The following is a 56,627-nucleotide window of genomic DNA, read 5'->3' as shown; positions in this document are numbered from 1 at the left end:
GCGAACTCCAGCAATTGTGCCGCCGCCGCGCCATAGGCCGGACCGTTGGTGTTGCCGCGCGACAGCACGAAGATGTGTCCATGCGAGTTGAGCGCGACGCCCGAACACTCGCCGAAATAGGTGTCTTTAGGCAAATGAACGGGATTGGCAATCGAATCGTAAGCAATCGCGGGTGCGGCTTCGGTGTCCGCGAAGGCGGAGGGTAAAGCGAGACCGGCAGCGGTGCCGGCGATCAGGTTCAGGAACGTGCGGCGACTGATTGCGCGATGTTCCGCGCTGCCGCAGCAGGGGCACAACGACCCATACTGTTGGTTCATTTTTTGTCTCCTGTCGACCCGAGTTGGCTTGAGCGCTGACTCCGGTTCCATGCGTCACGACCACGACATGCAGAAGCAATCCTAGTTCACAAAGCGCTTAATAGCTAAGTTGTCTTTGCATCCGTCGAAGTGGTTTGACCTCGCTGAAGCGAAACCGCCCGCGCGGCGACGGAGTCGTGCCTTACGCCGCTACCTGCCGCGCGTCCTTGTTCTGCGCAACGATCAACGCCAGCGAGGAAGCCAGAATCGCTTTGGCGAGTTTGTCTTCGTCGACCGCACGCGCCAGCGTGACCGCGCCGACAATCGTTGCGACGATACCGAGCGCCATGCTCTCGCTGGATCCCGCCAGCGTTTTGGCGATCTGCGACGTCAACGAGTGGACGTACTGTGTCAAACGGTCCCTCACTTCCGGACTCGCATGCCGTGCTTCGCCGGCCAGCGAGCACAACGCGCAACCGTTGCCGGGATCCTTGACGTGCCGATCGCTGAGAAACAATTCCGCCATGGCTTGCAAGGGCTCTTTCGCCTTGGCTCCGCCTTTAGCCGACGCCGTGTTGAGCGCCGCGATGCGCTGCCGGCTCTGAGCGACCGCGTATTCGAGCGCCTCGACGATCAACGCGTCGCGGGAAGAAAAATGGCCGTAGAACGCGCCGTGCGTGAGCCCGGCGCGCCGCATGCAATCCGCCACGCCGAGCGCGCCGATCCCTTCTTCACGAATTTGCCGCGATGCTGTTTCCAGCACACGCTGCCGGCTTTCCGCCTTCTGTGCCTGCGAGTAACCCATTTCGTTCACCGCCTCTTGACAATCAGCATGATGAGCATAATACTGAAAATGTGCATGACGATCAACATGCAGAATGGTCGAGTGAGACATCGTCGGGATGTCTGTTTTTACGTGGCGGCGTTCGGCCGCTTAACCGTTTTCAGGTGTTGTGCGGCGGTGGCATTGGCCGAGCCGCCGGCGCCATGAAGGAGAAAGAGGATGCGTTTCACGGGAAAGACAGCGTTAATCACGGGTGGCAATAGCGGCATTGGCTTCGTCACGGCCAAGCTGATGATTGCGGAAGGCGCACGTGTGGTCATCACGGGTCGCGATCGCGCGAAGCTGGACCGGGCGGTCGCCGAGCTAGGCGAAAACGCAGTGGGCGTGCCGGCCAATCTCGACGACGAAGCAGCCATCGGCACGCTATTCGAACGGATCGGCAGCGCGTTCGGCTCGCTCGACATCGTCTTCGCGAACGCCGGCATTTCGGGGCCGACGCCGCTCGGTGGCACCTCGGCCGCCGCATTCGAGGCGATTCTTCGCACCAACCTGACTGCGGTCTTTCTGACGGTGCAGGCCGCGCTGCCGCTGATGAGCGCCGGTGGCGCGATCGTATTGAACGGCTCGGTGATGCGCGAACTCGGCTCGCCGGGTTCGGCGGCGTATTCCGCGACCAAGGCGGGCATTACCGGCATGGCGAGAGTGTTCGCGACCGAACTGGTGCAACGCGGCATTCGCGTGAACACCGTGATTCCGGGCGGCACGCGCACGCCGATCTGGACGCGCGGCGCGCGCGAGGGCGCGACGCTCGACGGTACCGAAGAAGCGCTCGCACCGCGCATTCCGTTTGGCCGCCTGGCCACGCCGGAAGAAGTCGCGGCGGCGGTGCTGTTCCTCTCGTCGAACGACGCGTCGGGAATGACGGGCGCGGAGATCGTCGTGGATGGCGGCACGACCGGCGCACCGTGGGGCTCGGCGCTGTTCCGCCAGGGGTGACGCGCTCAGGCGGTCCCGTCGTCCCACGCTAACGGCTTCACTTCACGACGCAGCTCTTCGAACAGCCAGTCGCGGAACACCTTGACCGTGGCGGTCCGGCTTTTCTCCGGCGTCGTGACGAAGTGAAAGAACAAGCCCGTCGCGACCTCGGGGCCGAACGGAATCATCAGGCGTTCGTTGCGTACGTCCGGCGCGGCGAGCACGCGCCGGCCCAATACGACGCCCGTGCCTTCGACCGCAGCCTGCAGCGCGTGATCCGCGTGATTGAAAAACAGGCCACGGGTGGCGTCGCCTTTCAGACCCGCCCGCTTGAACCATGCCGACCAGCCGGTGGCGGCCGGGTCGACCATGCGCAGCGATTCGTCGTGAATCAGGGGGACGTGCGCGAGATCGGCGGGGGTGAGGGGCTTGCCGTCCGCGTTACGCAACGCCGGGCTGCACATCGGCGCGACGGATTCCTCGATCAGGCGTTCGACATGCAAGCCCGCGGTGTCGATGCGGCCGAAGCGGATCGCCACGTCCACGCCTTCCTTGACGAAATCGCACAGCGCCAGCGAAGCCGATACGCGCGTCTTGATGCCGGGATGCAATTCGGTAAAAGCCGACAGACGCGGCACGAGCCATTTGGTCGTGAAGGCCGGCCCCGCCGTAATGACTAAACGCTGGGATTCCTGGCTCGTGTCGACCCAGGTCATGGCACGCGTCAGATGCGTGAAGCCCAGCGTGACCTCCTGAAAACAGCGCTTGCCGTGTTCGGTCAGTTCGATCGTGCGATTCGAGCGGCAAAACAGCTCGACGCCGAGGTACTCCTCGATGGTGCGGATCTGATGGCTGATCGCCGCGGGCGTGACGCACAGTTCTTCCGCGGCGTTCTTGAAGCTCATATGACGTGCGGCGGCTTCGAAAGCCCGCAATGCATTCAACGGCGGCAAGCGATATTTCATCGAATTCGGACGGTAGCCAAAGTAGAGCGCGAACAGCGATTATTCACCGGTTTGTCCGCATGACAAAGTGAAAAGCCTTCCGGGTGCGGCGCGGTCATGTCGGCCCCCCGACGCAAACAAAACTAATCCGAGGTTGCGAAATGCTCGCTTTTCGCTTTGACCGGCCGATGTCACAGTGCTGAGGTTCGGTGCCATCACGGCGCCGTCTTCGATAGAGCGCTCTCATCATGTTCGGTTTCGCCTTCTTTATTGCCCTGTACCTGGTCGGCAACGACCTGTCGACGCGTTTCGCGCTGCCGGTTCCCGGGCCGATCATCGGGCTCGGCCTGGTGTTCGCGTTGCTGGTCGCGCGCGGCAAGGTGGATGCTCCGCTCAAAGGTCCAGCCGAAACGTTACTGCGTTACCTCGCGTTGATGCTGGTGCCGACCTGCGTCGGCGTGGTCGAACTGATTCAGGGTGTGCCGTTCGGCATTCCTGGCCTTGTAGGCGTGCTGGTGCTCGCGCTGGTGGCAGGTAGTCTCGCCACGGCCTGGATTGCCCACGCGCTGCTGGGCCAGCGGGTGGGCGTCGACACCGATCCGCTTGTGTCTTCCATTCCACAACGCTAAGGCCTGGCCATGACGACTGCCACGATTTCGCTGGGGCTTATCGCGCTCACCCTTGCCGCCTATTCGGCCGGCAACTGGCTGTATCTGCGTTCGGGGAACCTGCCCATACTGCAACCCGTGCTGATCGCCACCAGTGTACTGGTGGCCGCGCTGCTGGGCACCGGACTGCCGTATGACCGGTATTTCGACGCCACCGCGCCGTTGCACGACCTGCTCGGGCCAGCCGTGGTCGCGCTGGCCGTGCCGCTTTACGAGAACGTCCACAAGGCGCGAGCGGTGCTGTGGCGCATTGCGCTCGCGACCTTGCTCGGCGGCGCGGCCGTCACGGGCAGTGCGTTGCTGCTGGGGCGTGGCTTCGGGTTGAGTCCGTTGATGGAGCGCGCCCTCAGCACCAAATCGCTGACGACGCCGATTGCTTTGTCGGTGGCGAGCAAGATCGGCGGGTCCGTGCCGTTGACGATTCTCGGTGTATTCGTCACGGGGCTGGTTGGTGTGACGTTGACGCCGTTGCTGCTCGAGACGCTTCGTATCGACAATCCGGCGGTAAAGGGTTTCACGCTCGGGTTGACGTCACACACCTTCGGCATCACGCGGGCGCTCGAGTTCGGCTCGGAAGCCGTGGCCTTCGCCACGCTCGGCATGGCGCTGATGGGCTGCACGTCGGCGGTGCTGGTGCCGGTGATTTTCCGGTTGCTGTGAGCGGATCGGGACAGCGGCGCGTGGGCGACGCACCGCGTCCGTCTTCGTCTTCGTTCAATAAGTCCCGCGCACCAGATGACTCGGCGTCCCAGCGACAAAGTTCTCGATGTTGTCCATCAACTGATCCGCCAGGCCCTGCTGCGCCTCATCCGAAGCCCACGCCACATGCGGCGTCAAAATCACATTCGGCCGGCCGGCGACGCGCAGCAGCGGGTTGTCGTCGGCCGGTGGCTCGCCCGCCGTCACATCGAAACCCGCGCCGCTAATCAGCCCTTCGTCGAGCGCCTGCACCAGCGCGTGTTCATCGACCAGTCCGCCGCGCGCCGTGTTGATTAGCAGCGGCCGCCGCTGCATGGCACGAAACTCGGGCATGGCCAGCATGTTGCGCGTGTGCGGCGTGAGCGGACTGTGTACGGTGACGATGTCGCTGGTCGCCAACACTTCGTCCCAGGGCGTGTACAACGGGCCGAGCCCTTCGCGGCCTTTGTGCGCGGCGAACATCGGCTGCATGCCGAAGGCTTTGCCGATTTCCGCGACGCGCTGCCCCAATACCCCTTCGCCGATGATGCCGAGCCGGGCGCCGGCCAGATCGTGAATCGGGTGCGTGAAGAAACAGAATTGCCCGGACTTCTGCCACTCGCCGGCGAGTACGTCCTCGCGATAGGCGATCAGATTGCGCCGCAGCGCGAGGATTAACGCGAAGGTGTGCTCGGGCACCGTGTTGATCGCATAGCCGCGAATATTGCTGACCGCGATGCCGAGGCGTTCGCATGCCGCTTTATCGACGCAATCCGTGCCGGTCGCGGCAACCGCGACGAGCTTTAAATCCGGCAACTGCGCGAGCAGGTTTTCGGTGAGCGCGACCTTGTTGGTAATCGCAATCGAGGCTCCCGCCAAACGTTTAAGGACCTGATCCGGCGTGGTGCGATCGTGCTCGATGAGTTGATGATCGAAGCGCGGCTCGCGCAACACGATTTGCGGCGCCAACGTCGCGCGGTCGAGAAAAACGATCTTATGCATGGTCATGTCCCCGATGATTTAGAGGTGCCGCTTCGCTTCAGCGACGATATATTCCGCGGTGATGCCGAAGTGTTCATACAGCGTTTCCGCCGACGCCGACGCACCGAATCCCGTCATCCCGACGAAGCCACCCCGCTCGCCGAGATAGCGATCCCAGCCGAAACGCAACGCCGCTTCGACGCCCACGCGTACCGTGCCCGCGCCGAGCACCGCCGCACGGTAGGCGTCATCCTGTTCGTCGAAGATCTCCCAGCAGGGCATGGACACCACCGCCGTCGCAATGCCTTCGTCCTGCAAACGACGTCGTGCCTGCAACGCCAGCGCCACTTCGGAACCCGTGGCGAGCAGGGTGACGGCGCGCGGTGCGCCGTCCGCTTCGGCGAGTACGTAAGCGCCGCGTCTCGACAACGACTCGGCGCTATGTTCGCGGCGCACCAACGGTAACGCCTGGCGCGCGAACACCAGCGTGCTCGGACCATGGCGGTGTTCTAGCGCGAGCGCCCAGCATTCGGCGGCTTCCACGGCGTCGGCGGGGCGGAGCACGCGCATGTTCGGCATCGCGCGCAGCGACGCAAGGATTTCGACGGGCTGATGCGTCGGCCCGTTTTTGCCGACGCCGATCGAGTCGTGGCTGAACACGAAATGCACCGGCAACGCCATTAAGGCGGCCATCCGCATGGCGGGCCGTTGATAGTCGGAGAACGCCAGATAGGTGACGCTGGTGGCGATCACGCCGCCATGCGCGGCCATGCCGTTGGCCATCGCGCCCATCAGATGTTCGCGCACGCCGCAGTGAACGTAAGCGCCGCTGCGGTCCGCGGCGGTGAAGGCGTGCAACTGGCGCTTGTGGCCGGTGGGCGCTTCGAGATCGGCACAGCCGACCATGCGCTCCGGCAGCAATGGCGCGAGCAGGTCGCTGATTTCACCCGACACGGCGATGCCGGGCTGGGCTTCGTTGCACTCGACAGCGCGCTTGCGATAGTCGTCGAGCACGTCGCGCCAGCCTTGCGGCAGATGGCCGGACTGCACCCGCTTGAACTCGGCGCGCTGCGCCTCCGGCAACGCGGCGACACGCGCCTGCCATGCGCGATGTTGCGCGTCGCTGCGTTGCCCAGCGGCGCGCCACGAGTTCAGGACCTCGGTGGGCACCTCGAACGGCGCATGCGGCCAGCCGAGCTGTTCGCGCGCCGCGTCGGCGTCGGCCTGGAACAGCTTGCCGCTGTGCCCGCCGCGCTGCCCTTGCAAGCGCGCAATGCCGCGGCCGATCACGGTCTTGCACGCGATCATCGAAGGTCGCGGGTCCGCACGCGCGATCGTCAATGCCGCCGATACCGCTTCCAGATCGTGCCCGTCCACTTCGATCACCTGCCAGCCGCCGACCCGAAAGCGCGCGCAGACGTCTTCGCTGATCGACAGCGCGGTGCTGCCGTCGTCGGTGATCTGGTTGTCGTCCCAGCAGAGAATCAGTTTGCCTAGTTGCAGATGCCCGGCCAGTGAAATCATTTCCTGGCCGATGCCTTCCTGCAAACAGCCGTCGCCGACCAATGCGTACGTGTAGTGATCGACCAGATCGCGGCCGAATTTCGCCGCGAGATACGCTTCGGCGATCGCCATGCCGAACGCGTTGGCGATACCCTGGCCGAGCGGGCCGGTGGTGGCTTCGATGCCGTGCGCCGGTTCGTATTCGGGGTGACCCGCGCAATGCGAGCCGAGTTCGCGGAACGACTGAAGCTGCGCGAGGCTAATCGCGCTGTAGCCGGTCAGGTAGAGCAGTGCGTAAAGCAGCAGCGAGCCATGTCCGTTCGACAGCACGAAGCGGTCGCGATCGGGCCACGTGGGATCGTCGGGATTGAACTTGAGGTGCCGGGTGAATAGCGCGGTGGCGATTTCCGCCATGCCGAGCGGCACGCCTTGATGGCCTTCGCCGGCGCGCAGGATCGCGTCGATGGAGAGGAAGCGGATCGCGTCGGCGAGCGGCAGCGTAAGGGCTTGCGGTTGCGCGTTCGTTTGCGCGAGCGTCGACGCGGCTTGCGTCGGCGCGCCCGAATGCGCAAGGGAAGCGGGCGAAGCGTTGAACACAGCGGGCTGGGCTTCGGTGGTGGACATGGCAACAGGCTCCTCTACGCCAGCCCGCCAGGCGGGCGGCGGCAATCGGATAGATTGGAACGAACGGAATGATTCGGCGGCGAAGCGGGTAGAGCGGCAGAAACGGGAGCAACGTAAAGAACGGGCGGAGCAAGCCTGCGCGAGGTCGCGTTGCGTCGTGCTCAGGGCAACGTAACGCAACCTCGCGTGTCAGCGGTTCAATGCAGGAACCCGATCGAGATCCACGGTACCGCGGCCACCACGATCAACCCGACCATCAACGCGGCGATATAGCCCAGAATCGGCTTCATGCCTTCGTCCGGGTGAATACGGCTCACGGCACATGCGGAGTAATAGCCCACGCCGAACGGCGGCGCGAACAGGCCCACGCCCATCGACAGGATCACGACCATGGCGTAATGCACGTCGTGAATGTGCATGGCGCGCGCGATCGGGAACATCAGCGGACCGAACAGCACGATGGCCGGAATTCCTTCGAGCACGCTGCCGAGAATCACGAACACGCAGATCGACGCCGCCATGAACATCGCCGCGCCCCCGGGCAACGCGCCCAGCGTTTGCGCGAGCTGGCCCGAGAAGCCGGACTGGGTCAGCGCCCACGCCATCGCGGTGGCCGCGCCGATGATCAGCAGGATCGCGCCGGACAGCGACGCGGTATCGATCAGCATCGGCTTGAGCCGTCTCCATTCAAAGCGGCGATAGATCAGCAGGCCCGCCAGCACCGCATACGCAATGCCGATGGTGGACACTTCGGTCGCCGTCGCGATGCCTTCGACAACGGCCGCGCGAATCACGAACGGCAACGCCAGCGCCGGGAATGCGATCACGAGCTTGCGCAGAATCTCGCCGCGCGTCGCGCGCTTCACGCCGGACATATCCTCGCGCCGGTAGCGCCATTGCACGACGAGGCACAACGTGAACGCCAGCACGATGCCAGGCAGCATGCCGCCCGTGAACAGCGCCGAGATCGACACGCCGGTCACCGAACCGAGCGTGATGAGAACGAGGCTCGGCGGAATCGTTTCAGTTTGCGCGCCGGTCGCGGCGAGCAGCGCGACCAGATCGCCGGGTTTCGCACCGCGCGCTTTCATCTCCGGAAACAGCACGGGCGCGACGGCGGCCATGTCGGCGGCTTTCGAACCCGAGATACCGGACACCAGATACATCGCGCCGACCAGCACATACGACAAACCGCCGCGCACATGGCCGAGCAGGCTCGCGAGAAACGCGATCATCGCGGCGGCCATGCCGGTCATCTCGATCAACTGGCCGAGAAACACGAACAGCGGCACGGACAGCAGAATCAGATGCGACATCCCTTCGTCCATCCGGCCGACCACCACCGGCATCGGCGTGTTGGTGGTGAGCGCGAGGTAGCCGAAGGTGGCGAGCCCGAACGAGAATGCAATCGGCACGCCGCTCAATACGCCGAGCGCAACGAGCCCGACGAAAAAGATCAGCAGGTTGAGATTGCCGAGATCGCGCAACATCGGCCCGAGCAGAACGAAGACGCCGACCAGCGCGCCGACGGTGGCCAGCGCGGCCAGAATCAGCCGCCAGTTGCCCATGCGCGCGAGCCGTACCACGGCGACCAGCAGCATCAGCGCCGAGCCGATCGGCAAAGCGGCCGCGCGCCACGAATTCGACAGTTCGAGCGCGGGCGTGGTGATAAACGACTCGTCCTGCGCGAAGCTGATCGCGGGGCCGACCACCATCGCCAGAAACGCGATCGGCGCGGCGATCGCCACCACGTCGAGAAACGCCCGCACGCCCGGCGACGCCATGCCAACCAGCGCCGTCATCCGCATATGCTCGCCGCGCCGCAACGCGATCACGGCGCCGAGCATGGCGAGCCACAGGAACAGCATCGACGCGAGTTCGTCGGACCAGACGAGCGGCGCATGCAGCACGTAGCGGCTCGTCACGCCGGCCAGCAGCACGCCGATTTCCGCCAGCACCAGCAATGCGGCGGGAATTTCCACCAGATGCCCGAGCGCGGAATCGAGCGCGCAGGCGAAGCGGTGCTGCGCGTCGTGCGAATAGAAGATCGTGGTCATCGCATTACCCCAGTTTTCCGACGGACTTCTCCAGCAGACCCCAGGCTTCGTCGCCGTATTTGCCCTTCCAGTCGCGGTAGAAGCTCGTCTTGGCCAGCGCGGCGCGGAACGCTTCACGATCCACGTCGACGAAGGTAATGCCCTTCGACTTCAGATCGTCGCGCAGCGAGTTGCTGAGCTTCGCGATATCCGCGCGTTGCAGCATCGCGGCCTTCTCGAACTCGCGCGTGACGATCGCGCGAATGTCGGCCGGCAGACGTTCCCACGCGGCGCGGTTGCCGAGAATCCAGTAACCGTCCCACACGTGCGACGTCAGGCTGATGTACTTCTGCACTTCGTACAGCTTGGCGGTGGCGATGATGGGCAGCGGATTCTCCTGACCTTCCACCACGCCCGTTTGCAGCGCCGAATACAGTTCGTTGAAGTTGATCGGCGCCGGTCCCGCGTCGAGCGCCTTGAACAGCGAGGTCAGCATCGGCGCCTGCGGCACGCGAATCTTGAAGCCCTTCAGATCGGCGGGCGCGCGCAATGCACGCGTGGACGAACTGATCTGCCGGAAGCCGTTGTCCCACACTTTGCTGACCGACACGATGCCGGACTTGGTGATTTGCGCGCGAATGTAATTGCCGAGGTCGCCGTCCATTGCTTTCCAGACCGCGTCGTAATCCTTGAACGCGAAACCGGTATTGACGATGCCGGCGGCCGGCGTGAGCGTCGCCAGAATCGACGAAGCCTGGTTGAAGAATTCCACGCCGCCGTTGCGCACCTGCGAGAGCAGGTCGGTGTCTGAGCCTAGCTGATTCTGCGGAAACAGCTTGATGTCGAGACGGCCGTTGGTCGCGTCGCGAATGTGGTTGATCGCTTCCTGCGCGCGGATGTTGACCGGATGCGTCGGGTCCTGGCCGGTCGCGAGTTTGTACGAGAACTCGGGCGCGGCGAGCGCGCGGCGCGACACGCTCCATAACGGCGCGGCGGCGGTCAAGGTCGCGCCGGCCTTCAGAAAGGTGCGGCGACTGATGCCCTGGGGGGCGTTCGAACGGGTAGTCATGGTGTCTTCCTCCAATTCCGGATCGCGCGTCGTTATGTTTTTTGCCTTCAAGGCGCGGTGGCTGCACGTATGGCTCGCCGCGCCTGTCCCGTCTACCGCCTGTGAGTCATGAACAGGTCATGACTCAATCGTCCATCAACCGTGAATCAGCCGTGAATCAGCATGCCGCCGTTCACGTCGATCACGGCGCCCGTGATATACGACGACAGCGGCGACGCGAGAAACAGGAACGCGCCGGCCACGTCGTCGGGCACACCGAGGCGATCCAGAGGAATCCCGGCGAGAATCTCGCCGCGTTTGTCGTCGCTGATCTTGCCGGCGTTGATGTCGGTCTGAATCAGGCCCGGCGTCACGCAGTTCACCCGAATACCGTCAATGCCGAGTTCCCGCGCCATCGCCTTGGCGAGACCGAGCACGCCCGCCTTCGCCGCCGAATAGTGCGGGCCGCCGAGAATGCCGCCGCCGCGCTGCGCCGACACCGACGACATGCAGCCAATCGAGCCGCTCTTCTGTTTCTTCATTTGCGGCACGACCGCTTGCGACAGATACAGCACGCCGCGCAGATTGACGTCGAGAATCCGATCCCAGCCCGCCGCGTCGATATCGAGCAGTTTGGCGGCCTGGGTAATGCCGGCGTTGTTGATCAGCACGTCGATTGCGCCGAAGTCGGCGACTGTGCGTTCGACGGCGGCCTGACACGCGCCGCGATCGGTGACGTCGCACGCATAGCCGCGATGTGCGCTGCCGATCGATGCGGCGGCTTCCACGGCGGCGTTTTCGTCGAGATCGAAAATCGCGACGCGCGCGCCGTGCGCGGCGAACATGCGGGCGGTCGCCATGCCGATACCGCGCGGCGACGCTCCACCGGAAATAACGGCGACTTTGCCGTCGAGAAGACGTGACTCGGACATGATGCGGATCTCCTGAATGGAATGCTTATGGATTGCTACGTTGCTGGCTATTGGTGACTACGCGGTGACTACGCTTGCCGGTCGTCAAACCGGTTCAGCGCAGCCAGTCTTTGATCGTGTCGCACATAGCCGCCGTGGAAATACCGTAACGGTCGTGCAACGTGGGCAGCGCGCCCGCATCGAGAAACGCGTCGGGCAGGCCGATCTGGCGGAACGGCGGGGTGACGCCGTTGGTCAGCAGCACATTGGCCACCGCTTCGCCGAGCCCGCCGATCACCGTATGGTTCTCCGCGACGACCACCAACCTCCCCGGCCGGCGTGCTTCGCGCAGCAGCGTGACGGAGTCCAGCGGTTTGATGGTCGGCACATGCAGCACGCCCACGTCGATGCGGTCGGTGGCAAGTTCCCGGGCGGTTTCCAGCGCGCGCATGGTCATGATTCCGGACGAGACGATCAGTACCTCGGCGCCGTCGCGCAGCAGCTTTGCCTTGCCGAGTTCGAACCGGTAGCCGTATTCGTCGAGTACGACGGGCACGTTGCCGCGCAATAAGCGCGCGTAAACCGGGCCGCGATGATCGGCGATGGCGGGCACCATCTGTTCGATTTCCAGCGCATCGCACGGGTCGATCACCGTGAGGTTCGGCATCGCGCGGAACAGCGCGAGGTCTTCGGCCGCCTGGTGGCTCGGGCCGTAACCGGTCGTGAGACCCGGCAGCGCGCAGACCAGCTTGACGTCGAGATTGTCTTCGGCGATGGCCTGGTGGATGAAGTCGTACGCACGGCGCGCGGCGAATACCGCGTAGGTGGTGACGAACGGCTGTGCGCCTTCGTGCGCCATGCCGGCCGCCGCGCCCATCAGCAGTTGCTCGGCCATGCCCATCTGATAGAAGCGTTCGGGGTATGCCTTCGCGAACAGATGCAGGTCGGTGTATTTGCCGAGATCGGCGGTCATGCCGACCACCTCGGGCCGGTGGCGCGCCAGTTCGACCAGCGCGTGACCGAACGGCGCCGAACGCGTGATCTGACCTTCACCGGCAATCGACGCGATCATCGCCGAGGTTTTCAAACGCGCTTTCGGGGCGGCGGCGCTCATACGTTTCTCCCGGCTTCCAACGCCTGCAGCGCGAGTTGCCACTCGTGCGCATCGACGCGGATAAAGTGGTTTTTCTCGCGGGCTTCGAGAAACGACACGCCACAGCCCATCCGCGTGTCGCAGACGATAATGCGCGGCTGCGCGTCGGGGTGAGCGCGGGCCGCGTCGAAGGCGGCCACCACGGCGGCGAGGTCGTTGCCGTCCACGCGCTGCACGAACCAGCCGAATGCCTGCAACTTGTCGACCAGCGGCTCGAACGCCATCACGTTCGACGACGGTCCGTCGGCCTGCTGGTTGTTCACGTCGACCATGGCGATCAGGTTGTCCAGTTGCCAGTGCGCGGCGGACATCAGGCCCTCCCAGACCGCGCCTTCGTCGAGTTCGCCGTCGGAGAACAGCGTGTAGACGAAGGCGTCCGACTGTTTGCGCTTCAGGCCGAGACAGCGACCCACCGCGATCGTCAAACCCTGGCCGAGCGAGCCGCCGGACATTTCCATGCCGGGCGTGTAGCTCGCCATGCCGGACATCGGCAGACGGCTGTCGTCGCTGCCGTAGGTCTCCAGTTCTTCGTCGGCGATGATGCCGGCTTCGATCAGCGCGGCGTAGAGCGCAATCGCGTAGTGGCCGTTGGACAGCAGGAAGCGGTCGCGGCCCTCCCAGTCCGGATCGTCGGCGCGATAACGCAGGGCGCGGAAGTACGCGACCGCCAGTACATCGGCGATGTCGAGCGCCTGGCCGATATAGCCCTGGCCTTGCACTTCGCCCATTCGCAGCGCGTTGCGGCGGATCTGGTACGCGTGCTCCTTGAGCGCTGCGTAGGGGGCGGTTTCGCTGGGGTTCACTAGGCGTCTCCTTGATTTTTTATGGTCCGCTTCGACACCGCGGCCAGTGATTCAAGCGTAATCTCGCGCCCGCTTGCGCTCAAACGAATTAAGATGGCCAATAGATGAATTGAATTCACGTTGGTGCTGCCATGCACAATCGCGTCACGCTCAAGTCGATACAAGCCTTCGAAGCCGCCGCGCGGCTTTCGTCGTTTGCGCTCGCAGCAGAAGAACTGTTCGTGACGCCGTCCGCGATCAGCCATCAAATCAAGCTGCTTGAAGAGCAATTAAGCATTCGTCTGTTCCATCGGCTGCATCGCACGGTGCTGCTGACCGACTCGGGGCGGCAATACGCTGAGGAAATCACGTCGGCGTTCGCGCGGATCGACGCGGCCACTCGCGAGATCGGCCGCGTGGCGAAGAGCGACATCCTGACGATTCACTGCACGCCGAGCTTCGCGACGCAATGGCTGATGCCGCGTATCGCGCGCTTCAGCGCGACGCATCCGGATATCGACGTGCGCCTGAATGCATCGTCGGAAGCGGCGGATCTGATTTCAGGCGCGGTCGACATCGACATCCGCTATGGGCCGCGCAAGCTGCAACCGGCCGGCACGCTGGTGCTCGAACTGCCGCCGGAGACGATCGTGCCGCTTTGTTCGCCCGCGTTGATGAGCGGGGACTATCCGCTGCTGAGCGTCGCGGATCTGCAGCACCATCCGCTGGTTCATAGCGAAGGGTGTCTGGTCGGCTGGCGTGACTGGATGCGTTTGCATCGAAAGACACGGGTCGATATTGGCCGGGGGCCGCGTTTCGATCGCTCGTTCATGGCGTTGAGCGCTGCTGTCGATGGGCTCGGCGTGTGCCTGGAAAGCTTGTTGCTCGCGCAACGTGAATTGGAAACGGGGCGGCTGATCGCGCCGTTCGGGTTGGAAGGACTGGAGGTGCGGGGGTATACGCTGAATCTGCTGAAGTCGCGCGCGGACTTGCCGAAGCTGCATAGCTTTCAGGACTGGTTGTTTGCGGAACTGGAGCGGTGAGTTGCCGTTTTGAGCGGTAGGCAGCTGATTCGATCCAGAGCATTTTTAACCAAGACACCCACCCCTGAGACTCAGTATGCTTGGCCTCATTCGTCATCTCATACGGGAACCTCACCGTGGCGCACTACCTCTGCCATGAACAGCCGGATCTGCTGGATTTCGACACGACGGTACTCGCCGCGCGACCCGGCGCGGTCGTGCTGGGGCGTTCCGCGCTGCACCCAGGCGGCGGCGGCCAGGTCTCGGACGCGGCCATGCTGACGCACGCGCACGGCGCCGCGCGCATTACCGGCGTCGCGGCGGAAGGCGGTCTGCTATGGCACTTGCTCGACGAACCGCTCGAACTGAGCGGCGACGTGCATGTCGCCATCGACGCGACGCGTCGCGCCACCGTCGCGCAACTGCATACCGGTACGCATATTCTCAACGCGCTGGTGTACCAGCGTTTCGCCGGCGCGCTCGTGACCGGCGCGCAGATCAACGCCGACGGCACGGCGCGCATGGACTTCGATTTGCCCGACGCGGACAACGACGCGCTGCGCGCGCTCGAAGAACCGGTCAACGAAGTGATCCGCCGCGCCATGGACGTGCGCATCTATTACGTCAGCGCAGCCGAAGCGCAGTCGACCGAAGGCTTGATTCGCAGCTTGTCGGTCGCGCCGCCGCCCACGTCGGACGGCCGCGTGCGGATCGTCGAGATCGGCGATCTGGACCGGCAGGCTTGCGGCGGCACGCATCTGAGCAACACCGCCCAGTCGCGTCAAATCCGTATCGGCAAGATCGAAAACAAAGGCCGCCGCAATCGCCGTGTCAGAATCGAGCTGGTTTGATGAACACGCGGAGGCCTCTGCATGCAAACGTCGGATAAGAGCGAACCGGAAGTGGTCTGCTGGCGCGATGGCGCGCTCGACGGCGCGTGCCTCGCGACCGCCCGTTACGGCAATCACAAGTTCGACCGGCATCTGCACGACGAACTCGTCATCGTCATGACGGAGAGCGGCGCGGGGCAATGCCATACGCGCGCCGGCAGCGACGTCGCCGGACCCGGCAGCGTGCTGGTGTTCGGTCCCGGCGAGTATCACAGCGGCGAAGTGTGGGAAGGCCGCGAATGGATTTACCGGGCCATTTATCTCGACATGGAAGGATTGGGCGCGCTGAGCGCGGTGTTCTCGCCGGAGGCGCGCGCCGACAGTCCGCTGGTGATTCCGCCGGGGCTTTACCAGGATCCGCATCTCGCGGGTCTGCTGGTGAAAGCGCACGCGAGCCTCGACGAACAGCGCGCGGTATCGCTGATGGAGCGGCAGGCGAACTGGTGGGGCGCCATGGGGATGCTGGTCGGCCGCTATGGCGAATCCGCGCAGCGCTACGGCGAGGCGCGCCGTGAGGCGCGCAAAATGGCGCAGGTGCGCGAGTACCTCGAAGCCAACTACGAGCGGGATATCTCAGTCGATGAACTCGCGGAGCTGGTGGGCTTGAGCCGCTACTACCTCACGCGTGCGTTCTGCAAGGAGTTCGGTTTGCCGCCGCACGCTTATGCGACACAAGTGCGATTGCTGGCCGCAAAACGACTGCTCGCGACGGGGCACAATGCAGCGAGCGCGGCTGCGGCCGTTGGGTTTTACGACCAGAGCCATTTGAATCGTCTGTTCAAGCGAGCGTACGGGATCACGCCGGGGAAGTACGCGGCGCTGAAGCCGGGGCATTAGTTTTTTGCGGGCGCGTGGGGCGCTTTGGAGCATACCGCTCCGCACCACATGCCCTAAAAAACTCAGGCCGGTAACGGTACATCCTCGATCAATACCGACTGCAACAGGCGCATCCGCCGGTCGACAAAATATCCGCCGCCTTCGGTGTAGCGCAAATAAAGACGGCTGCACAGCGAGCATCGCCAGACCGCACAACGGTTATACGGAAAGTAACGCGGTGCGATCGGCGCGTCGGCCGCCCAATAATTCGTTTTGCCCGGCAGATACTCGCTGAAGGTCGGCTCCGGATCGTCCTCCGGCGCCAGTGTGCCGACTTCTTCGAACTGCGTTTCGTCGATCGACAGCGGCTGCGATTGCCAGCCGTCGAGCGGCGTTTTCGGGCATGAGCAAGGCGTGGCAACGAGTGCTTCCGCTTCACGCGCGAGGGCCAACAGCGTCGCCGCGTTCAGATAGTCCGCCATAACGGCCAGGGTTCCTGCAGGATTGTTTAAAAACGCCGCGAGCGCAGACAAACCATCCAGCGCGCGTTGCACCGCCGCTATCATGCCCGCGCTCGCGGCGCAGGGAAAGTCAGTTGTTCATCATCCGTTCCCGTTGCGGCACGACCCACGAGCGGTCGAAGCGTCCTTCGGCGATGGCTTTGAGCGACGCCGTTTCCTTCGCGTGCTGACGGCGCGCACCTTCGATCACGGCTTCCACATCGGCGGGCGCGATCGCGAGCAGCCCGTCCTCATCACCCACGATGATGTCGCCCGGATGCACCGCCATACCGCCCACCGTCACCGGTACGTTGATCTCGCCCGGCCCGTTCTTGTATGGCCCGCGATGCGTGACGCCGCGCGCGTACACCGGAAAGTCGCGCAGCCGCAGCGCACCGACGTCGCGGATCGCGCCGTCGATCACGAGGCCTTGCACGCCGAGACTTTCCGCGTAGCTCGCCATGATTTCACCCATCAGCGCCTGCGTGAGGTCACCGGCGCCGTCGATCACCAGCACGTCGCCGGGCCGGCAAAAGTCGAACGCGCGATGAATTGCCAGATTGTCGCCCGGCCGCGTATGGACCGTGACCGCGGTGCCGGCCATCGGCCGGGGTTGATGGTACGGGCGCAAGCCGACCATGCCGCTGGAGCGCGCCATGTTGTCGCTGAGCAGCGACACCGCCAGTTCCCGCAATGCGTCGAGTGTGGCCGCGTGGGCCTGAGGCGCGGAGTCGTATTCGCGCCAGCCGATTGGATTCATACCGTTGCCCCTTGTGTGGCGAATTGACGATCGAGTTGCCGCGACAGACGCGGATAAACATTGCGTGCGTTGTCTTCGTAGATACACTGCCGGTCCGCGGCGCTCAGCCAGTCGATCGCGTCGATATAGCGGCGCGTGTCGTCGTAGTAGTGGCCGGTTTCCGGATCGATACCCTGCACCGCGCCGATCGTTTCCGACGCGAACAGAATGTTCCCGACCGGAATCACCTTGGCGAGCAATTCGGCGCCGGGCTGGTGATAGACGCAGGTGTCGAAGAACACGTTGTTCAGCAGATATTCGCTGAGCAGCGGGCGTTGCATGTCTTGCGCGAGGCCGCGATAGCGTCCCCAGTGATACGGCACCGCGCCGCCGCCGTGCGGAATGATCAGACGCAGCGTGGGAAAGTCGGCGAACAGATCGCCTTGCAGCAACTGCATGAACGCCGACGTATCGCCGTTGATGTAATGCGCGCCCGTCGCGTGGAAATTCGCATTGCACGACGACGACACGTGAATCATGGCCGGCACGTCGAGTTCGACCATCGCTTCGTAGAGCGGATACCAGCTGCGATCCGTGATCGGCACACCGGACCAATGCCCGCCGGACGGATCCGGATTCAGATTGCAGCCGATAAACCCGAGCTCTTCGACGCAGCGCCGCAATTCGGCGATGCAGTTGGCGGGCGGCACGCCGGGCGCCTGCGGCAACTGGCATACGCCGACGAAGTTGCGCGGAAACAGTCCGCACACGCGGTGGATGAGATCGTTGGATTCGCTGGACCAGACCGCGTTGGCCTCGGCGGAGGCGAGGTGATGACCCATGCCGGCGGCGCGCGGCGAGAAAATCGTCAGATCGGTGCCGCGTTCGCGCTGAATTCGCAGCTGACCGTTTTCGATGCTGTCGCGAATCTCGTCGTCGCTAATCGTGGGGCGGGGCGGCGGCATGCCCCCGTCTTTCAGCGCGGCGATCTGCTGCGCGCGCCAGGCTTCGTGCTGGCGAGGCGCGGTCGTGTAGTGACCGTGGCAATCGATAATCATGGTGTGCAATACCCTTCAGTTGTGCTCGTGCTTGCGCTTTTTGCCTGTGCATGCCGGATTCGCTGGGTCGCGCCGGCGTGAAAGGTCCTCAGGTTCGTGGCGCGGCATCGCCATGAGCGAGCGAGGCGGATTCGTCCTCGGCCGGCGTGACTCGCATGACCAGCGCGATGATCGTCGCGACGATCAGGAATGCCGCGATAGTCAGCAGCGCCAGCTTGAAATTGCCGGTCGCGTTGCGCACGAGTCCGATGCTCCAGGGACCGACCAGGCCGCCGAACTGCGCGATCGTATTGATCAGCGCGATCGTCGCCGCGCCCGCCGCGCCGGTTCTGAACGACGACGCCAGGCTCCAGAACAGCGGATTGCCCGCATAGATGAACAGCCCGGTCACGCACAGCAACACATAAGCAATCACGGGACTCGGCGCGTACGCGCTACCGGCGATTGCCAGCGCGCTCATGCCATATACGAATGCGAGGTGTTTCTTGCGGTCGCCGGTGCGGTCCGAACTGCGGCTGATCAGGAAGGTGCCCAACACGCCAAGCAAGGGCGGCGCGGCCGACAGAAACCCGACTTCGAGATTGGTCAGATGGCCGAGGCTTTTGACGATTTGCGGTAGCCATAGAAACAGCCCGTAAATCCCGACCAGCGCGCAGCCGAACAGACAGGCTAGACTCCAGACGCGAATGTCGCCGGCCACGCGCAGCAGCGGAAAGTGCGTGTTGCCGCCCAGCGCGTCGCGTTCCGTAGCGAGTGTGGCTTCGAGCCAGTTTTTTTCGTCGGCGGAGAGCCAGTCGGCGTCTGCGGGGCGTTCGGTCATGATGCGCAGCGTCACGAGACCTAGCAGCATGGCGGGCACGCCTTCGAGAATGAACATCCATTGCCAGCCCTGTAATCCGAGCACGCCGTTCGCGTACGTCATCAACGCGGTCGAGATCGGACCGCCCAACACCGCGGAAAACGATCCCGCGATGATGTAGCCGCCCACCGCGCGCGCCCGGTAGCGTACCGGAAACCATTTGGTCAGATACACCGCGACGCCCGGCAGAAAACCCGCTTCCATCACGCCGAGCAGAAAGCGCAGCACGTAGAAGCTCGAATCGTTGAAGACGAATGCGGTGGCCGCCGCGACCGCGCCCCACGTAAGAAGAATGCGCGCGATCCAGCGGCGTGCGCCGACGCGATGCAACAGAAGATTGCTCGGCACTTCCAGCAGCATGTAGCCGAAGAAAAAGATACTGCCCGCAAAGCCAAACACCGCCGGGCTGAAGCCCAACTGTTTGTTCATGTCGAGCGCGGCGAAACCGATGTTGATCCGGTCGAGGTAGTTGAAGAACATCATCGCAAAGAGCAGGGGCATCAGGCGCCCATACACTTTGCGCATGGTTGCGGCTTCATCGATCGAGGGCATTGACGTTGTCTCCGTGTGGCGACAGTCATTGCTGCCGCTGCGTTCTTTGTCATGAGTGTGAGCCCATGATAAGAACGCGCGGATCAGGAGTCCAAGACCGCTTACTTATGCTTGTATAGGTTTTTGCTTATAGTGCCGCGTCGCCGAGCGGCGGCAGGCAGTCGAGAAATGCCCGCAGATGCGGCGATGCATCATCGGCGCGGAAGGTGGCCGCGAGGGTTGAACGATACGACGAACCCGGTCCCGCGAGATGACGGAACACGACGTCGTTGCGCCCATGCCGCGCCACCGATTCGCCTATGAACGTGACGCCCAGCCCCGCCGCCACCAGAGCGATGGCGGTTTGAATTTCATACGCCTCGTGCGCGACGAAGGGCGTCACGCCGGCGTCGCGATACAGCGACAGCACCGAGCGTTTGAACTGCGCGTTCTGGTGCTTCGGATACAGGATCAACGGCGTATCGGCGAGCTCCGTGATCTGCACGGTCTGGTGCGCCGCAAGCGGGTGATTCGGTTCGAGTGCGGCCATTACGCGTTCGCGCATGAGCGGATACGACGTGCAGCCCTCGACGGCGACAGGCTGCCGGCCGATGCCGACATGAATGCGCAGATCGCGCAGCGCATCGGTCTGTTCTTCGGTGAGCATCTCGAACAGTTTCAGTTCGACCTGCGGGTACGCGTGATGAAACGCTTTGAGCGCGGGCGGCAGCACGCTATACATCGACGAGCGCGTGAAGCCGACGCTGAGCCAGCCGCGTCGGCCCACGCCGATTTCCTGCGCCGCGCGCGTCACCTGTTCGACCGAGCCGAGAATCTGCCGCGCTTCGCTGCACAGATAATGGCCGGCTTCGGTCAGCGCCAGCGGCCGTCTGGCCCGGTCCACCAGTTGCGTGCCGAGCCGCTCTTCGAGTGAACGGATCTGCTGGCTCAGCGCCGGTTGCGCAATATGCAAGCGCTCGGCGGCACGGCTGAAATTGAGTTCCTCGGCAAGAATCACAAAGCACTGCAGGGCCCTAAGGTTCATCACGCTTGTCCTGATACCTGATCTCCGGTAGGTACAGGATAACGGGTCGGCAGCGGCCGGGCGCGTTTCATCGAAGAGAAGTTCGCCCTAACGCCGCCGATCAATCAGGCCGCTCAGCGATCGAAGCCGCCCTGGCACAGGTACTTGATCGACAGGTAATCGTCGAGTCCGTACTTCGATCCTTCGCGGCCGTAGCCCGATTCCTTCACGCCGCCGAACGGTGCCGCTTCGCTGGAAACAGCGCCTTCGTTGATGCCGATCACGCCCGCTTCGAGCCCACTTGCCACGCGATCGATACGCGCTATGTCCTGCGTATAGAAGTAGGCGGCGAGTCCGAACGGTGTGTCGTTGGCCAGACGTAGCGCTTCGGCTTCGTCGGTGAAACGGAACAACGGCGCCACCGGGCCGAAGGTTTCCTCGCAGCACACGATCATGTCGTCGCGCGCGCCGGTGAGGACGGTCGGCGCGTAGTAGTTCGGACCGAGTTCGGTCAGGCGTTTACCGCCGGTCAGCACTTTCGCGCCGTGCGCGACGGCGTCTTCCACGTGGCGCGCGATCTTGTCGATGGCGCGCGTATTGATCATCGGGCCGATCTGCGCGTCCGGGTCGGTTGCGGGCGCAACCTTCAAGGCCGCGACGCGCGTCGCGAGCAGATCGGCGAAGCGCTCATAAACGGCCGCCTGCACGTAGACGCGATTCGGACACACACAGGTCTGCCCGCCATTGCGGAATTTCGATGCCATCAGGCCGGTGACGGCGGCGTCGAGATCGGCGTCGTCGAACACGATGAAGGGCGCGTTGCCACCCAATTCCAGCGAGAGCTTTTTCAGCGTGCCGGCCGATTCACGCGCCAGATGCTTGCCTACCGGCGTCGAGCCGGTGAAGGTGATCTTGCGCACGCGCGCATCGGCGAGCCAGTCCGCGACCGCGGCAATGCCCTGTTCGCGCGACGCCGACAGCATGTTCAGCACGCCCTTCGGCAAACCGGCTTCCTGAGCGAGTGCGGCAAGGGCGAGTGCGGTGAGCGGCGTATCTTCGGCGGGCTTGGCGACCACCGTGCAACCCGCCGCGAGCGCGGGCGCGATCTTGCGGGCGATCATCGCGAGCGGGAAATTCCATGGCGTGATGGCCGCGACCACGCCGAGCGGTTCCTTCACCGCGCTCATGCGCTTGCCGCGCTGCTGCTGCGGAATCAGATCGCCGTAGATGCGAGTCGCTTCGTCGGCGAACCATGCGACGTACGACGCACCGTACGCGACTTCGCCGCGACTTTCGGCGAGCGGCTTGCCTTGCTCCATCGACATCAGCTTCGCGAGGTCGTCGGTGTTGGCGACGATCAGTGCGTGCCAGCGGCGCAGCAACTCGGCGCGCTCGCGCGGCAGCTTGTCGCGCCAGGCGGGGAAGGCGCGGGCGGCGGCGTCGGTGGCGGCGCGCGCGTCTGCTGCGCCGCTGTTCGCGACCTCGGCGATCCGTTCGCCGGTGGCCGGATTGGCGACCGGGAAGCGCGCGCCGTCGGCGGCATCCGTCCATTGGCCGTCGATCAGATTGTGCGTGCGGATCAGTTCGTCGCGCGTTAAGGCGAGAGACATGGGGTGACTCCTCGAAGGTGGCCCTGGATGTGATCAAGGCATGCGGCAGCGCGCTCGCGTACCTTCGATCGATGCTTCGATGCTACGCGCGCACGACCGTGGATGACGTCGCCAATAAAGGCGTTGACGGTGTTGCGCGCGTTTTTTTCGCAGCGTGACAGCATTTTCTGCTGAATCGGCCTGACGTGATGCTCCAAAGACCGATCTGCTGCAGGCTCAGCGCGTTCGTCGTGGCCCTGTCGATGCGCGCACCACCAGTTCGGGCGGCGGCGCGACCACCATCGACGGTTGCTGGTGGGGCGTCTGGATCAGCCGGATCAAACTCGCAATCGACAACTCCGCGATCGCCGCCGTCTGGATCGCGACCGTGGTCAGCGCGGGATGCACCTGATGCGCGAGCTGAATGTCGGTGATGCCGATCACCGAGACATCCGCCGGCACCGCGCGGCCCAGCGTGATCAACGCCTGCGCCGCGCCGATCGCGAGCAGGTCGTTGGTGGCGAAAATCGCCGTGAGCTGCGGCCGGTTCGACATCAACTGCATACAGGCGGCGTAACCGGCGTCGATCGAATCGCGAATCTGCAGCACGGCGGCCGCATCGGCTTCGATACCTGCCGCCCGCATCGCCGCGCGAAAGCCGTTCGAACGCGCGTCCTGCAAACCGCCGCAACCGTCGCCGATCAACAGGCCGATATCGCGATGCCCCAGTTCGAGCAGATGCCACGCGGCCAGTTCACCCGCGCGGGCGAAGTCCACCGCGATGCAGGGCAGCGCGGGCGGTGACTCCGGGTGCTCCCACATGGCGAGCAGAATCGGCGCGCTGTGCGTGGCGGACGCGCAGAGATCATTGATCGTGATGTCCGTGTTCATGACGAGCACGCCGTCCGCGAGCGTGCCCGCGATCTGGTTCAGATACGCGCGGCCAATTTCGGCGTCGTCGTCGGTATTGCAGACCATCAGAAAGTGGCCGGCTTTGCGCGCCGCGCGTTCGGCGGCCAGCACGAACTCGGGGTAGAACGGGTTCGAGATATTCGACAGCATCAACGCCAACGTCGACGAGCGGCCCTCGGCCAGTGCGCGGGCATTCAGATTCGGCCGGTAGCCGAGATCGGCGATCGCCTTCAGCACGCGCTCGGCGGTTTCCGGGCGGACTTTGTCGCGATTGCGCAGCACGTTGGAAACGGTGGCGGCGGTAACGTGCGCACGCTTCGCCACTTCGGACAGGGTGACCATAGTCTTGTTATCCCAAATTCAGGGAATGCGATTCAAATGTTGCAGGCCGACGGCGGCGTTGATAACTTTGCAAAAAACACAGCGGAGACACTCATCATGACTTTTTCCCTCGAATCCGAATTTAAGCGATTAAATGCCTACCGCACAAGGTCTGGCCGTTTATTTTTTTCGAAAATTTAAGCGGTTAAATTCACGGAGGCCAGCATGGCGGCAATTCGTTTGACGAACGTGCAGAAGTCGTACGGTGAGCATCCGCCGGTAATTCGGCGGGTGAATCTGGAGATCGCCCAGCATGAGTTTTGTGTGTTTCTCGGACCATCGGGTTGCGGCAAGTCGACCTTGCTGAGAATGATCGCCGGTCTCGAGGATTTGAGCGAAGGCGAGTTGCACATTGGCGGGCGTTTGATGAACGACGTGCCCGCTGCGGGACGCGGCGTGGCGATGGTGTTTCAGAGCTACGCGCTGTTTCCGCACATGACCGTGTTCGACAACATGGCGTTCGGCCTGAAACTCGCGAAGCAACCCAAGGCCGTGATCGACAGCAAGGTGCGGGAGGCCGCGCGCATTCTGCAACTCGACGCGTTTCTGGAGCGCTATCCGAAAGCGTTGTCGGGCGGTCAACGTCAGCGCGTAGCGATCGGCCGCGCGATTGTGCGCGAACCCGGCGTGTTCCTGTTCGACGAACCGCTGTCCAATCTCGACGCCGCGTTGCGCGGTCAGACGCGGGTCGAAATCGCCCGTTTGCATCAGCGCTTTGCCAATGCGAGCGTGGTTTATGTGACGCACGATCAGGTCGAGGCGATGACGCTCGCCGACCGCATCGTGTTGTTGCACGCCGGGGCGGACGCGGAGCGTTTCGGCAGCGTCGCGCAAAGCGGTGCGCCGCTCGAGTTGTATCACCATCCCAAGTCGCGCTTCGTGGCGGGTTTCATCGGCTCGCCGCGCATGAATTTCATCGACGCCGTGGTCGAGTCGATCGAGCCTGGCCGCGTGTGCGTGACGCTCGCGCAAAGCGGTGAGAAGTTGCTCGCGCAAGTAGACGGCCAGCGCTTGCAGCGCGGCCAGCCGGTCACGCTCGGCGTGCGGCCCGAGCATGTGTGTCTCGACGGCGAAGAACAGTCGATCCAATGCACGACGGTACTGTCGGAACGCCTCGGCGAGCACAGCTATATTCACGCGGATCACGCGAGCGGCTCGCTGGTTGCGAAGGCGCCAGGTGATACGCCGATCGGCTCGGGCGAACGCATTCGCATTCACGTTCCGTCCGCCGCCTGCCATCTGTTCGACGCGGACGGCGTCGCCTTGCGGCGCAGCAGCTTCGAACCCGAACGGATCGCCGCATAGAGCCGAAGCACGAACCAGGCACCAGGCACGACGCTCGCCAAACCAGATTCCGCCACAGAGCGGGTTACATCGCTGCCAGCCGCTTGCTGTCAGCCAACAAAGTAGTCAAGGAGACACAAGATGATTGCTCTACGCCTTCGCCGTCTTGCGCAACTGTCGATCGCAGCCGCTTTGGTTGCGGGCACACTCTGTTGCGCCACAGCCGGTGCCGCCACGCTCAACGTCAACGTCTCGGCGCGCGGCAACCAGCGTTCGACCTGGCAGGACGCGTTCGACAAGTTCAAGAAAGCGAATCCCGACGTCGATCTCAAGGTGACCTACATCACCGAAGAGGCGTACAAGGTGCAGATGGGCGGCTGGCTCGCCACCGATCCGCCCGATGTCGTGTCGTGGCACGACGGCGAGCGGATGGCCTATTACGCGCAACGTGGCCTGCTCGAAGACCTGTCGCCCGACTGGACGAAGAACGGCTGGTCGCAGCAATACGCGTCGGTCAAGGAAGCGTCCACGTATAAGGGCAAACAGTACGCGGCGCCGCTCGGCTACGACGCGTACGGGTTCTTCTATCGCAAGGATCTGTTCGACAAGGCCGGCGTCAAAGGCGAGCCGAAGACCTGGGACGAGTTTCTCGACGCCTGCAAGAAGCTGAAGGCGAGCGGCGTGGCGCCGATCGCGGTAGCCGCGCGCGATAGCTGGACGCTGGCCGCCTGGTTCGACTACCTCGATTTGCGGATCAACGGCAACGCGTTTCATCAGCAATTGATGGCGGGTGAAATTCCGTACACCGACGCGCGCGTGAGGAAGGTCTACACCGCGTGGAAGACGCTGATCGACGATCACTATTTCATCGACAACGCGCTCTCGTACGACCTCGATTCGATCGCGCCGTTTCTCGTGAACGGCAAGGCGTCGATGATGCTGATGGGCACGTTCTTCTCCGCGAGCATTCCGCCGTCGATCAAACCGCAAACCGGCTTCTTCCGCTTCCCGGTGATCGACGCCAGCGTGCCGATGGCCGAAGACGGTCCGGTCAACGTACTGCTGATCCCTGCCAAAGCGAAGAACAAGGCCGACGCCCGCAAGCTGCTGGCCTTCATGGAACAGCCGCAGATCAACGCGGATCTCGCGAAGGGCTGGGGCCAACTGCCGTCGAACAGTCAATCGGCCGAGCCGGAAGACGCGATTTCCAAGGTCGGTTTCCAGACGCTCGCGAACACGAAGGGCGGCATCGCGCAGTTCTACGATCGCGACATGCAGAAGGAAATGGCCGACGAAGGCATGAAAGCGATGCAGCAGTTCTATAGCGATCCGTCGCAACTCGACGCCGTGCTCGTGCGCCTCGAAGCGACTCGCAAACGCATCTACCAGAAGTAAGTCCCTAAGCGCCGGCGGCGCAGCAACGGCCGGCGCTTGCCTTCGATCTTCGACGAGGCCCGACCCATGTCTCAATCCGCAGCGCGCCGCTTACCCGCGGCGCGGCACCGTCACGTCTCGACGACGCGGCGTCATCAGCATCGCGCCGCGTTTTTCTTCCTGTTGCCGGGCTGTGCGTTGTTTTGCCTGTGCGTGGTTTATCCGATCTTCAGCAGCATTTCGCTCAGCTTTTATCACTGGGACGGCATGACGCCGAAGACTTTCGCGGGGCTGGCCAACTACATCGAACTGTTCCAGGCCGACACGTTCTACACGGCGCTGAAAAACAATCTGATCTGGCTCGCGCTGTTCCTGCTCGCGCCGCCGCTCGGCCTGCTGTTCGCGTTGTATCTGAACCAGCACATGCGCGGCATGCGGGTGGTGAAGTCGCTGTTCTTCGCGCCGTTCGTGCTCTCCGGCGTGGTGGTGGGGCTCGTGTTCAGCTGGTTCTACGATCCGGGGTTTGGCCTGCTGCGCCTGATTGTCGGTCATGGCATCCCGGTACTCGGCGATCCGCATACGGTGACGTTCGGCATCATCTTCGCCGCGCTGTGGCCGCAAACGCCGTTCTGCATGGTGCTGTATCTCACCGGTCTCACCGGCATCAATCCGGAAGTGGTCGAGGCGGCGCGCATGGAAGGCGCGAAGGGCGTGCGTTTGCTCTGGCACGTGATCCTGCCGCAATTGCGGCCCGCCACTTTCATGGCGGTCGTGCTGACCGTGATCGGTGCGCTGCGCAGCTTCGACCTGATCGCGGTGATGAGCGGCGGCGGCCCGTTCGACAGCTCCACGGTGCTCGCCTATTACATGTACGACCAGGCGATCAAGTACTACCGCGAAGGCTATTCCGCGGCGATTGCCGTCGTGCTGTTCGCCATCATGCTCGTCTACATCGTGTTCCATCTGCGCCGCATGCTGCGCGAAGAACACTGATTTTCAGGAGGTTCGTGTCATGTATCCGCTTCCCGTCGAACGCTGGAAACCACTTAATCGCACGCTTTATAAAGTGTCGCTGCCGATCGCGTTGCTGATCTGGCTGCTGCCCATGCTCGCCGTGCTCGTTACGTCGATCCGCTCGTCCGATGAATTGTCGCAAGGCGATTACTGGGGCTGGCCGAAACACTTTGCGTTAATCGAAAACTACGGCACGGCCCTCACGCAAACGCCGATGCTGCATTACTTCGCCAATAGCGTGCTGATTACCGTGCCTTCGGTGCTCGGCGCGATCGTGCTGGCGTCCATGGCGGGTTTCGCTCTCGCCACCTATCGTTTTCCCGGCAACACGGCGGTGTTGTTCGCGTTCGTCGCGGGCAATTTCGTGCCGATCCAGATTCTGATGATTCCGGTGCGCGACATGGCGTTGAAAGTCGGCCTGTTCAATAGCGTGTGGGCGCTGGTGATTTTTCATGTGTCGTTCCAGACCGGGTTTTGCACGCTGTTTCTGCGCAATTTCATCAAGCAGTTGCCATTCGAAATGATCGAAGCCGCGCGCGTGGAAGGCGCGAGCGAATGGACCATCTACTGGCGCATCGTGCTGCCGCTGATCCGGCCGGCGCTCGCCGCGCTCGGCATTCTCGTCTTCACGTTCGTCTGGAACGACTACTTCTGGGCACTGTGCCTCACGCAGGGCGACGACGCCGCGCCGATCACCGTGGGCGTCGCCGCGCTCAAGGGGCAATGGACGACGGCATGGAATCTGGTCGCCGCCGGTTCGGTCCTGGCCGCGCTGCCTTCCGTGCTGATGTTCTTCCTGATGCAGAAGCACTTCGTCGCCGGCCTGACCTTCGGTGCGAGCAAAGGCTGAACGCCGGCCCGTCTTCAACTACTCACGAGATATGTTCATGCAACTTGGTGTTTGCTATTACCCGGAACAGTGGCCCCGCTCGATGTGGGCCGACGACGCAAGGCGGATGGTCGAACTCGGCATCACGCACGTGCGGATCGCCGAATTCGCGTGGAGCCGGATGGAACCGCGCGCCGGTGAATTCGAGTGGGCATGGCTCGACGAAGCCGTCGCCGTGCTGGCGGCGGCGGGGCTGAAGCTAGTGCTCGGCACGCCGACCGCGTCGCCGCCGAAATGGCTGATCGACACGTATCCGGACGTGCTGCCGGTGCGCGCCGACGGCACGCGCTGGAACTTCGGCTCGCGCCGTCATTACGATATTTCGAGCGACACCTACCGGCGCGAATGCGTGCGGATCGTCGGCGCGATGGCGGTGCGTTATGGGCGCCATCCTTCTATCGTAGCGTGGCAGACCGATAACGAACTTGGCTGTCACGATACCGTGCCGAGTTATTCCGCTGCGGCGCTGGCGCGTTTTCAGCGTTGGCTGCATCTACGTTATGGGACCGTCGGCGCGTTGAACGACGCCTGGGGCAATGTGTTCTGGAGCATGGAGTATGCGTCGTTCGACGCGATCGGCCTGCCGAATCTCACCCCCACCGACGCCAATCCGATCCATCTGATCGAGTTCCGCCGCTTCATGTCCGACGAAGTGGCGAGCTTCCATTGCGAGCAGATCGATGTGTTGCGGCAGCATGCGCCCGACGCGGATCTGCTGCACAACTTCATGGGTTTTTTTACGACCTTCGATCACTACCGTTTCGCCGAAGGCGATGCGCTCGACGTTGCTGCATGGGACAGCTATCCGATCGCCCGCACCGAGTCGATCGCGCTGCCCGACGAGCAGAAGGCGCGCTACGCACGGACCGCGCATCCCGATGTGTCGGCATTCGATCACGACCGCTACCGCGCCATCGGCCGGGGCCGTTTCTGGGTAATGGAGCAGCAGGCGGGACCGGTCAACTGGGCGCCGTGGAATCCCGTGCCCGCGAAAGGCATGGTCCGGCTCTGGGCGTACGAGGCGTTCGCGCACGGCGCGGAACTGGTGTCGTATTTCCGCTGGCGCCAGTGTCCGTATGCGCAGGAGCAGATGCATTCGGGCCTCAATCTGCCGAACGACGAATTGTCGCCGGGGGGCCTGGAAGTGCGGCAGGCGGCGCGCGAGATTGCGGCGACCCCGGCGTTGTCGGCACTCGGTGCGGCTGCGCGCGCGCCCGTCGCCGTGGTATTCGATTACGAGACGCAATGGATGTTCGAGATTCAGCGTCATGGCAAAAGCTTCGACTACCAGACGCTGGCGTTCGACTATTACGAGTCGCTGCGCGAATTGGGGCTCGACGTCGATATTGTGCCGCGCAATGCGGATCTTTCGGCGTATCGCCTGGTGGTCGTGCCGAGCCTTGCCGTGATCGACGACGCGCTGGTCGATCAGGTCGAACGCAGCACCGCGCAATGGGTATTCGGACCGCGCAGCGGCTCGAAAACGAACCTGTTCGCGATTCCGCCGACCTTACCGCCTGGTGTACTGCAGCGTGTTCTACCGATCCAGGTGCTCGAAGTCGAAACGCTGCGTCCCACGCTCACGCCGGCGCTGTCGATCGGCGACACGGATGGCGTGGCGCTGCATTGGCGCGAGCATGTTCGCGCCAATGGCGAGACTCGCATCGAAGCGCGGTTCGACGACGCATGGCCGGCGATTCTCTCGCACGGCAACGTGCGCTACATCGCGGGCTGGTTATCGCATGCGTTGCATCGCGAGGTGCTGGCTAATGCGGCACGGCAAGCCGGTATCGCCACGCAACGACTGCCCGACGGCGTGCGGATTCGCCGCCGTGGCGAATTGACGTTCGCGTTCAACTTCGGCCCGGAACTCGCGCAAGCGCCCGCACCCGCCCATGCGGATTTCGTAATCGGCCACGCGCAGCTAAAAACCGGCGATGTCTGTGCATGGCGAACGGTCGGCGACTGAAATTCAAGCGCTTCAACCTGGACCAGGCGGCCTTCATCAGAACCGCCGTCTGATCAATGGAGGATGACAGATGAACCGAAGAGAAATGCTCGGCTGGTTGGCGTCGGCCGCGGCGGCGACTCGGCGAAATAGCCGGCTGAAACCAGGCGCTACTGTGCGGGCGCCTGCGTCTTGTTCTGGTTCGCGCAGTCCGACGTGAACACCATGCTCGCCTGATCCGGCGTCATATGCGGTGCGTTCGGCGCGTAGATTTTTTCAATGATCGCGTCGACCGCCTGCCGGTCGGAGGGATCCTTGTAGTACTTGGCCGCCTGTTCGAGCGCTTGTGCCCGGGTCTTCTTGTGCGAGCGCCACGACGCAACCTGCCCGGCGATATCGCCGAGTGCGAAACATTGATTGCTGACCGTTTGAGCGACGGCCTGTGCCGCCGGTTGGGCGAGGCACGCCGCTGCCAGCAGGGCGGATACGACTACGCGTTTCATGACCTGAATCCTGTCATTAAATGAGCGCGGTATGACAGCGATGGCATGTGCCACCGCAGCGACCGCGCGAACAAAGAACCGCGTAGTTTATCGGTAAGTGGCGCGTGACGTTTTTTTGCGCACGCCGATCAATGCCCGAACGACTCCACTTTCTGCGCCGCCGCCGTTGCGGCATGCGGCCGCGCCGCCTGCTTGATGAGCAGCGCCACGCACGCAATTAAACCCGCGATTGCGACCATCGCGAAGATCCCGCCGAACGAGAAATGACGTCGCGTCAGTTCCGCGACCAGGAACGACCCCGCGATTCCGCCAAAGCGCCCGATCCCGAGCATCCAGGCGACACCCGTGCCGCGTCCTTCGGTCGGATAGAACGCGGCGGCGAGCGCGGGCATCGACGATTGCGCGGTATTCATCAACACGCCCGCCAAGAACACGATGAACACCAGCGCGCCGACATTTCCCACCGCCTGACCGATGAAGTACACGCTCAAGGCCGTCAACGCATAGCACGCGGCGATGATCCGGTTCGCGTTGAACTTGTCCATCAGCACGCCGCACAGCACGGCGCCCACGCCGCCGAGCGGGAACAGCGCCGAAATCAGCGTCGCGCGTTGCGGTGTGAGGCCGGCGTCTTTCAGCAGAATCGGCATCCAGTTGATCGACGCGTAGAAGATCACGAGACCCATGAAGTACGCGATCCACAACATCATCGAACCGACGATATACGAACGCGACAGCACCACGCCGATGCCTTTGCCACCGGTTTGCGGCGCGGTTTCCGTCATGGTGAACGAACCCGCTTGCGCGGCTTCGTCCGAAATGCGCGCGAGCGCCGTACGAATCCGCTCGACCGGTGCGCTATTGGCGACCATGTAGCGAACCGATTCCGGCATCTTGATCAACAGCAGGACCAGCAGCAACAGCGGCGTGACCCCGCCGAGCAGCAACACGCTGCGCCAGCCGACATGCGGAATCATCCACGCGGCGAGAAAACCGCCGAACGCGGCGCCGAGCGGAAAGCCGCAGAACATCAGATTGATCAGCGTCGCGCGACGGCGATCCGGACAGTATTCGCCCATCATCGTCACGGCGTTCGGCATGGCCGCGCCGAGTCCGACGCCGGTCACGAAGCGCAGCGCCGTGAGTTGTTCGATGTTGGTCGAGAAGGCCGACGCGAGGCACGCCACGCCGAACAGCAGCACCGAGCCGAGTAGCAACGAGCGTCGCCCGAGGCGGTCGGACAGCGGCCCCGAGCCGAGCGCGCCGCAAGCGAGGCCGAACAGCGCGGCGCTCAACACCGGTGCGAGCGCCGGTTTCGTGATGCCCCATTCGGCGATCAGCGAAGGCGCAATGAAGCCGATCGCCGCCGTGTCGAAACCGTCCAGCAGGACGATGACGAAGCACATGAAGAAAATGAGCCACTGGAACGGCGAGAAGGGATGTTCGTTGATGAAGGTTTGAACGTTCACAGCGGTGCTGCGGCTCATGATGGTCTCCTGACTGCGAAAAAGCGCGAAGGCTCGCGATCACGAGCCTTTCTTTCTTCTACGATCGCGCGTCGTTTAGAAGCGGTGCACGATGCCGACGCCCGCCGCGAACTGGCTGCGTGACGACGATGGCGCGCTCTGGAAGCCGTCGCCAATCGTGGCCGTGGCACTGATGATATGCCCCGAGCCGGCCGTGCCGAGCGTGTTGCCGTTGGTGCGCTGGAACGCCTGCAAGGCGTAGAGACCAGTGCGCTTCGACAATGAATAGTACTCGGACAGGTTGACCTGCTGGTACTGCGCCGAACTCGTGATGCCGTTCGCCTTGGTCGCGCGCGTGTAGCTGTAGCCGGTGGCGAAGTCCCACGCGACGCTCGGCTTCCAGTGCAGCACTGCGCCGGCCGTGTTGAAGATGGCGGTGTCGCGGAAGCTCGAACCGACGCCCGGAATGTACTGCACGTTCGAGTAAGCCGCCGACACGTCCCAGCCATTGCCGAAGTTATACCCGCCGGTCACGGCAAAGCGCTGCTGCGCCTGAGCGGTCTGATAACCGTTGGTCACCGCCGACACGCCCGGCTGCGCGCCGTTATTCGACACGGTCGAATCCGCGCCATACGCGCCGCCGCCTACCGTCGAATTGTTGATGCGCATGAAGCCGACCGCGATGCCGACCGGGCCGTTGAGGTATTGCACCGCGCCACTCCACGTCGAGCCGCGGTTGAGGCTGCCCGGCACGCCGCCGACCGCATAGGAGCCGCTGAACGTGAAGCCGTACAGCTTCGGCGACGTGTAGACCAGCGAGTTGTTGGCGCGGTAGATCGTGTCGAGTGCGTCGACGTCGCCCGGATGCGCGCCGTAGTAGCCGGTGAGCCACGTGGTCGGGCTGTACGGCGACAGCAGCGAGTAGTACGCGGTGTACTGGCGGCCGGCCTGGAATGTACCGTAGGTCGGGTTCGTCACGCCGACCCACGCCTGGCGGCCGAACATCGCGTTCGTGTATTGCTGGCCGCCGGTGACGGAATTGAAGCCGGACTCCAGCTGGAAGATTGCCTTGGTGTTGCCGCCCAGATCTTCCGCACCCTTCAGGCCGAAGCGGCTGCCGGCCCACACGCCGTTGATCATCTTGACGCTCGACTTGCCGCCCGAGGTCGAGCCGAGCGAAGGCGCCTGGCTGCTCTGATAGCCAATACCCGTGTCGACGATACCGTACAGCGTGACGCTGCTTTGGGCGAAAGCAGGCGCGCTGGCCAATGCGGCCACCGCGCAGGCGAGCCGGGTCATGGTGATGTTGCGATTCATGCGGATGTTCTCCAAGGCGACCTGCTCCGGCTTGCTGGCAAGCCGGGCAATCCGATCGTCAATCAATTTTTGTAATTTGTTCGTATAAAGAACTGTGATTCTTTGTGCGAACAGGCGTCACTGTAAGTAGATCGACAACGAAGGGTCAACGCGGGATTACCCGAGCGTGTTGCAGCGGTGCGTCGGAAAGGAGAAGGGGCTGAACAGCGGAGAGGACTGCGGAGGCCGCGGCGCGCGTCGGCGTGCCGGGAAAAGACCGGAGGAAGAGAACGAAAAACGCCGCGCCGACCCTAACGGCCCAGCGCGGCGTTGGTTGTATTACGTAACGCGGTATTCAGAAGATCACGTACACCTTGCGCATGGTCTCCTCGACTTCCCAGAGGCCTTCCGTATTGGCTTCGAAGAACAGCGTGTCGCCGCTCGCGAAGTGGATGGTCTCCTCGTTGTCCGGGGTGAAGCGGCCACGGCCAGCGATAAAGTGCATCACCTCGGCCTGCTTGATCGAGCGGCGGTAAGTGCCCGCCGTGCATTCGAAAATGCCGGTATCGACCGCCTCGCTGCCTTCGATCACGCGTTGCACGCCGGATACCTGGATGGGCGTCGTACCGGGCAAGCCGACCGTGCCCCAGTCTTCGAGATTGCGCAGATTCACGCTTTGTTTGAGCTGCTGTACCTTCATCGTCGCTTTACCTTTTGAATGTACTGAAGCGGATCACAGGCCCGCTGTTTCAGGACGCGTGACGGTCTGTTCGATCTTGCCGAGCCGCACGACCGTGACGCCCGGCCGCAATTGCCGCAGCGAAGGCATGACGAGCATGCAGTTGTCGTACGGCGTGAGCACCGCCTCGCCATTCGACCAGCCGATCACCGCACCGGCTTTATCGAAGATTTCCAGACCCGTGTACGGCGCGGCGAAGCGGAAGTCCATGCTGGTCGCCACGACCGGTTGCGTGACGCGCACGATGTGCTGCGCGGACGGCAACGGCGCGAGCCAGCCCTCCGGCAGATCCGTTTCGTCGATCACGCCGGCCAGCAGCAGAAACCGCGCGGTGGTGTCGCGCGCCACGCCGACCGCGCCGCGTTCCCAGTGCTGTCCGCATTCGATCAGCAACGCGTTCTTCGCGCTGGCGGGGTCGCCGAAGCCTTCGTAGTCGCGCATACGGCGGCCTTCGGGATGGCCCTCGTCGCAGATTACCGTGGCCGGCGTGCCGAGCCGCACGGCCAGTTCGCTGCCTTTTTGCAGCGGTCCCGCGACGATCAGCGGCTTGCTCTTTTCGTGCATGGAATGCAGATCGAGCAGGGTGTCGACCGTGTCGATCACCGGCCGCATCTCGCGGGCGCGCGCCAATTCGCTGGAGGTGCGCGACGTGTCGTCGAGCGTCGCGGCGGTCCACACGCGGTTGAAGTCCTGATCGACGAAACGCGCGGCGTCGGGCTTCGCAGGATCGAAGCTCAGGTAAGCGGCGACGTTGGCGAATGCCAGCGTGAGGCGCCCGCGTCGGGGCCGCAACTGGCGGCGCAGCAGTTCGTCGACGACGATCGCGCCGCATACTTCGTTGCCGTGCGTGAGCGCATTGATCATAACGTGCGGTCCGGGCAGGCCGGAGTCGAACGTATGGACATAGGCGACCCCTGACGACGATGCTTCATGCACCGAGATGTCGGGGAAGTCGACTTCGATCGGATAGGCTTCGATGCTCATGCGTAAGTGTCCTGGCAAAGGGAGTGGCGGCGCAAACCCGGGCGGATTCGGCCGGGCCTACTGGAGTTTAGCCGCGATAGCGTGGCCGACTTCGGTGGTGTTCGCCTTGCCGCCCAGGTCGCCGGTATGCGGGCCGGCCACCAGGGTGGCTTCGATGGCCGCGAGAATCGCGTCGTGGGCCTCACGTTCCTTGCCGGCGTGATTGCCGAGGAAATCGAGCATCATCGCGGCCGACCAGATCATCGCGATCGGATTGGCGACGTTCTTGCCGGCGATGTCGGGCGCGGAGCCGTGCACCGGTTCGAACAGCGACGGAAACTTGCGGTCGGGATTGAGATTGGCCGAGGGCGCGAGGCCGATCGTGCCGGTACAGGCGGGGCCGAGGTCGGACAGAATGTCGCCGAACAGATTGGTGGCGACCACCACGTCGAAGCGATCCGGGTTCAGCACGAAGCGCGCGCAGAGAATGTCGATATGCTGCTTGTCCCACGTCACGTCGGGATACTGTGCCGCGACGCCGGCCGCGCATTTGTCCCACCACGGCATGCTGATCGCAATGCCGTTGCTCTTGGTGGCGACCGTGATTTTCTTGCGTTCACGCCGCTGTGCGAGGTCGAACGCGAACTTCAACACGCGCTCGCTGCCGTGCCGCGTGAACACCGACTCCTGCAACACGAACTCGCGCTCGGTGCCTTCGAACATCACGCCGCCCACCGACGAATACTCGCCCTCGGTGTTTTCGCGCACGATCCAGAAGTCGATGTCGCCGGCCTTGCGGCCCGCCAGCGGTGACGGCACGCCGGCAAACAGGCGCGCGGGCCGCAGGTTGATGTACTGATCGAATTCACGGCGGAACTTGAGCAGCGAACCCCACAGCGAAACGTGGTCGGGCACCGTGTCGGGCCAGCCCACCGCGCCGAACAGAATCGCGTCGGCGGATTGCAGTTGTGCTTTCCAGTCGTCCGGCATCATCTTGCCGTGCTTCGCGTAGTAGTCGCAGCTCGCCCATTCAATGTGCTGATATTCGAACTCGAGGTCGAAGCGGGTTTTCACCGCTTCCAGCACGCGTAACGCTTCGGGCATCACTTCGACACCAATGCCGTCGCCGGGAATGACCGCGATCCGATATTTCTTCGACATGTTGCTGCTCCTCCATTAGGACGTTCGACGCTTCAATGGGTTTATTTTATTCCTGCTGTTTGCGCCTAAAATGATCGCTTTAGTTAAGCCACTGTGCACGAATCGTGTACAAACGCATGGACCGCCGAGCGACCTATGAACTCCGTCCCATCACCCGATCTCGGCGATTTGCGCGTGTTTTGCGAAGTGGCGCGCAAGTCCAGCTTCAGCGCGGCGGCGGAGGCCTTGTCGGTATCGGCGGCGTACGTCAGCAAGCGGATCAACGTGCTCGAGACTACGCTCGGTACGCGTTTATTGCATCGGTCCACGCGCCGGGTCGCAATTACGGAAGCCGGCGAACGCGTTTATGCGTGGGCCGAGAAGATCCTCGACGACGTCGATCAACTGGTGGAAGACGTCTCCACCACGCGCCGCATTCCCGGCGGCAAGTTGCGCATCTCCAGCAGCTTCGGCTTCGGCCGACGTTTCGTGGCGCCCGCGTTGGCGCGCTTCTCGGAGCGCTATCCGCAACTGAGCGTGCGGCTGGATCTGTTCGATCGTCTCGTGGATGTGGCCGGTGAAGGTTTCGACCTCGACATTCGCATCGGCGACGAGATCGCGCCGCATCTGATCGCGCGGCGGCTCGCGTCGAATCATCGCGTGCTGTGCGCGTCGCCGGGGTATATCGCGCGGCATGGCGCGCCGCGGCAACTCACCGAGCTGTCCTCGCATGCGTGTCTTGCGATCAAGGAGCGCGATCATCCGTTCGGTTTGTGGCGCTTGACGGTGCGCGGCGAAGCGGTCTCGATCAAGGTCACCGGGCCGTTGTCGACCAATCACGGCGAAGTGGCGGTGCAATGGGCGCTGGCCGGACGAGGCATCGTGTTGCGTTCCATGTGGGACGTGCGGCCGCTGCTCGACAGCGGTCAGTTGCAGCAGGTGCTGCCCGAGGTCACGCAACCGGCGAATCTGTGGGCGGTGTATCCGGCGAGGCTCGCGCAGTCGGCGAAGGTGCGGGTGTGCGTCGACTTTCTGAGCGAGGAATTCGCCCAATGGAGTCCGCCGGTTGAAGGCGACGCGCCGGAAAACGCCGTTGAACGCTGAGGTCAACGGCGCGCGGTGTTTCGCCTACTTGTGGTTTTGCGAGAACAGCGTTTCGAGCGGGTAATGGCTCTTCACGAACGGCGACTTGATGATCACGTAGCTGAAGTATTTCTCGATGCCGATATCGCGTTCGAGCAAGCCTTCGACAATGCTCTGATAGTGGCTCACGCTGCGCGTGACGAACTTCAGCAGATAGTCGTAGCCGCCGCTTGCGAGATGGCATTCGACGATCTCGTCGACGTCGCGGATCGCATTCACGAACTTGATGAAGTCTTCGCGCCGATGATCGGCGAGCGTGACTTCAGTGAACACGATCTGCACGTCGCCGAGCTTTTCGAGCTGGATCTGCGCACCATAGCCGATGATGTAGCCGGCCTGCTCCAGACGTTTGACGCGAATCAGGCAAGGGCTGGGCGAAAGGCCCACCGCGTCGGCAAGCTCGACGTTGGTGATGCGGCCTTTCTTCTGCAGCTGTGAAAGTATCCGCAGGTCGATCCGGTCAAGCTTGCAGTCGCTGCTCATCGTAACGTTGTCGCTCCGGCGGTTGGGTGACAGGCTGAGGGTGCCTCTACTCTAGCATGCAGCGGCGTGAGTTTTGACCTTCAGCGCGGCCCTGACGTCGGCTTGCGCGAGTACGTCGTCGAGGGTCTTTTCGAGTCGTTCGAACATCAGGTCGAACTCGGCCTCGGTGTACGACAAGGCCGGTGCGAAGCCGAGTATGTTGTCGCCGAATGCGCGGAAAATCAGGCGGTTTTCATACGCGGCGGCGGCGATCCGTTCGGACAGTTTCAGCGCCGGGTCGAAGCCCGCCTTGCTGTCTTTGTCGGCGACCAGTTCGAGTGCGCCGAGCAGGCCGCGATGGCGCGCGTCGCCCACCAGCGGATGCGCGAGCAGCGCATCGAGACCGCGCGCGAAGCGCGGTGCGCGCGCCACGCCGTTCGCCAGCAAGCCGCCTTCGTGATACAGGCGCAGCACTTCGAGGCCGATCGCCGCACTCACCGGATGCGCCGAATACGTGTGACCATGGCCGACCACCGCTTCGGCGTCGCCATCCGCAATGCCCTGGTAAATTTCATCGGACATGAGCACCGCGCCCATCGGCGCGTAGCCGGCTGTCAAACCTTTCGCCACCGTCATCAGATCCGGTTCGACGTGTTCGCCCTGGCAGGCGAACAGCGGACCGGTGCGGCCGAAACCGGTGATGACTTCATCGGCGACGAACAGAATGCCGAGCTTACGGCAACTGTCACGCATGGCTTTGAGCCAACCGACCGGCGGTACGATCACGCCGCCCGAGCCCTGGATCGGTTCGCAGAAGAACGCCGCGACGTTGTCGGCGCCGAGTTCGGCGACCTTCGCTTCGAGGGCGGCGACCGACGCGGCGATCAACGCGGCGTCGTCGGCGAAATCGTTGCGGTACGCATACGGCGACGGCAGATGGTGCTGGTTCGGCAGCGGCAGATCGAAGTTGCGATGGAACGCGGGCAACGCAGTGAGGCCCGCGCCGGTGGTCGACGAACCGTGATAGCCGCGTTGCAACGCGATGATGTGTTTCTTCGACGGGTGGCCCGTGGCGTTGAAGTAATGCGTGATGAAGCGCAGTGCGGAGTCGACCGCGTCGGAACCGCCGAGGGTGAAGTACACGTGTTGCAACGAAGCGGGCGATAGCTCCACCAGCTTTTGCGCCAGCTCGATGGCCGGCTCCGAGCCGAAGTGGAAATAGCCGGTCGCGTAGGGCAGCTTCTGCATCTGCGCGGTGGCCGCGTCGACGATACTTTGCTGGCCGTAGCCGGTGTTCACGCACCACAAGCCCGAGAAAGCGTCGAGCAGTTCGTTGCCGGCCGCATCGCGCAGAAACGCGCCGCTGGCCGATTCGAGCACGGTGACGCCACGGGCCTCGTGCGCGCGGTAGTTGATGACAGGATGGATCAGATGCTTGCGGTCGGCTTCAATGAGCGAATGAATCGGCATGATGGGTTCTCGTCGCGGGAAAAGGCTGTTGACCGTTCCATACTACTGACGAGCGACGATTCACCGCTTGCCTAAACAATTGCCTGAAAAGCGCGCGCGACGCGTTTTGATGCATGAACTCGGCATTTTCTGCTGCGGGTGTTGAAACGCCGTGCCGCGTGCGCGTTTAGCGTCCCGCACGGTGCTCAATAACCCTGGGTCCGGTCGATCTGACCGAGCATCGGCAAGCCTTCGCGATGGCGGCGCAGATTGTCGAGCACCACGTCGACGGCGGTGTCGGGGCGCGTCGCGCTGGCGATATGCGGCGTGATGCGCACGCGCGGATGCCGCCACAGTGCATGCCCGACGGGCAGCGGCTCGGGATCGGTGACGTCGAGAATCGCGTTGTGCAACTGGCCGCTGTCTAGCGCGGCGAGCAGATCCTGCTGATTCAGATGCGGTCCACGCCCGGTTTGAACCAGCGATGCGCCGCGCGGCAGCTTCGCGAACAACGTTGCGTCGAGCAGGCCACGGGTCGCGGGCGTCAGCGGCAGCAGACAGATCAGGATGTCGGTGCGCGCCAGAAACGTGTCAAGCGCGTCTTCGCCGGCATAACAGTCGACGCCCTCGATCTCGCGTGCCGAGCGGCTCCATCCCGCGCAGTCGAAGCCAAACAGCCGCAAGCGCTCCAGTACGGCCGTGCCTAATACGCCGAGTCCGAGCACGCCGACGCGCCGCTGGCCGGCCGGCTTGAGCGGCAGTTCGTGCCACATCTGCTGCTGTTGCTGCAGGCCATAGTCGAACAGATCGCGATGAATGGTCAGCACCGCCTGGACGACATATTCGACCATGCCTTCGACGATCCCCGGTTCGATCATGCGCACCACAGGCACGTGCGCCGGTACGCTCGACAGGTCGAACTGATCGATACCGGCACCCACCGAGAACACCACTTCCAGATTCGGAAACGTGCGGGTGGGATGGTCAGGCGGCTGCCAGGCGGCGAGATAACGGATCGCGGCCGGATCGCCGTGATCGGGCCAGATATGAAACGGCAGATCCGGCGCTTTCTGTGCGAAAAGTTTGGCCCACTGGGCGCCGCGCGCCGGGTCGGCTTTGTAGAGAAAGGCCATGATCGGTCAGAGGATTGCCTGGTTGATGATGCCGTATTGAAGGCAGGCGGCCTGTCTGGCGGCAGCAGTGGCAGTGGCGGTGCTTGCGGACGCAACTTCATTCGCCGGTGCGGCCTCGTTATCGAGGTCGGCCGCGGCTCGCACCATCTTCACCACCGTATCCACGCGCGGTAACCCCAACTGTTCCAGCCATTCCGTCAGGCCGCTGTCGCCCGGCGTATCGATCCGCACGAACACGCCTTCATTCAGCGCGAGCCAGTGGCTGATGAGCGCTTTGGCGCGGCTTGCACCGTCGGATGCGGGCGCAACCACCGGCCCGATCGCGAAGCCCCGCCCGAAGCGGCGAAACAGCGCGAAGCCGACCAGCTCCCCGTCGCGGTCGAGCGCGATGCCGTCGGCGGCGCTCATCAACGCGGGCAGGACCTCGCCACGATCCAGGCCGCTTGCCCGCGAAGCCAGTTCGACCAGCCGTGCCGTATCGCTCGAACCGAGCGGGCGCAGACGTTCGCCCGGCGGCAAGGACACGAGCGGCGGCTGGAACGCCGCGCCCTGATGTTGATCGAGCGTGCCGGCCGCGCGAAAGCCGAGCTTTTCATAGAGCGGCTGACCGGCGGGGGTTGCGTGGAGAAACGTGACGCGGCCGTCGAGTTCTTCCAGCACGCATTCCATCAGCTTTCTGCCGATGCCGCGCCCCTGCCGCGCCGGCGACACGATCACCATGCCGAGCGACGCGCGATCCGTGCCGTACTTCCAGCACAGGGCGGTGCCGATCATGCCGCTCGCGTCTTCCGCGACGAAACCCACGCCCAGTTGCGCGACGAAGCGCCAGTCGTCGGCGCGATGCGGCCACTTGAGCTCGACGGTCAGCGCGTGGGCGGCGGCGATGTCGTCGAGGGTGAAGCGTCTATAGGTAATCGAATCGGTCTTCGAATCGGACACGCCGGACTCCCAGGATGGCTGAAGGCTTACGCCGTCACTGTGTCATCCGCTGCGCAGTGTGACTAGGACGATCTTTTTATCCGGGGCGCCGGAACGGGCCGTCATGCAAATCGATGCAAAACGCCCAGTCTGGACCCGTATTACCAGCGCGTTCTGCTGTGCGGCGATTTTTGTCGGCGACATATGCCAGGCGCGCGGCTCTACGATTTTGTCATGGCGGCGGCGTGATGAAGGCCGGCCGCGCGGACCCTCCAGCCAGTCACACAGGACCTCTCTCATGAACAGCTTCAATCCGAACGACGTCGCGATTCGCAGCGGGCATTTCATCGGCGGCGAGTATGTGGATGGCAACGAGCGCGACGGCGCGCACCGCATGGAGGTTGCACGCCCTTCGGACGGCGTGATCTATGCGTCTATTCCGCTCGCCGATGCCGCGCTGGTGGACCGCGCGGTCGAGAACGCCTGGCAGGCCTTCCGGCACAGCGGCTGGGCGCGCATGGCGCCGCGCGATCGCGCAAAGATCCTGCGCCGTTTCGCCGACCTGGTCGAAGCCGATGCGCCGACCCTCGGCCGCCTCGAAGCACTGGGTTCGACGCGTCCAATCGCTCAGGCGGTCGGTTGGGACGTGCCGTTCACCGCCGAGGGCATGCGCTTTTACGCGGAGTTCGCCGACAAGCTGGGCGGTGAGGTGGCAGCCACCGATCACGATCATCTGGGCATGACGATCGCCGAACCTTATGGCGTGATCGGCGCGATCGCACCGTGGAATTTCCCGCTGGTCATGGCATCGTGGAAGATCGCCCCCGCGCTGGCGGCGGGCAACGCAGTGGTGCTGAAACCGTCGGAGATGACGCCGTTCTCGGTGCTGCGCCTCGCCGAACTGGCGGTCCAGGCGGGCGTGCCGGCCGGCATTTTCAACGTGATTCAGGGCGATGGCCGCGTAGCCGGCGACCAGCTCGTGCGCCACCCAAGAATCGGCAAGGTCACGTTCACGGGCTCCACGCGCACCGGCGCCGCGATCATGACAGCGTGTGCCCAAAGCGGCACCAAACCGGTCACGCTGGAACTGGGCGGCAAGAGCCCGCAAATCGTCTTCGCCGACGCGCCGCGTCTGGACGACGTGGCGCGCCGGATTGCCGGCTCGATTACCGGCAATGCCGGTCAGGTGTGCGTGACGGGATCGCGGCTGCTGGTTCAGCGGGGCCTTGCCGATGAGTTGGCCGAGCGCATCGGCAAACTCTTCGCCGAACTGAAACCCGGCGCGACGTGGGCCGCGGATACGACGCTTTCGCCGATCATCTCCGCGCCGCAGGCGGCACGTATCGAGGCAATCGTCGGACGTACGCTGGAAGCGGGCGCGACGCTGCGCTATGGCGGCACGCGCGTCGACGGCGGCGCGCACGGGGCGTTCTATTCGCCGACCTTGCTCGCGGACGTCACGCCGCATTCCGAGGCCGTACGCGAGGAAATCTTCGGTCCCGTGCTGACGCTGCAAACCTTCGACACCGAAGAAGAAGCGCTCGCGCTCGCCCAGCATCCCGACTACGGGCTCGCCGCCGGTGTGCATACGGCAGACCTCGGCCGGGCGCTGCGCTTCGTGCGCGGCCTTGAAGCGGGCACGGTGTGGGTCAACCGGTACGGACGCAGCGCCGATTTCATGATTCCGACGGGCGGCTACAAGCGCTCGGGTATCGGCAAGGACCTCGGCCGCCAAGCCTATGAGGCCAACCTGCGTTTCAAAAGCGTGCTGATCGACCTGCGACCTTGAGCACGCGCAAACCCATAACCAGCAAGGCTTTCAGGCCGAACGCCGCATTCTGTGCTGTCCAGCGGCCCAAAAACGCATGGTTTGTGTCACCAGCAGCACCCGAATCAGAAACATCTATGTTTTTGCGCTGATTAAATCTTTAACAGCGCTGAGCTTTCCACTGTTTTCGTCAATGAGCTCGCTGCGAGTTCACCACCTCGATAGGACTGCATCATCATGATCGAATTCGAACCGAAGTACATCACCTTCGACTGCTACGGCACGCTGACCAAATTCCGCATGGCCGACATGACGCGCGAAATGTTCGGCCACCTGCTGAGCGGCGAGGATCTGGAAAAGCTCGTCGCGTTTTATGCGGGCTATCGCCGCGACGAAGTGCTCGGCGCATGGAAGCCGTATCGCGACGTGGTCGTCAACGCGTTGCGCCGTGCCTGCAAACGCATGAGCGTCGAGTTCAACGAAGTGGAAGCCGAAAAGATCTATACGGCCGTGCCGACCTGGGGCCCGCATCCCGACGTGCCGGAAGGTCTCGCGCGTCTGGCGAAAAAGTACAAGCTGGTGATTCTGTCTAACGCTTCGAACAACCAGATTCAAAGCAACGTCGACAAGCTCGGCGCGCCGTTCCACAAAGTCTTTACCGCGGAACAGGCGCAATCGTACAAGCCGCGCATGCAAGGCTTCGAATACATGTTCGATCAGCTGGACTGCAATCCGGAAGACGTGCTGCATGTGTCGTCGAGCTTGCGTTACGACCTGATGACCGCGCATGACCTCGGCATCAAGCACAAGGCCTTCGTCAAGCGCGGCCATGAACCGTCCACGCCGTACTACCAGTACTACGAGGTCAACGACATTCCGCATCTGGCCGCGGAACTCGGTCTGTAAGCGCGGCTCGCACGCGCTGAAAACCCCAGGCCGCCTCGCTCATTGCCCCACTCAAGGACAGACCGGATGAAGCTCGATTCCTATTGGCTCGACACCGCGCCGCCGCTGTTGTCGGCGTGTGAAGGCCCGGTCGACGGCCAGGCCGATGTGCTGGTGATCGGCGGCGGCTTCACCGGACTGTCGGCGGCGCAGGCGCTGGGCAAGCGCGGCGCGGCCGTGACCGTGGTGGACGCGGGACGGATCGGCGGCGGTGCGTCCGGGCGCAACGGCGGGCAGGTCAATACCGGCGTTGCGCAGGATTTCGTCGCGCTGGTCGCGCAACTCGGGGTCGAGCGGGCCAGTGCGTGTTATCGCGCGTTTTCGGATGCGGTCGACACAGTCGAGCGGCTGATTCGCGAGGAGAACATCGACTGCAACTACGTCGCGAACGGCAAGCTGAAGCTGGCATCGAAACCGCATCATCTCGCGCATCTGGAGAAGACGGCCGAGATGATTCGCCGCGAAGTCGATACGGATATCGAACTGATCGGCCGCGAACGGATTCGCAGCGAAGTTCAATCGGACAGTTTTCATGGCGGCCTGTTGCAACGGCACGGCGGCCAGATGCATATGGGCAAGTTCACCGTCGGCCTCGCCGATGCCGCCGTGCGGCGTGGCGCGAAGCTGTATGAGAACGCGGCGGTCAGCGCGATCGTGAAGGACGGCAGCGGTTATCGCGTCACCACCGCGCGCGGCGAAGTGCGCGCGAAGCAGGTGCTGATCGCGACGGGTCCGTCGCGGCATGGTCCGTTCGGCTGGTATCGGCGTCGTATCGCGCCGATCGGCTCGTTCATCGTCGTGACGGAGCCGTTGCCGCCGGCCTTGCTTCAGCAGGTGTTGCCGAAGCAGCGCGCGTACACCACCACGCGGCTGATGCACAACTACTTCCGCGTGACGCCCGACTCGCGTCTGCTGTTCGGCGGCCGCGCGCGTTTCACGGCGTCCGAACAACCGTCGGATGCGAAGAGCGGACGGATTCTGCGGGACGGTCTCGTCGCGATGTTTCCGCAACTGGCGAGCGCGCGCATCGACTATTGCTGGGGCGGTCTGGTCGACATGAGCGCCGACCGTCTGCCGCATGCCGGACAGCATGACGGCGTCTATTTCTCGATGGGCTATAGCGGCCATGGTACGCAGATGTCGACGCACATGGGCCAGGTGATGGCCGACGTGATGGACGGGCACGACGAGCAGAACCCTTGGCGCGAGACCGAATGGCCGGCGATTCCAGGCCACACCGGTAAGCCGTGGTTTCTGCCGTTGGTGGGCACGTACTACCGCATCAAGGATATTTTTTACTGAGTTCCCGTTGTCGTATCAGGCAATCAAAACCACACAGCCGCACCCACAATTCAACCTCGCTTACCCTCGCGGAGATGTTCGATGAATAAGGAAAACTCGCAACACGGCGTGCTTCAACTCGACACGAGTCTGGAGCGTTTGACCGCCAGGGGAGCCTCGCGGCGTGACGTGCTGCGCGCGATGGCCGCGGCCGGCATGATGTCCGTGACGGGCGCCGGCCTGTTGTCCGCGAGCGGCGCGGCCCTCGCGCAGGCGAAGCCGAAGCAGGGCGGCAAGATCCGGGTGGCGACGCAATCGGCCTCCGCCGCCGACACGCTCGATCCCGCGAAGGGCGCGCTCGGCACCGACTATGTGCGGGGCTTCATGTTCTACAACGGGCTGACCGAACTCGACTCGCACCTCGGCGCGAAGATGGCGCTGGCCACTTCGCTGGACACAAAAGACGCGATCGTGTGGGTCGTGAAGCTGCGCACGGGGGTGCAGTTCCACGACGGCAAGGCGCTCGCGCCGGCCGACGTCGTCTACTCGATCATGCGTCACAAGGACCCGGCCACGGCCTCGAAGGCAAAGACGCTGGCGGACCAGATCAAGGAAGTGAAGGCCACCGGCCCGAACGAAGTGACCATCACGCTGGAAGGCGCGAATGCCGACCTGCCGGTGATTCTCGCGACCTCGCACTTCCTCATCATCAAGGACGGCACCAAGGATTTCAAAACCGCGATCGGCACCGGTCCGTTCAAGGTCAAGGAGTTCTCGCCGGGCGTACGCACGGTCGGTACGAAGAATGAGAAGTACTGGAAGCCGGGCATGCCGCATCTGGACGAAATCGAGCTGATCGGTATCGGCGACGAATCGGCGCGCGTGAATGCGCTGCTTTCCGGCGACGTGCAGTTGATCAACTCGGTGAGCCCGCGTTCGACCGCGCAGATCAAGAGCGCCGGCGGCCACTCGGTACTGGAAACGAAGACCGGCGAATATACCGATCTGATCGTGCGCGACGAAAACGGTATTACCGGTAACGACGATTTTCGGCGCGGCATGATGTATCTGCAGAATCGCGATCAGATTCGTCAGGCGATTTTTCAGGGCTACGGTGCGATCGGCAACGATCAGCCGATCGATCCGACCAACAAGTACTACCTGGCCGGTTTGCCGCAGCGCGGCTTCGATCCGGACAAGGCGAAGTTCTACTTCCAGAAGGCGAAGGTAGGCAGCGCGCCGATCCAGATTTACGCGTCGCCGGCTGCCGAAGGTTCGGTCGAAATGGCCATGCTGCTACAGCAGGCCGCGCCGCAAGCGGGCCTGAATCTGCAAGTGACGCGCGTGCCGGCGGACGGCTACTGGTCGAACCATTGGATGAAGCATCCGCTCGGCTACGGCTCGGTGAATGCGCGCCCGAGCGCGGACGTGATCTTCACGCAGTTCTTCAAGTCCGACGCGCCGTGGAACGAAGCGAACTGGAAGAGCGCGAAGTTCGATCAGATGCTGGTCGCCGCCCGCGGCGAACCCGACGACGCCAAGCGCAAGAAGATTTACGGCGACATGCAGGTGCTGGTGCACGACAACGGCGGCATTGGCATTCCGTTGTTTCAGAGCTCGCTCGACGCGTACACGAACAAGCTCAAGGGCCTCGGCTCGATTCCGCTGGCCGGGTTGATGGGTTTCATGTTTGCGGAAAACGTCTGGCTCGAAAGTTGAGCCCGATAGGTCCTGCTGCTATAGGAGGCGACTTTCAATGAAAGCTCATGCGCAACGTCTTATCGCCGCGCGCCTCGGCCTTGCGCTGCTCACGTTGCTGCTGGTGTCGGCGGTCGTCTTCGCCATTACCGGGCTGCTGCCGGGCGACGCGGCCCAGCAGGCGCTCGGTCAGGCGGCGACGCCCGAGGCCGTCGCCGCGTTGCGGCATCAGTTCGGGCTCGATCAGCCGGCGCTGCAACGCTACGTCGAATGGCTGGTACAGGTGGTCACCGGCAATTTCGGCACCTCGATGTCGAACAATCTGCCCGTCAGCCAGCTGATCGCGACGCGTCTGCCGAACTCGCTGGTCCTCGCCGGTCTCACGGCGCTGGTCTCGGTGCCGCTCGCGTTGACGATCGGCATTGCGTCGGCCATGTTTCGTGGCTCGCTGCTCGACCGTACGCTCAACGTGCTGACGCTGTCGACCGTGGCAGTGCCGGAATTCCTGATCGCGACCGTCGCGGTGTTGATCTTCGCCGTGAAGCTGCGCTGGCTGCCGGCGCTGTCGTATCTGTCGGAAGTGCATTCGTTCGGTGCGTTGCTGCGTATCTACGCGATGCCGGTCATGACGTTGTGCTGCGTGCTCGTCGCGCAGATGGCGCGCATGACGCGCGCCGCCGTGCTCGATCAGCTCAATTCGTCGTACGTGGAAATGGCGGTGCTCAAGGGCGCCTCGCCGGTGCGGGTGGTGTGGCGGCATGTGTTGCCGAACACGGTCGGGCCGATTGCCAACGCGGTGGCGCTGAGTCTGTCGTATCTGTTCGGCGGCGTGGTGATCGTCGAGTCGATCTTCAACTATCCCGGCCTTGCGAGCCTGATGGTCGATGCAGTCACTAATCGCGACATGCCGCTCGTACAGGGCTGCGTGATGGTGTTCTGCGCGGCGTATCTCGCTCTCGTGCTGATCGCCGATCTGTGCCAAATCGTTTCCAACCCGAGGCTACGTCGATGATGAGCCAACCTACCAATCCTCACCACGTTCCCCACGCGGGCACGGAGCTGTACGACGTACAGCGCGACGAACTGGTCGCCGAGCCCGCACCCGTCGAAACGGCCGCGTTGAAGCAGGGCGTGTTCAAGCGGCTTGTGCAGCGTTTTTCCGTGCTCGGGCTGATCGGCCTGACGATGGTCGTGTTCTGGCTGCTGGTCGCCTTCGTCGGACCGCTGGTCGCGCCGTACAAAGGCGGCGCGCTGACGTCGACGGAAATTTTCGGGCGGTATAGCGCGGCGTATCCGCTCGGTACCGACTATCTGGGCCGCGATATGCTGAGCCGGATTCTCTATGGCGCGCGCTACACGGTCGGGCTCGCGCTGGCCGCCGCGGTGCTGGCCAGCGTGATCGGCACGTTCTTCGGTTTGCTGGCCGCGGTGTCCGGCCGCTGGGTCGATGAAATCGTCAGCCGTCTGTTCGACGCGCTTATTTCGATTCCGAGCAAGGTGCTCGCGCTGGTGGTGATCGCCGCGTTCGGTTCGTCGATCCCGATGCTGACCACGGTCGCGGCATTGGCCTACATTCCCGGCGCATTCCGCATTTCGCGCTCGCTCGCGGTGAACCTGATGGGCCTCGAATACGTGCAGGTAGCGCGGGCTCGCGGCGAAGGGATTTTCTATATCGCGCGGGTCGAGGTACTGCCGAACATGATTCATCCGATGCTCGCGGATTTCGGCTTGCGCTTCGTGTTCATCGTGCTGTTGCTCAGCGGGCTCAGTTTTCTCGGGCTCGGCGTGCAGCCGCCGAATGCCGATTGGGGATCGCTGGTGCGCGAGAACATCGGCGGCTTGTCGGAAGGCGCGCCCGCTGTGTTGATGCCGGCCGTCGCGATTGCGACGCTGACGATCGGCATGAATCTGCTGATCGACAATTTGCGGCGTCGCGGCCGTAGCCATGGAGGTGCGTGATGGCCGAACGGGACATGATTGAAGTCAGAGGCCTGCGCGTCGTCGCCGGTGCGGCGCCGGGAGCGGTGACGGAGATCGTCAAGGGTATCGATTTTTCGGTGAAGCAGGGCGAAGTGCTCGCGCTGATCGGCGAGTCCGGCTCGGGCAAGACGACCATCGCGTTGGCGCTGCTCGGCTATGCGCGCGCGGGCTGCTCGATCAGCGGCGGCTCGGTGTGCATCGGCGGGCTCGACGTGTTGTCGCTCGACGCGAAAGGACGCCGCGCGTTGCGCGCGCGTACGGTGGCTTACGTCGCGCAGAGCGCGGCGGCGGGTTTTAATCCGGCGCGCACGATCATGGATCAGGTCACCGAGCCGGCACTGCTGCATCAGTTGATGACGAAAGAGGCGGCGCGGGTCAAAGCGATCGGCCTGTTCCGCGCGCTGGCGTTGCCCGCGCCGGAGACGATCGGCGAGCGTTATCCGCACCAGGTGTCGGGCGGCCAGTTGCAGCGCCTGATGGCCGCGATGGCGTTAATCACCGATCCGGCCGTGGTGGTATTCGACGAACCGACGACCGCGCTGGACGTGACCACGCAGATCGAAGTGCTCGCGGCCTTCAAGAAGGTAGTGCGCGAGTTGGGCACGACGGCCGTGTACGTGTCGCACGATCTGGCGGTGGTCGCGCAGATGGCGGACCGCATCGTCGTTCTGAACGGCGGCGCGGTGAAGGAAAACGGCGCGGTCGCGCAAGTGCTCGATGCGCCCGTGGATGCATACACGCGCCAATTGCTGGCGGCGACACGTCGCCCGGAACTCGAATTGGAAACGCCGCTCGACCCCGGCAAACATGTGCCGCCGTTGCTGGAAATTCGCGGGCTGTCGGCGGGTTATGGGCGCATCGACCGGTTCGGTTCTCCTGCCGTACGTGTGCTCGACGACGTCAGCCTGTCGATTCCGCGCGGCAGCACGCTCGGTGTGATCGGCGAATCCGGCTCGGGAAAGACGACGCTGGCACGGGTGGTGGCGGGTTTGGTAGACCGTGCGAGCGGCGAGGTGTTGTTCAACGGCAAGCCGTTGCCCGCGCAACTGTCGCGGCGCACGCCGGAGCAGTACCGGCAGATTCAGATCGTGTTCCAGAACGCGGATACGGCGCTAAACCCGAGTCATTCGATTGCCGACATTCTCGGCCGGCCGCTCGCGTTTTACCACCATCTGCGCGGCTCGGACGCGAAGAAGAGGATGCTGGCGCTGCTCGATCTGGTGAAACTGCCGGCTTCGATCGCCACGCGCACGCCGGCCGGTTTGTCCGGCGGTCAGAAGCAGCGCGTGAATCTGGCGCGCGCGCTCGCCGCCGATCCCGCGTTGATTCTGTGCGACGAAGTCACCTCCGCGCTCGACACGGTGGTCGGCGCGGCGATCCTCGATCTGCTGGCCGAATTGCGGCGCGAACTGGGCGTGTCGTACATGTTCATCAGCCACGATATTTCGACCGTGCGCGCGATCTGCGACGACGTGATCGTGCTGTACGCGGGGCATCGCGTGGAAGCGGGGCAGCGCAACATGCTTGCGGCGCCTCCGTATCACCCCTACACGGGTTTGCTGGTCGATTCGGTGCCGGTGTTGAAGCCGGGTTGGCTCGACGCGCGTCGCGGGATCGTTGCCAGTGCGTTGCCGGCCATGGGCGAGAGTGCCGATATCGCCGAGCTGTGCGCGTTCCGCGCGCGTTGTCCGGTGCGGATCGACGGCATATGCAACATGACGCCGCCGTCGCTGAAGAAGCTGCCTTGCGGCGCGGAGATTCTTTGCCACCATCCCGCCTCCGAACTGAACCGCTTGCAAACCCTGGAGACGATCCCGGCATGAACGGACGATTTGTACGGCTCGCGGAAACCGGCCGCCGCACCTTCGCGATCACCGTGGACGGCGTGGCGCGAGAAGCGGCCGAGGGCGACACGCTAATGGTCGCGCTGTTGACCGGTACGACCAGCTTGCGCGATTCCGAATTCGGGGACGGACGTCGCGCCGGTTTCTGCCTGATGGGCGCATGCCAGGATTGCTGGGTGTGGACGGCGCAAGGCGAGCGCGTGCGCGCATGCAGCACGCCCGCCGCGCCCGGCATGTCGATCGTCACGAAGCTGGCGGAAGCCGGGGAGGGCGTATGGCCGCGCGGATAGTGGTGATCGGCGGCGGGCCGGCGGGCGTGCGCGCCGCCCAGGCACTGGTCGACGCGGGGCTGCGGCCGACCGTGATCGACGAAGGGCGGCGCGACGGCGGGCAGATTTATCGGCGGCAACCGGAAGGGTTTTCGCGCAGCTACGAGACCTTGTACGGCACCGAGGCCGAGCGTGCCGCTTCGTTGCACCAGAGCTTCGATGCGTTGAAGAGCAAGATCGACTATCTACCGGATACGCTGGTGTGGAATATCTCGCCGAATGCCGTGCATCTGGCGAGCGGCACGTCCTACCGGACGCTGCCGTTCGACGCGCTGATCGTTTGTAGCGGCGCGACCGATCGGCTGATGCCGGTGAAGGGCTGGCATCAGGCGGGCACGTATAGCCTCGGTGGCGCGCAGGTCGCGTTGAAATCGCAGGCCTGCGCGATCGGCTCGCGTGTCGTGATGATGGGCAGCGGACCGTTGCTGTATCTCGTGGCTGCGCAGTACGTGAAGGCCGGCGCACAGGTTGCGGCGGTGCTCGATACGTCGACGTTCATGCAGCGCTTGGCCGCATTGCCGAAGTTGCTGGCGATGCCCGCTGCTTTGAAGAAGGGCATCGCGTTGACGCGTGTGCTGGCCAAAGCAAACGTGCCGGTTCATCGCGGCGTGCAGCCGATCGAGATCAAAGGCTCGCCGCAACGCGGCGTGAGCGGTGTGGAAATTGCGCTGCCCGGCGGCGCGCGCCTCGAGTTCGCGTGCGATGCCGTCGCGCTGGGCTATCACTTGCGTCCCGAGACGCAACTCGCGGATCTAGCAGGGTGCCGCTTTGTATTCGACGACGCCGCGCAGCAGTGGCTTCCGCAAATCGACACCGACGGCCGCAGCAGCATCCAAGGCATTTATCTGGCGGGCGATGGCGCAAGAGTACGCGGCGCGGACGCCGCCGAACGCTCGGGCCGTTTGGCCGCGTTGGCGGCGTTGCAGGATCTCGGTACGCCGGTCGAAGGCGTCGAGCGCCTGCGCGCTGAACTCGCGCGCTTCACGCGCTTCGCTACGGGACTACGAGAAGCGTTTCCGTGGCCGGCGAAGTTCGCCGCTTCGTTGCCGGATGAAACGATCGTCTGCCGCTGCGAAGCCATCACGGCCGGCGAATTGCGCCGCGTCGTGCATGCGAACGGCGCGCAGGAAGCCAATCGCGCGAAGGCGTTTTCGCGGGTCGGCATGGGCCGCTGCCAGGGGCGTTATTGTGCTCATGCGGGTGCTGAAATTATCGCTGCGGCGGCCTGCGTGCCGTTGTCTTCGGTAGGCAGGTTGCGCGGCCAGGCGCCGGTCAAACCGCTGCCCGTGGCGCTAGTCGAAGAGGTGAGCGAATGAGTGCGACTTCCTCCGGTAAGGGCGGCGAAGCCGACGTGATCGTGATCGGCGGCGGCATCATGGGGACCACGACGGCGTTCTTTCTGCGCCAGCGCAACCGTTCGGTGATTCTGCTCGAACGCGGTCTCACGGGACAGCAGGCGAGCGGCGTGAATTTCGGCGGGATTCGCCGGCAAGGTCGCTCGTTGCCGCAACTCGCGATGTCGAATCGCGCGCTGCGTACGTGGCAGCGTTCGGCGGACCTGCTCGGTGAGGACATCGAGTTTCTGCCGGTGGGTCATACGCGGGTGTGTTATCACCAGAAAGACGTCGAGCATTTCGATCAATACGCGATCGATGCGCGGGCCCACGGTCTCGACCTCGAAGTGCTGCACGGCGAGGCCTTGTTCAAGCGTTATCCGTTTCTCGGCCGCGAAGTGTTGGCGGCGTCGATTTCGCCGCTCGACGGTCACGCGAACCCGCGACTCGCGGCGCCCGCATTTGGCCGCGCGGCGGCGCGGCTCGGCGCGCGGATCGTCGAGAACACGGAGATTGTTCGCGTCGAGAAAGACGGCGCACGCTTTCGCGTGGAGAGCGCACGCGGCGACGTGTATTGGGCGGCGCAACTCGTGATCTGCGCGGGCGCGTGGGCCACCCGTTTGACTGAGCAATTCGGTGAAACGGTTCCGCTCGTCGTAAGCGGCCCGCAGATGTGTGTGACCGAGCCGGTACCGTATGTGTTCAGGTCGTCGATCGGCGTCTACACGTCGATCAAGGAGGAGAGCATTTATTTCCGGCAGATTCCGCGCGGCAACATCGTCGTGGGTGGCGGGCCGCCTGGGCCGGCGGACGCCGTGACGTGCCGCGCCTCGGTGCTGCCGGTCAATACCGTGCGTCAGCTCAGGCAAATGCGCCGGATCGTGCCCGCGCTCGCGCCGCTGCATGTGATTCGCGTGTGGAGTGGCGTGGAAAGCTATCTACCCGACAGCGAGCCGGTGATCGGTCCGAGCAGTCAGGTGGATGGCTTGTTTTACGCGTTCGGTTTTTGCGGTTCGGGGTTTCAGATCGGTCCGGGTGTTGGCGAGACGATGGCGGAACTGGTTGGAACGGGCCGCACCGAGATTCCACTCGACACGTTTTCCATTCAGCGATTCGCCGCGAGACAGGCGGCGGTCAGTTCAAGCACGGTGATGTCATGACCCAGTCGCTCGGGCTTAACGCCGCGCGGGCGTTTATCGAAGCGCACTTCGACGAACCCGTGACGCTCGCGCAACTCGCGGCGCTCTCCGCGTTGAGCGTGTCGCGTTTTGCGACGGCGTTCCGGCAGCAGTATGGTTCGTCGCCGTATCGGTATCTGTGCGGCTTACGGATTCAGCGCGCGCAGATGTTGTTGCTCGAAGGCGTGCCGGGCTCGGTGGTGGCGACCGAGGTCGGTTTCTTCGATCAGAGTCATTTTGGGCGGCATTTCAAGCGGTGTTGTGGAATGACGCCGAGCATGTTTATCGAGCGCGCCGGGGCGAATGCGGCGAAGCGTGCCGTGGCCGTTACTGCGCCGCGTTCAGCTTCCGCCATAACGTCGTCTTGCTGATACCGAGTGCGGCGCACACCGCGTCGCGGTCGCCGCCGTGGGTGACGAGCGCCGCGCGGATTTCATCCGCTTCCACGTGACGGCTGCGTTCGCGTAGCGTGAGCGCCGATTTTTTCGCGCGCGATTGAGGCTCGACTGTGATTTCCGGCGCGACGGTGCGCAGTATGTCGCGGGAGAGGGTGGCGCCGCTCTGAAGCGCGTCTGTTTCTATCTCCGTGTCGGCATCGGCGAGTTCCACCGCAAGCCGCTCGATCACGTTCTGCAATTCGCGTACATTGCCCGGCCACGGGTAGTGCCGCAATGCGTCGCCGAGACCTTCGAGCACCCGTTCCGCCGCCGCTGCGTCCGGCAGGCGTGCCGTGAGCCTCGGTTCACGCGTGGCGGCCTGCAATAGCAGCTCGACGGCGAGCGGCAGCAGGTCGGTAGGACGCTCGCGCAGCGGTGGCAGCGCGATGCTCAGAATGTTCAGCCGGTAGTAGAGGTCCGCGCGGAAACGGCCCGCCGCGATGCCCTCCGTCAACGCACGATGCGTTGCCGCGACGACGCGAATATCGACCCGCGTCGGCTCCGTCGAACCCAGCCGCACCACCTCGCGCTCCTGCAGCACGCGCAGCAACCGGCTCTGCAACGACAGCGGCATTTCGCCGATCTCATCGAGAAACAGCGTGCCTCGGTGCGCCACTTCGATTAACCCCGCTTTGCCGCCCTTGCGCGCGCCGGTGAACGCGCCTTCCTCATAGCCGAACAATTCGCTTTCCAGCAAGGCCTCGGGAAACGCGCCGCAATTGATCGCGACGAACGCGAAATCGCGCCGCGCGCTCAACTGATGCATGCTCTGCGCAACCATTTCCTTGCCCGTGCCGCTTTCGCCGAGAATCAGAACGGTGGCGTCCGAGCGCGCATAACGCTGGACCAGCCTGCGTACCCGTTCGATCGATGCGGACGCGCCGACGATATCGTCGAGCCGGTAGCGCGCGCTGAACTGCTGCACGCGCTGCCGCGAGCGCAACGTGCGGTCGAGCCGTTCGACCGCACGCGATTCCTGAAACGTCAGCACCGTGCCCGCCGCCGCCCCGCTGCTCGCCAGCGGCCCGCGATGCACGACGTAGCTCGCACCGCGCACCGTGCAGAACGCGTCGCCGTCCGCCTCCGGCAGACTGCCGGCGAGATCCGGTGCGAGTTCGAGCAGCACGCGGCCCACGGCGCGCGCCGCGTCGATGCCGAGCAGGCTGGCGAGGCGCTGGTTCATCGCTTCGACTCGCCCTTGCGCGTCGAGTGCGACCACGCCGTCGCGCAGATGTTGCAGCAGATTGTCGAGTCGTTGACGACGCACCGTTTCGCGGCGCGTGGCTTGCGCGACTTCGAGCGCGGTGTCGAAGGCGGCGCGTATCGACGCGCGCGAATAGAGGAACACCGCGCCCATGCCGGCGTTCGCCGCGAGATCGGTGGCGAGGCCGGGACCGACCAGCATGTCGATGCCGCGATCGCGCAGATCGAGCACGACGCTTTCCGCATCCTGCGCGGATTGATACGACGCCAACGTGACGTCGAGCGCGTAGGCGCTCACGAAGCGTCGCACTTCATCCGGCGTATTGCCGTGCGTGACGAGCGCCACCTTCGCACCGTCGCGCCGCGCGCGAGCGAGCGCATGCATCACATCGAAGCCGGTCGGGCTGATCTGCACGACCGGCACGGAGACGCGGGTTTTCAGGTACGCGCCGTTGGAGCCGCCCGCGATCACGACATCGGGACGGCCGGTGCCCGCGGCTTCGATCTCGCGCACCGCGTCTTCGAAACCATGCGAGACGATGCGTAAATCCGCGCGCTCTACGTATTCGCCGGCGATGTCGAAAAACAGATCGCGCAGGCGGCTGATGCTGAGCGCCCAGATACGAGGGCGCTGGCCGGGTTCGAAAAGCGGTGTGCTCAAGGTGAGGTGCTCGCAGCGGACTTGGGAGGTCCGGCTATTATGCGCCCGCCCATTTCCAATTTGAAATTTTCATTTCATTTATGAAATGTCTCGCGGATGGCACCAGGCGGCGGTCTTTTGTTAAATCAGTCACTTAGCGTAGCCTTCCACGCCTGGCCCGTTCTTTGCATTTCAGGCTGCAGTCAAAGTCAAAAGCACCCCCAATGCATCTGGAGACATATTCATGAGCGAAGCAGACAACAGCACGCCGGCCGCAGGCGCATTCAAGCCGAAGAAATCCGTCGCGCTGTCAGGCGTGACGGCGGGCAACACGGCGCTGTGCACCGTCGGCAAGACCGGCAACGACCTGCATTACCGTGGCTACGACATTCTCGACATCGCCGGCGCGTGCGAATTCGAAGAGATCGCTTATCTCTTGGTCCACGAAAAGCTGCCGACTCAGGCCGAGTTGACCGCTTACAAAACGAAGCTCAAGGGCATGCGCGGCCTGCCCGCGAACGTGAAAGCCGCGCTCGAATGGATTCCCGCCGCCGCGCACCCGATG

The 56,627-nt window shown here is 63.9% G+C and carries 52 protein-coding genes (1 of these 52 running past the window's edge); 24 read left to right on the top strand and 28 right to left on the bottom strand.

Going from position 1 to position 56,627, the window contains the following annotated elements; genetic code table 11:
* Window positions 1–317, bottom strand: partial view of a peptidyl-alpha-hydroxyglycine alpha-amidating lyase family protein gene (locus B0G83_RS32790; protein WP_105511486.1) — the start only. The gene continues 832 nt to the left of window position 1, outside the view; 317 of the gene's 1,149 nt are visible here — the first part of the coding sequence; its start codon is at window positions 315–317; its stop codon lies off the left edge, out of view.
* 181 nt (window positions 318–498) lie between these two features.
* Entirely contained in the window at window positions 499–1,101 is a 603-nt protein-coding gene (locus B0G83_RS32785) for a TetR/AcrR family transcriptional regulator (RefSeq protein ID WP_105511485.1), read from the bottom strand.
* A 198-nt stretch (window positions 1,102–1,299) separates the two neighbouring features.
* Here B0G83_RS32785 and B0G83_RS32780 point away from each other — a divergent pair, with 198 nt between their 5' ends.
* Window positions 1,300–2,076 (top strand): SDR family NAD(P)-dependent oxidoreductase, encoded by a 777-nt coding sequence (locus B0G83_RS32780; RefSeq protein WP_105511484.1) that lies wholly within the window; start codon window positions 1,300–1,302, stop codon window positions 2,074–2,076.
* Window positions 2,077–2,081: 5 nt separating this feature from the next.
* On the opposite strand, the gene gcvA (B0G83_RS32775) is transcribed toward B0G83_RS32780, so the two are convergent.
* Complete coding sequence (gene gcvA / locus B0G83_RS32775) at window positions 2,082–3,020, bottom strand: transcriptional regulator GcvA (RefSeq protein ID WP_105511483.1); 939 nt, start codon at window positions 3,018–3,020, stop codon at window positions 2,082–2,084.
* Window positions 3,021–3,247: 227 nt separating this feature from the next.
* Between gcvA (B0G83_RS32775) and B0G83_RS32770 the strand changes: the two genes are divergently transcribed.
* Together B0G83_RS32770 and B0G83_RS32765 are read left to right on the top strand one after the other, a co-directional pair.
* Window positions 3,248–3,628 carry a CidA/LrgA family protein gene (locus B0G83_RS32770; protein WP_105511482.1) on the top strand — a complete coding sequence of 127 codons (381 nt, stop codon included), beginning with the start codon at window positions 3,248–3,250 and terminating at the stop codon, window positions 3,626–3,628.
* Window positions 3,629–3,637: 9 nt separating this feature from the next.
* Window positions 3,638–4,327, top strand: a complete 690-nt coding sequence (locus B0G83_RS32765; RefSeq protein ID WP_105511481.1) for an LrgB family protein — start codon at window positions 3,638–3,640, stop codon at window positions 4,325–4,327.
* A gap of 54 nt (window positions 4,328–4,381) precedes the next feature.
* On the opposite strand, the gene B0G83_RS32760 is transcribed toward B0G83_RS32765, so the two are convergent.
* From B0G83_RS32760 to B0G83_RS32730, 7 genes are all read right to left on the bottom strand, one after another.
* Complete coding sequence (locus tag B0G83_RS32760; protein WP_105511545.1) at window positions 4,382–5,347, bottom strand: D-2-hydroxyacid dehydrogenase; 966 nt, start codon at window positions 5,345–5,347, stop codon at window positions 4,382–4,384.
* An 18-nt stretch (window positions 5,348–5,365) separates the two neighbouring features.
* Window positions 5,366–7,453, bottom strand: coding sequence for a transketolase (gene tkt, locus B0G83_RS32755; protein WP_105511480.1), 2,088 nt, complete (start codon window positions 7,451–7,453; stop codon window positions 5,366–5,368).
* A 197-nt stretch (window positions 7,454–7,650) separates the two neighbouring features.
* Window positions 7,651–9,510, bottom strand: a complete 1,860-nt coding sequence (locus B0G83_RS32750; RefSeq protein WP_105511479.1) for a TRAP transporter large permease subunit — start codon at window positions 9,508–9,510, stop codon at window positions 7,651–7,653.
* A 4-nt stretch (window positions 9,511–9,514) separates the two neighbouring features.
* Entirely contained in the window at window positions 9,515–10,558 is a 1,044-nt protein-coding gene (locus B0G83_RS32745; protein WP_105511544.1) for a TRAP transporter substrate-binding protein, read from the bottom strand.
* Between the two features lie 146 nt (window positions 10,559–10,704).
* On the bottom strand, window positions 10,705–11,469 hold the full coding sequence (locus B0G83_RS32740; RefSeq protein WP_105511478.1) for an SDR family NAD(P)-dependent oxidoreductase: 765 nt from the start codon (window positions 11,467–11,469) through the stop codon (window positions 10,705–10,707).
* A 94-nt stretch (window positions 11,470–11,563) separates the two neighbouring features.
* Window positions 11,564–12,562, bottom strand: coding sequence for a transketolase family protein (locus B0G83_RS32735; protein ID WP_105511477.1), 999 nt, complete (start codon window positions 12,560–12,562; stop codon window positions 11,564–11,566).
* Window positions 12,559–13,404, bottom strand: a complete 846-nt coding sequence (locus tag B0G83_RS32730; protein ID WP_105511476.1) for a transketolase — start codon at window positions 13,402–13,404, stop codon at window positions 12,559–12,561. The genes B0G83_RS32735 and B0G83_RS32730 overlap by 4 nt, the downstream gene beginning before the upstream one ends.
* A gap of 131 nt (window positions 13,405–13,535) precedes the next feature.
* Between B0G83_RS32730 and gcvA (B0G83_RS32725) the strand changes: the two genes are divergently transcribed.
* From gcvA (B0G83_RS32725) to B0G83_RS32715, 3 genes are all read left to right on the top strand, one after another.
* Complete coding sequence (gene gcvA / locus B0G83_RS32725; protein WP_105511475.1) at window positions 13,536–14,426, top strand: transcriptional regulator GcvA; 891 nt, start codon at window positions 13,536–13,538, stop codon at window positions 14,424–14,426.
* Between the two features lie 116 nt (window positions 14,427–14,542).
* Complete coding sequence (locus B0G83_RS32720) at window positions 14,543–15,256, top strand: alanyl-tRNA editing protein (protein WP_105511543.1); 714 nt, start codon at window positions 14,543–14,545, stop codon at window positions 15,254–15,256.
* A 21-nt stretch (window positions 15,257–15,277) separates the two neighbouring features.
* Window positions 15,278–16,132, top strand: coding sequence for an AraC family transcriptional regulator (locus B0G83_RS32715; protein ID WP_105511474.1), 855 nt, complete (start codon window positions 15,278–15,280; stop codon window positions 16,130–16,132).
* A gap of 62 nt (window positions 16,133–16,194) precedes the next feature.
* On the opposite strand, the gene B0G83_RS32710 is transcribed toward B0G83_RS32715, so the two are convergent.
* The 7 genes from B0G83_RS32710 to B0G83_RS32680 form a co-directional block, all read right to left on the bottom strand.
* Window positions 16,195–16,593 carry a hypothetical protein gene (locus B0G83_RS32710; protein WP_105511473.1) on the bottom strand — a complete coding sequence of 133 codons (399 nt, stop codon included), beginning with the start codon at window positions 16,591–16,593 and terminating at the stop codon, window positions 16,195–16,197.
* A 109-nt stretch (window positions 16,594–16,702) separates the two neighbouring features.
* Complete coding sequence (locus tag B0G83_RS32705) at window positions 16,703–17,371, bottom strand: RraA family protein (protein ID WP_105511472.1); 669 nt, start codon at window positions 17,369–17,371, stop codon at window positions 16,703–16,705.
* The gene (locus tag B0G83_RS32700; RefSeq protein WP_105511471.1) at window positions 17,368–18,408 is read right to left on the bottom strand and encodes an amidohydrolase family protein; all 1,041 of its coding nucleotides are present in this window, start codon (window positions 18,406–18,408) and stop codon (window positions 17,368–17,370) included. Before B0G83_RS32700 ends, B0G83_RS32705 begins: the two co-directional genes overlap by 4 nt.
* Window positions 18,409–18,496: 88 nt before the next feature.
* Window positions 18,497–19,819, bottom strand: coding sequence for an MFS transporter (locus tag B0G83_RS32695; RefSeq protein WP_105511470.1), 1,323 nt, complete (start codon window positions 19,817–19,819; stop codon window positions 18,497–18,499).
* A gap of 127 nt (window positions 19,820–19,946) precedes the next feature.
* A complete protein-coding gene (locus B0G83_RS32690) occupies window positions 19,947–20,843 on the bottom strand; it encodes a LysR family transcriptional regulator (RefSeq protein ID WP_105511469.1) in 897 nt (298 codons plus the stop codon).
* A 113-nt stretch (window positions 20,844–20,956) separates the two neighbouring features.
* Window positions 20,957–22,432: an NAD-dependent succinate-semialdehyde dehydrogenase gene (locus B0G83_RS32685; protein WP_105511468.1), complete on the bottom strand. Its 1,476-nt coding sequence runs from the start codon at window positions 22,430–22,432 to the stop codon at window positions 20,957–20,959.
* Window positions 22,433–22,648: 216 nt separating this feature from the next.
* Window positions 22,649–23,665 (bottom strand): LacI family DNA-binding transcriptional regulator, encoded by a 1,017-nt coding sequence (locus B0G83_RS32680; protein ID WP_105511467.1) that lies wholly within the window; start codon window positions 23,663–23,665, stop codon window positions 22,649–22,651.
* Between the two features lie 204 nt (window positions 23,666–23,869).
* Here B0G83_RS32680 and B0G83_RS32675 point away from each other — a divergent pair, with 204 nt between their 5' ends.
* The 5 genes from B0G83_RS32675 to B0G83_RS32655 all read left to right on the top strand — a co-directional run bounded on the left by B0G83_RS32675 (window position 23,870) and on the right by B0G83_RS32655 (window position 30,234).
* Window positions 23,870–25,009: an ABC transporter ATP-binding protein gene (locus tag B0G83_RS32675; protein WP_105511466.1), complete on the top strand. Its 1,140-nt coding sequence runs from the start codon at window positions 23,870–23,872 to the stop codon at window positions 25,007–25,009.
* Between the two features lie 120 nt (window positions 25,010–25,129).
* Window positions 25,130–26,383: an ABC transporter substrate-binding protein gene (locus B0G83_RS32670; RefSeq protein ID WP_105511465.1), complete on the top strand. Its 1,254-nt coding sequence runs from the start codon at window positions 25,130–25,132 to the stop codon at window positions 26,381–26,383.
* A gap of 66 nt (window positions 26,384–26,449) precedes the next feature.
* A complete protein-coding gene (locus B0G83_RS32665) occupies window positions 26,450–27,355 on the top strand; it encodes a carbohydrate ABC transporter permease (protein ID WP_105511464.1) in 906 nt (301 codons plus the stop codon).
* 19 nt (window positions 27,356–27,374) lie between these two features.
* The gene (locus B0G83_RS32660) at window positions 27,375–28,226 is read left to right on the top strand and encodes a carbohydrate ABC transporter permease (RefSeq protein ID WP_105511463.1); all 852 of its coding nucleotides are present in this window, start codon (window positions 27,375–27,377) and stop codon (window positions 28,224–28,226) included.
* A 37-nt stretch (window positions 28,227–28,263) separates the two neighbouring features.
* Window positions 28,264–30,234 carry a beta-galactosidase gene (locus tag B0G83_RS32655; RefSeq protein WP_105511542.1) on the top strand — a complete coding sequence of 657 codons (1,971 nt, stop codon included), beginning with the start codon at window positions 28,264–28,266 and terminating at the stop codon, window positions 30,232–30,234.
* A gap of 149 nt (window positions 30,235–30,383) precedes the next feature.
* On the opposite strand, the gene B0G83_RS32650 is transcribed toward B0G83_RS32655, so the two are convergent.
* The 6 genes from B0G83_RS32650 to B0G83_RS32625 form a co-directional block, all read right to left on the bottom strand.
* A complete protein-coding gene (locus B0G83_RS32650) occupies window positions 30,384–30,716 on the bottom strand; it encodes a hypothetical protein (protein WP_105511462.1) in 333 nt (110 codons plus the stop codon).
* Between the two features lie 128 nt (window positions 30,717–30,844).
* Window positions 30,845–32,203, bottom strand: coding sequence for an MFS transporter (locus tag B0G83_RS32645; protein ID WP_105511461.1), 1,359 nt, complete (start codon window positions 32,201–32,203; stop codon window positions 30,845–30,847).
* A gap of 75 nt (window positions 32,204–32,278) precedes the next feature.
* Window positions 32,279–33,499, bottom strand: a complete 1,221-nt coding sequence (locus B0G83_RS32640) for a porin (RefSeq protein WP_258168423.1) — start codon at window positions 33,497–33,499, stop codon at window positions 32,279–32,281.
* A gap of 334 nt (window positions 33,500–33,833) precedes the next feature.
* Window positions 33,834–34,178, bottom strand: coding sequence for a cupin domain-containing protein (locus B0G83_RS32635; RefSeq protein ID WP_035555324.1), 345 nt, complete (start codon window positions 34,176–34,178; stop codon window positions 33,834–33,836).
* A gap of 33 nt (window positions 34,179–34,211) precedes the next feature.
* The gene (locus tag B0G83_RS32630; RefSeq protein WP_105511460.1) at window positions 34,212–35,201 is read right to left on the bottom strand and encodes a succinylglutamate desuccinylase/aspartoacylase family protein; all 990 of its coding nucleotides are present in this window, start codon (window positions 35,199–35,201) and stop codon (window positions 34,212–34,214) included.
* A gap of 57 nt (window positions 35,202–35,258) precedes the next feature.
* Window positions 35,259–36,341 carry a tartrate dehydrogenase gene (locus B0G83_RS32625; RefSeq protein WP_105511459.1) on the bottom strand — a complete coding sequence of 361 codons (1,083 nt, stop codon included), beginning with the start codon at window positions 36,339–36,341 and terminating at the stop codon, window positions 35,259–35,261.
* Between the two features lie 135 nt (window positions 36,342–36,476).
* Here B0G83_RS32625 and B0G83_RS32620 point away from each other — a divergent pair, with 135 nt between their 5' ends.
* Window positions 36,477–37,424: a LysR substrate-binding domain-containing protein gene (locus tag B0G83_RS32620; RefSeq protein WP_105511458.1), complete on the top strand. Its 948-nt coding sequence runs from the start codon at window positions 36,477–36,479 to the stop codon at window positions 37,422–37,424.
* 24 nt (window positions 37,425–37,448) lie between these two features.
* Here the strand turns inward: B0G83_RS32620 and B0G83_RS32615 are convergent, their stop codons facing one another.
* The 4 genes from B0G83_RS32615 to B0G83_RS32600 all read right to left on the bottom strand — a co-directional run bounded on the left by B0G83_RS32615 (window position 37,449) and on the right by B0G83_RS32600 (window position 41,446).
* Complete coding sequence (locus B0G83_RS32615) at window positions 37,449–37,946, bottom strand: Lrp/AsnC family transcriptional regulator (RefSeq protein WP_105511457.1); 498 nt, start codon at window positions 37,944–37,946, stop codon at window positions 37,449–37,451.
* Window positions 37,947–37,997: 51 nt separating this feature from the next.
* On the bottom strand, window positions 37,998–39,395 hold the full coding sequence (locus B0G83_RS32610; RefSeq protein WP_105511456.1) for an aspartate aminotransferase family protein: 1,398 nt from the start codon (window positions 39,393–39,395) through the stop codon (window positions 37,998–38,000).
* A gap of 185 nt (window positions 39,396–39,580) precedes the next feature.
* Window positions 39,581–40,507, bottom strand: coding sequence for a glyoxylate/hydroxypyruvate reductase A (locus tag B0G83_RS32605; RefSeq protein WP_105511455.1), 927 nt, complete (start codon window positions 40,505–40,507; stop codon window positions 39,581–39,583).
* 6 nt (window positions 40,508–40,513) lie between these two features.
* Window positions 40,514–41,446 carry a GNAT family N-acetyltransferase gene (locus tag B0G83_RS32600; protein ID WP_105511454.1) on the bottom strand — a complete coding sequence of 311 codons (933 nt, stop codon included), beginning with the start codon at window positions 41,444–41,446 and terminating at the stop codon, window positions 40,514–40,516.
* A 277-nt stretch (window positions 41,447–41,723) separates the two neighbouring features.
* Here B0G83_RS32600 and B0G83_RS32595 point away from each other — a divergent pair, with 277 nt between their 5' ends.
* The 11 genes from B0G83_RS32595 to B0G83_RS32545 all read left to right on the top strand — a co-directional run bounded on the left by B0G83_RS32595 (window position 41,724) and on the right by B0G83_RS32545 (window position 54,153).
* Entirely contained in the window at window positions 41,724–43,214 is a 1,491-nt protein-coding gene (locus B0G83_RS32595) for an aldehyde dehydrogenase (RefSeq protein WP_105511453.1), read from the top strand.
* A 216-nt stretch (window positions 43,215–43,430) separates the two neighbouring features.
* Window positions 43,431–44,099: a haloacid dehalogenase type II gene (locus B0G83_RS32590; RefSeq protein ID WP_105511452.1), complete on the top strand. Its 669-nt coding sequence runs from the start codon at window positions 43,431–43,433 to the stop codon at window positions 44,097–44,099.
* A gap of 66 nt (window positions 44,100–44,165) precedes the next feature.
* Entirely contained in the window at window positions 44,166–45,440 is a 1,275-nt protein-coding gene (locus B0G83_RS32585; protein ID WP_105511451.1) for an FAD-binding oxidoreductase, read from the top strand.
* A gap of 81 nt (window positions 45,441–45,521) precedes the next feature.
* Complete coding sequence (locus B0G83_RS32580) at window positions 45,522–47,138, top strand: ABC transporter substrate-binding protein (protein ID WP_105511450.1); 1,617 nt, start codon at window positions 45,522–45,524, stop codon at window positions 47,136–47,138.
* A gap of 37 nt (window positions 47,139–47,175) precedes the next feature.
* Entirely contained in the window at window positions 47,176–48,129 is a 954-nt protein-coding gene (locus tag B0G83_RS32575; protein ID WP_105511449.1) for an ABC transporter permease, read from the top strand.
* Window positions 48,126–49,076 (top strand): ABC transporter permease, encoded by a 951-nt coding sequence (locus B0G83_RS32570; protein WP_105511448.1) that lies wholly within the window; start codon window positions 48,126–48,128, stop codon window positions 49,074–49,076. The genes B0G83_RS32575 and B0G83_RS32570 overlap by 4 nt, the downstream gene beginning before the upstream one ends.
* The gene (locus B0G83_RS32565) at window positions 49,076–50,920 is read left to right on the top strand and encodes an ABC transporter ATP-binding protein (protein ID WP_105511447.1); all 1,845 of its coding nucleotides are present in this window, start codon (window positions 49,076–49,078) and stop codon (window positions 50,918–50,920) included. Before B0G83_RS32570 ends, B0G83_RS32565 begins: the two co-directional genes overlap by 1 nt.
* Window positions 50,917–51,231 carry a (2Fe-2S)-binding protein gene (locus B0G83_RS32560; RefSeq protein WP_105511446.1) on the top strand — a complete coding sequence of 105 codons (315 nt, stop codon included), beginning with the start codon at window positions 50,917–50,919 and terminating at the stop codon, window positions 51,229–51,231. The genes B0G83_RS32565 and B0G83_RS32560 overlap by 4 nt, the downstream gene beginning before the upstream one ends.
* Window positions 51,216–52,586 carry an NAD(P)/FAD-dependent oxidoreductase gene (locus tag B0G83_RS32555; RefSeq protein WP_105511445.1) on the top strand — a complete coding sequence of 457 codons (1,371 nt, stop codon included), beginning with the start codon at window positions 51,216–51,218 and terminating at the stop codon, window positions 52,584–52,586. The genes B0G83_RS32560 and B0G83_RS32555 overlap by 16 nt, the downstream gene beginning before the upstream one ends.
* A complete protein-coding gene (locus B0G83_RS32550; protein ID WP_105511444.1) occupies window positions 52,583–53,764 on the top strand; it encodes an FAD-binding oxidoreductase in 1,182 nt (393 codons plus the stop codon). The genes B0G83_RS32555 and B0G83_RS32550 overlap by 4 nt, the downstream gene beginning before the upstream one ends.
* Window positions 53,761–54,153 (top strand): AraC family transcriptional regulator, encoded by a 393-nt coding sequence (locus B0G83_RS32545; protein ID WP_105511443.1) that lies wholly within the window; start codon window positions 53,761–53,763, stop codon window positions 54,151–54,153. The genes B0G83_RS32550 and B0G83_RS32545 overlap by 4 nt, the downstream gene beginning before the upstream one ends.
* On the opposite strand, the gene prpR is transcribed toward B0G83_RS32545, so the two are convergent.
* The gene (gene prpR, locus B0G83_RS32540; protein WP_105511442.1) at window positions 54,110–56,083 is read right to left on the bottom strand and encodes a propionate catabolism operon regulatory protein PrpR; all 1,974 of its coding nucleotides are present in this window, start codon (window positions 56,081–56,083) and stop codon (window positions 54,110–54,112) included. The two genes, B0G83_RS32545 and prpR, sit on opposite strands and share 44 nt — an antisense overlap.
* Window positions 56,084–56,306: 223 nt before the next feature.
* Between prpR and B0G83_RS32535 the strand changes: the two genes are divergently transcribed.
* Window positions 56,307–56,627: citrate/2-methylcitrate synthase (locus B0G83_RS32535; protein ID WP_308701535.1), on the top strand; the 321-nt coding region annotated here is incomplete at its 3' end.

It is taken from the genome of Paraburkholderia sp. BL21I4N1, assembly GCF_002973525.1.
GTDB lineage: Bacteria > Pseudomonadota > Gammaproteobacteria > Burkholderiales > Burkholderiaceae > Paraburkholderia.
The sequence above is the reverse complement of the archived record's forward strand: the minus strand, read 5'-3'. Positions and strand labels throughout refer to the sequence as shown.

What these genes read in the sequence shown, in the direction of transcription:
- B0G83_RS32785 (WP_105511485.1), bottom strand. Translation starts at nt 1,101, where the DNA reads ATGGGTTACTCGCAGGCACAGAAGGCGGAAAGCCGGCAGCGTGTGCTG.
- B0G83_RS32780 (WP_105511484.1), top strand. Translation starts at nt 1,300, where the DNA reads ATGCGTTTCACGGGAAAGACAGCGTTAATCACGGGTGGCAATAGCGGC.
- gcvA (WP_105511483.1), bottom strand. Translation starts at nt 3,020, where the DNA reads ATGAAATATCGCTTGCCGCCGTTGAATGCATTGCGGGCTTTCGAAGCC.
- B0G83_RS32770 (WP_105511482.1), top strand. Translation starts at nt 3,248, where the DNA reads ATGTTCGGTTTCGCCTTCTTTATTGCCCTGTACCTGGTCGGCAACGAC.
- B0G83_RS32765 (WP_105511481.1), top strand. Translation starts at nt 3,638, where the DNA reads ATGACGACTGCCACGATTTCGCTGGGGCTTATCGCGCTCACCCTTGCC.
- B0G83_RS32760 (WP_105511545.1), bottom strand. Translation starts at nt 5,347, where the DNA reads ATGCATAAGATCGTTTTTCTCGACCGCGCGACGTTGGCGCCGCAAATC.
- tkt (WP_105511480.1), bottom strand. Translation starts at nt 7,453, where the DNA reads ATGTCCACCACCGAAGCCCAGCCCGCTGTGTTCAACGCTTCGCCCGCT.
- B0G83_RS32750 (WP_105511479.1), bottom strand. Translation starts at nt 9,510, where the DNA reads ATGACCACGATCTTCTATTCGCACGACGCGCAGCACCGCTTCGCCTGC.
- B0G83_RS32745 (WP_105511544.1), bottom strand. Translation starts at nt 10,558, where the DNA reads ATGACTACCCGTTCGAACGCCCCCCAGGGCATCAGTCGCCGCACCTTT.
- B0G83_RS32740 (WP_105511478.1), bottom strand. Translation starts at nt 11,469, where the DNA reads ATGTCCGAGTCACGTCTTCTCGACGGCAAAGTCGCCGTTATTTCCGGT.
- B0G83_RS32735 (WP_105511477.1), bottom strand. Translation starts at nt 12,562, where the DNA reads ATGAGCGCCGCCGCCCCGAAAGCGCGTTTGAAAACCTCGGCGATGATC.
- gcvA (WP_105511475.1), top strand. Translation starts at nt 13,536, where the DNA reads ATGCACAATCGCGTCACGCTCAAGTCGATACAAGCCTTCGAAGCCGCC.
- B0G83_RS32715 (WP_105511474.1), top strand. Translation starts at nt 15,278, where the DNA reads ATGCAAACGTCGGATAAGAGCGAACCGGAAGTGGTCTGCTGGCGCGAT.
- B0G83_RS32710 (WP_105511473.1), bottom strand. Translation starts at nt 16,593, where the DNA reads ATGGCGGACTATCTGAACGCGGCGACGCTGTTGGCCCTCGCGCGTGAA.
- B0G83_RS32705 (WP_105511472.1), bottom strand. Translation starts at nt 17,371, where the DNA reads ATGAATCCAATCGGCTGGCGCGAATACGACTCCGCGCCTCAGGCCCAC.
- B0G83_RS32700 (WP_105511471.1), bottom strand. Translation starts at nt 18,408, where the DNA reads ATGATTATCGATTGCCACGGTCACTACACGACCGCGCCTCGCCAGCAC.
- B0G83_RS32695 (WP_105511470.1), bottom strand. Translation starts at nt 19,819, where the DNA reads ATGCCCTCGATCGATGAAGCCGCAACCATGCGCAAAGTGTATGGGCGC.
- B0G83_RS32690 (WP_105511469.1), bottom strand. Translation starts at nt 20,843, where the DNA reads ATGAACCTTAGGGCCCTGCAGTGCTTTGTGATTCTTGCCGAGGAACTC.
- B0G83_RS32685 (WP_105511468.1), bottom strand. Translation starts at nt 22,432, where the DNA reads ATGTCTCTCGCCTTAACGCGCGACGAACTGATCCGCACGCACAATCTG.
- B0G83_RS32680 (WP_105511467.1), bottom strand. Translation starts at nt 23,665, where the DNA reads ATGGTCACCCTGTCCGAAGTGGCGAAGCGTGCGCACGTTACCGCCGCC.
- B0G83_RS32675 (WP_105511466.1), top strand. Translation starts at nt 23,870, where the DNA reads ATGGCGGCAATTCGTTTGACGAACGTGCAGAAGTCGTACGGTGAGCAT.
- B0G83_RS32670 (WP_105511465.1), top strand. Translation starts at nt 25,130, where the DNA reads ATGATTGCTCTACGCCTTCGCCGTCTTGCGCAACTGTCGATCGCAGCC.
- B0G83_RS32665 (WP_105511464.1), top strand. Translation starts at nt 26,450, where the DNA reads ATGTCTCAATCCGCAGCGCGCCGCTTACCCGCGGCGCGGCACCGTCAC.
- B0G83_RS32660 (WP_105511463.1), top strand. Translation starts at nt 27,375, where the DNA reads ATGTATCCGCTTCCCGTCGAACGCTGGAAACCACTTAATCGCACGCTT.
- B0G83_RS32655 (WP_105511542.1), top strand. Translation starts at nt 28,264, where the DNA reads ATGCAACTTGGTGTTTGCTATTACCCGGAACAGTGGCCCCGCTCGATG.
- B0G83_RS32650 (WP_105511462.1), bottom strand. Translation starts at nt 30,716, where the DNA reads ATGAAACGCGTAGTCGTATCCGCCCTGCTGGCAGCGGCGTGCCTCGCC.
- B0G83_RS32645 (WP_105511461.1), bottom strand. Translation starts at nt 32,203, where the DNA reads ATGAGCCGCAGCACCGCTGTGAACGTTCAAACCTTCATCAACGAACAT.
- B0G83_RS32640 (WP_258168423.1), bottom strand. Translation starts at nt 33,499, where the DNA reads ATGAATCGCAACATCACCATGACCCGGCTCGCCTGCGCGGTGGCCGCA.
- B0G83_RS32635 (WP_035555324.1), bottom strand. Translation starts at nt 34,178, where the DNA reads ATGAAGGTACAGCAGCTCAAACAAAGCGTGAATCTGCGCAATCTCGAA.
- B0G83_RS32630 (WP_105511460.1), bottom strand. Translation starts at nt 35,201, where the DNA reads ATGAGCATCGAAGCCTATCCGATCGAAGTCGACTTCCCCGACATCTCG.
- B0G83_RS32625 (WP_105511459.1), bottom strand. Translation starts at nt 36,341, where the DNA reads ATGTCGAAGAAATATCGGATCGCGGTCATTCCCGGCGACGGCATTGGT.
- B0G83_RS32620 (WP_105511458.1), top strand. Translation starts at nt 36,477, where the DNA reads ATGAACTCCGTCCCATCACCCGATCTCGGCGATTTGCGCGTGTTTTGC.
- B0G83_RS32615 (WP_105511457.1), bottom strand. Translation starts at nt 37,946, where the DNA reads ATGAGCAGCGACTGCAAGCTTGACCGGATCGACCTGCGGATACTTTCA.
- B0G83_RS32610 (WP_105511456.1), bottom strand. Translation starts at nt 39,395, where the DNA reads ATGCCGATTCATTCGCTCATTGAAGCCGACCGCAAGCATCTGATCCAT.
- B0G83_RS32605 (WP_105511455.1), bottom strand. Translation starts at nt 40,507, where the DNA reads ATGGCCTTTCTCTACAAAGCCGACCCGGCGCGCGGCGCCCAGTGGGCC.
- B0G83_RS32595 (WP_105511453.1), top strand. Translation starts at nt 41,724, where the DNA reads ATGAACAGCTTCAATCCGAACGACGTCGCGATTCGCAGCGGGCATTTC.
- B0G83_RS32590 (WP_105511452.1), top strand. Translation starts at nt 43,431, where the DNA reads ATGATCGAATTCGAACCGAAGTACATCACCTTCGACTGCTACGGCACG.
- B0G83_RS32585 (WP_105511451.1), top strand. Translation starts at nt 44,166, where the DNA reads ATGAAGCTCGATTCCTATTGGCTCGACACCGCGCCGCCGCTGTTGTCG.
- B0G83_RS32580 (WP_105511450.1), top strand. Translation starts at nt 45,522, where the DNA reads ATGAATAAGGAAAACTCGCAACACGGCGTGCTTCAACTCGACACGAGT.
- B0G83_RS32575 (WP_105511449.1), top strand. Translation starts at nt 47,176, where the DNA reads ATGAAAGCTCATGCGCAACGTCTTATCGCCGCGCGCCTCGGCCTTGCG.
- B0G83_RS32570 (WP_105511448.1), top strand. Translation starts at nt 48,126, where the DNA reads ATGATGAGCCAACCTACCAATCCTCACCACGTTCCCCACGCGGGCACG.
- B0G83_RS32565 (WP_105511447.1), top strand. Translation starts at nt 49,076, where the DNA reads ATGGCCGAACGGGACATGATTGAAGTCAGAGGCCTGCGCGTCGTCGCC.
- B0G83_RS32560 (WP_105511446.1), top strand. Translation starts at nt 50,917, where the DNA reads ATGAACGGACGATTTGTACGGCTCGCGGAAACCGGCCGCCGCACCTTC.
- B0G83_RS32555 (WP_105511445.1), top strand. Translation starts at nt 51,216, where the DNA reads ATGGCCGCGCGGATAGTGGTGATCGGCGGCGGGCCGGCGGGCGTGCGC.
- B0G83_RS32550 (WP_105511444.1), top strand. Translation starts at nt 52,583, where the DNA reads ATGAGTGCGACTTCCTCCGGTAAGGGCGGCGAAGCCGACGTGATCGTG.
- B0G83_RS32545 (WP_105511443.1), top strand. Translation starts at nt 53,761, where the DNA reads ATGACCCAGTCGCTCGGGCTTAACGCCGCGCGGGCGTTTATCGAAGCG.